The organism is Anditalea andensis, assembly GCF_000714815.1.
GTDB classification, from domain to species: Bacteria; Bacteroidota; Bacteroidia; order Cytophagales; family Cyclobacteriaceae; genus Anditalea; species Anditalea andensis.
In genome coordinates this window covers 807399-851043 of sequence record NZ_JMIH01000014.1, presented here as the reverse complement: position 1 = coordinate 851043, position 43645 = coordinate 807399, and the positions used below count along the sequence as shown (strand labels likewise).

General features: G+C 36.7%; 53 protein-coding genes (1 of these 53 running past the window's edge). 34 read left to right on the top strand and 19 right to left on the bottom strand.

Annotation, left to right across the window (positions count from 1 at the left end; translation table 11 throughout):
• A partial coding sequence (locus tag EL17_RS22590; protein WP_051719854.1) for a nuclear transport factor 2 family protein occupies window positions 1-298 on the bottom strand: 298 nt, incomplete at its 3' end.
• Window positions 299-1335: 1037 nt separating this feature from the next.
• Here EL17_RS22590 and EL17_RS07395 point away from each other — a divergent pair.
• Together EL17_RS07395 and EL17_RS07390 are read left to right on the top strand one after the other, a co-directional pair.
• A complete protein-coding gene (locus EL17_RS07395) occupies window positions 1336-2163 on the top strand; it encodes a HipA family kinase (protein ID WP_035071998.1) in 828 nt (275 codons plus the stop codon).
• Window positions 2160-3014: a hypothetical protein gene (locus tag EL17_RS07390; RefSeq protein WP_035071995.1), complete on the top strand. Its 855-nt coding sequence runs from the start codon at window positions 2160-2162 to the stop codon at window positions 3012-3014. Before EL17_RS07395 ends, EL17_RS07390 begins: the two co-directional genes overlap by 4 nt.
• Window positions 3015-3370: 356 nt before the next feature.
• On the opposite strand, the gene EL17_RS07385 is transcribed toward EL17_RS07390, so the two are convergent.
• Both EL17_RS07385 and EL17_RS22585 read right to left on the bottom strand, forming a co-directional pair.
• Window positions 3371-4735, bottom strand: a complete 1365-nt coding sequence (locus EL17_RS07385) for an amidohydrolase family protein (RefSeq protein ID WP_084166131.1) — start codon at window positions 4733-4735, stop codon at window positions 3371-3373.
• A 109-nt stretch (window positions 4736-4844) separates the two neighbouring features.
• Window positions 4845-5600 carry a TolB-like translocation protein gene (locus EL17_RS22585; RefSeq protein WP_164674988.1) on the bottom strand — a complete coding sequence of 252 codons (756 nt, stop codon included), beginning with the start codon at window positions 5598-5600 and terminating at the stop codon, window positions 4845-4847.
• Between the two features lie 369 nt (window positions 5601-5969).
• On the opposite strand from EL17_RS22585, the gene EL17_RS07375 reads away from it, so the two are divergent.
• Together EL17_RS07375 and EL17_RS07370 are read left to right on the top strand one after the other, a co-directional pair.
• On the top strand, window positions 5970-6233 hold the full coding sequence (locus tag EL17_RS07375; RefSeq protein ID WP_035071990.1) for an Ig-like domain-containing protein: 264 nt from the start codon (window positions 5970-5972) through the stop codon (window positions 6231-6233).
• Between the two features lie 87 nt (window positions 6234-6320).
• Window positions 6321-6527: a hypothetical protein gene (locus EL17_RS07370; RefSeq protein WP_164674987.1), complete on the top strand. Its 207-nt coding sequence runs from the start codon at window positions 6321-6323 to the stop codon at window positions 6525-6527.
• A 20-nt stretch (window positions 6528-6547) separates the two neighbouring features.
• Here the strand turns inward: EL17_RS07370 and EL17_RS07365 are convergent, their stop codons facing one another.
• The 5 genes from EL17_RS07365 to EL17_RS07350 form a co-directional block, all read right to left on the bottom strand.
• On the bottom strand, window positions 6548-7183 hold the full coding sequence (locus EL17_RS07365; protein WP_035071978.1) for a hypothetical protein: 636 nt from the start codon (window positions 7181-7183) through the stop codon (window positions 6548-6550).
• Between the two features lie 112 nt (window positions 7184-7295).
• A complete protein-coding gene (locus EL17_RS07360; protein WP_035071977.1) occupies window positions 7296-7898 on the bottom strand; it encodes a hypothetical protein in 603 nt (200 codons plus the stop codon).
• Window positions 7899-8151: 253 nt separating this feature from the next.
• A complete protein-coding gene (locus EL17_RS24005; protein WP_240485948.1) occupies window positions 8152-8373 on the bottom strand; it encodes a PDDEXK nuclease domain-containing protein in 222 nt (73 codons plus the stop codon).
• Window positions 8374-8425: 52 nt separating this feature from the next.
• Entirely contained in the window at window positions 8426-8632 is a 207-nt protein-coding gene (locus EL17_RS24000) for a DUF1016 N-terminal domain-containing protein (protein ID WP_240485947.1), read from the bottom strand.
• Between the two features lie 34 nt (window positions 8633-8666).
• Window positions 8667-9092, bottom strand: a complete 426-nt coding sequence (locus tag EL17_RS07350) for a helix-turn-helix transcriptional regulator (RefSeq protein WP_035072194.1) — start codon at window positions 9090-9092, stop codon at window positions 8667-8669.
• 233 nt (window positions 9093-9325) lie between these two features.
• On the opposite strand from EL17_RS07350, the gene EL17_RS07345 reads away from it, so the two are divergent.
• From EL17_RS07345 to EL17_RS07320, 7 genes are all read left to right on the top strand, one after another.
• Window positions 9326-9637: a hypothetical protein gene (locus EL17_RS07345; protein WP_035071975.1), complete on the top strand. Its 312-nt coding sequence runs from the start codon at window positions 9326-9328 to the stop codon at window positions 9635-9637.
• A 54-nt stretch (window positions 9638-9691) separates the two neighbouring features.
• On the top strand, window positions 9692-11371 hold the full coding sequence (locus tag EL17_RS07340) for a HEPN domain-containing protein (protein ID WP_035071973.1): 1680 nt from the start codon (window positions 9692-9694) through the stop codon (window positions 11369-11371).
• 388 nt (window positions 11372-11759) lie between these two features.
• Window positions 11760-11933 carry a hypothetical protein gene (locus EL17_RS23450; RefSeq protein WP_164674986.1) on the top strand — a complete coding sequence of 58 codons (174 nt, stop codon included), beginning with the start codon at window positions 11760-11762 and terminating at the stop codon, window positions 11931-11933.
• Between the two features lie 176 nt (window positions 11934-12109).
• A complete protein-coding gene (locus tag EL17_RS07335) occupies window positions 12110-12982 on the top strand; it encodes an AraC family transcriptional regulator (RefSeq protein WP_035072192.1) in 873 nt (290 codons plus the stop codon).
• An 84-nt stretch (window positions 12983-13066) separates the two neighbouring features.
• Window positions 13067-13930: a nuclear transport factor 2 family protein gene (locus EL17_RS07330; RefSeq protein ID WP_164675000.1), complete on the top strand. Its 864-nt coding sequence runs from the start codon at window positions 13067-13069 to the stop codon at window positions 13928-13930.
• Window positions 13931-13978: 48 nt separating this feature from the next.
• Window positions 13979-14686: a DsbA family oxidoreductase gene (locus EL17_RS07325; protein WP_035072188.1), complete on the top strand. Its 708-nt coding sequence runs from the start codon at window positions 13979-13981 to the stop codon at window positions 14684-14686.
• A 166-nt stretch (window positions 14687-14852) separates the two neighbouring features.
• Window positions 14853-15500 carry an NAD(P)-dependent oxidoreductase gene (locus EL17_RS07320; protein ID WP_035071971.1) on the top strand — a complete coding sequence of 216 codons (648 nt, stop codon included), beginning with the start codon at window positions 14853-14855 and terminating at the stop codon, window positions 15498-15500.
• 200 nt (window positions 15501-15700) lie between these two features.
• On the opposite strand, the gene EL17_RS07315 is transcribed toward EL17_RS07320, so the two are convergent.
• The gene (locus EL17_RS07315; RefSeq protein WP_035071969.1) at window positions 15701-16063 is read right to left on the bottom strand and encodes a DUF983 domain-containing protein; all 363 of its coding nucleotides are present in this window, start codon (window positions 16061-16063) and stop codon (window positions 15701-15703) included.
• A 134-nt stretch (window positions 16064-16197) separates the two neighbouring features.
• Here EL17_RS07315 and EL17_RS07310 point away from each other — a divergent pair, with 134 nt between their 5' ends.
• The 18 genes from EL17_RS07310 (at window position 16198) to EL17_RS07220 (ending at window position 29011) form a co-directional block, all read left to right on the top strand.
• A complete protein-coding gene (locus EL17_RS07310) occupies window positions 16198-17067 on the top strand; it encodes a helix-turn-helix domain-containing protein (RefSeq protein WP_035071967.1) in 870 nt (289 codons plus the stop codon).
• Between the two features lie 417 nt (window positions 17068-17484).
• Window positions 17485-17655 (top strand): tyrosine-type recombinase/integrase, encoded by a 171-nt coding sequence (locus EL17_RS23995; protein WP_262482677.1) that lies wholly within the window; start codon window positions 17485-17487, stop codon window positions 17653-17655.
• A 126-nt stretch (window positions 17656-17781) separates the two neighbouring features.
• The gene (locus EL17_RS07300) at window positions 17782-17979 is read left to right on the top strand and encodes a hypothetical protein (protein ID WP_164674948.1); all 198 of its coding nucleotides are present in this window, start codon (window positions 17782-17784) and stop codon (window positions 17977-17979) included.
• Between the two features lie 429 nt (window positions 17980-18408).
• On the top strand, window positions 18409-18927 hold the full coding sequence (locus EL17_RS07295; RefSeq protein ID WP_035071958.1) for a hypothetical protein: 519 nt from the start codon (window positions 18409-18411) through the stop codon (window positions 18925-18927).
• 32 nt (window positions 18928-18959) lie between these two features.
• Window positions 18960-19148 (top strand): hypothetical protein, encoded by a 189-nt coding sequence (locus EL17_RS07290; protein WP_035071954.1) that lies wholly within the window; start codon window positions 18960-18962, stop codon window positions 19146-19148.
• 10 nt (window positions 19149-19158) lie between these two features.
• The gene (locus tag EL17_RS07285; protein ID WP_035071950.1) at window positions 19159-19794 is read left to right on the top strand and encodes a hypothetical protein; all 636 of its coding nucleotides are present in this window, start codon (window positions 19159-19161) and stop codon (window positions 19792-19794) included.
• A gap of 494 nt (window positions 19795-20288) precedes the next feature.
• Entirely contained in the window at window positions 20289-20549 is a 261-nt protein-coding gene (locus EL17_RS07280) for a hypothetical protein (protein ID WP_164674984.1), read from the top strand.
• A gap of 53 nt (window positions 20550-20602) precedes the next feature.
• Window positions 20603-21196 (top strand): hypothetical protein, encoded by a 594-nt coding sequence (locus EL17_RS07275; RefSeq protein ID WP_035071946.1) that lies wholly within the window; start codon window positions 20603-20605, stop codon window positions 21194-21196.
• Between the two features lie 72 nt (window positions 21197-21268).
• Window positions 21269-21448 (top strand): hypothetical protein, encoded by a 180-nt coding sequence (locus EL17_RS07270; RefSeq protein WP_035071944.1) that lies wholly within the window; start codon window positions 21269-21271, stop codon window positions 21446-21448.
• 101 nt (window positions 21449-21549) lie between these two features.
• Window positions 21550-22113 carry a hypothetical protein gene (locus EL17_RS07265; protein ID WP_205623542.1) on the top strand — a complete coding sequence of 188 codons (564 nt, stop codon included), beginning with the start codon at window positions 21550-21552 and terminating at the stop codon, window positions 22111-22113.
• Window positions 22077-22298, top strand: a complete 222-nt coding sequence (locus tag EL17_RS07260; RefSeq protein ID WP_035071941.1) for a hypothetical protein — start codon at window positions 22077-22079, stop codon at window positions 22296-22298. The genes EL17_RS07265 and EL17_RS07260 overlap by 37 nt, the downstream gene beginning before the upstream one ends.
• Before the next feature lie 114 nt (window positions 22299-22412).
• Window positions 22413-22661, top strand: coding sequence for a hypothetical protein (locus EL17_RS07255; RefSeq protein ID WP_164674983.1), 249 nt, complete (start codon window positions 22413-22415; stop codon window positions 22659-22661).
• 42 nt (window positions 22662-22703) lie between these two features.
• Window positions 22704-23009: a hypothetical protein gene (locus tag EL17_RS07250; RefSeq protein ID WP_164674982.1), complete on the top strand. Its 306-nt coding sequence runs from the start codon at window positions 22704-22706 to the stop codon at window positions 23007-23009.
• A 268-nt stretch (window positions 23010-23277) separates the two neighbouring features.
• Entirely contained in the window at window positions 23278-23610 is a 333-nt protein-coding gene (locus EL17_RS07245; protein WP_035071933.1) for a hypothetical protein, read from the top strand.
• A gap of 466 nt (window positions 23611-24076) precedes the next feature.
• Window positions 24077-25294, top strand: a complete 1218-nt coding sequence (locus tag EL17_RS07235; protein WP_164674981.1) for a putative Ig domain-containing protein — start codon at window positions 24077-24079, stop codon at window positions 25292-25294.
• A gap of 98 nt (window positions 25295-25392) precedes the next feature.
• Window positions 25393-26493, top strand: coding sequence for a serine hydrolase domain-containing protein (locus EL17_RS07230; protein WP_035071927.1), 1101 nt, complete (start codon window positions 25393-25395; stop codon window positions 26491-26493).
• Window positions 26494-26674: 181 nt separating this feature from the next.
• Entirely contained in the window at window positions 26675-27742 is a 1068-nt protein-coding gene (locus EL17_RS07225; protein ID WP_035071925.1) for a DUF4932 domain-containing protein, read from the top strand.
• Window positions 27743-27748: 6 nt separating this feature from the next.
• The gene (locus EL17_RS07220) at window positions 27749-29011 is read left to right on the top strand and encodes a gluzincin family metallopeptidase (protein WP_035071922.1); all 1263 of its coding nucleotides are present in this window, start codon (window positions 27749-27751) and stop codon (window positions 29009-29011) included.
• 42 nt (window positions 29012-29053) lie between these two features.
• Here EL17_RS07220 and EL17_RS07215 read toward each other — a convergent pair whose 3' ends face one another.
• A complete protein-coding gene (locus EL17_RS07215; RefSeq protein ID WP_035071919.1) occupies window positions 29054-29659 on the bottom strand; it encodes a hypothetical protein in 606 nt (201 codons plus the stop codon).
• 66 nt (window positions 29660-29725) lie between these two features.
• Between EL17_RS07215 and EL17_RS24330 the strand changes: the two genes are divergently transcribed.
• Window positions 29726-29851 (top strand): DUF1573 domain-containing protein, encoded by a 126-nt coding sequence (locus EL17_RS24330; protein ID WP_084166128.1) that lies wholly within the window; start codon window positions 29726-29728, stop codon window positions 29849-29851.
• A gap of 272 nt (window positions 29852-30123) precedes the next feature.
• Here EL17_RS24330 and lgt read toward each other — a convergent pair whose 3' ends face one another.
• Both lgt and EL17_RS07200 read right to left on the bottom strand, forming a co-directional pair.
• Window positions 30124-30942: a prolipoprotein diacylglyceryl transferase gene (lgt, locus tag EL17_RS07210; RefSeq protein WP_035071916.1), complete on the bottom strand. Its 819-nt coding sequence runs from the start codon at window positions 30940-30942 to the stop codon at window positions 30124-30126.
• Window positions 30943-31415: 473 nt separating this feature from the next.
• Window positions 31416-31913, bottom strand: a complete 498-nt coding sequence (locus tag EL17_RS07200) for an RNA polymerase sigma factor (RefSeq protein ID WP_051719851.1) — start codon at window positions 31911-31913, stop codon at window positions 31416-31418.
• A gap of 473 nt (window positions 31914-32386) precedes the next feature.
• On the opposite strand from EL17_RS07200, the gene EL17_RS07195 reads away from it, so the two are divergent.
• A complete protein-coding gene (locus EL17_RS07195) occupies window positions 32387-33565 on the top strand; it encodes a hypothetical protein (RefSeq protein ID WP_035071911.1) in 1179 nt (392 codons plus the stop codon).
• Window positions 33566-33701: 136 nt separating this feature from the next.
• Here the strand turns inward: EL17_RS07195 and EL17_RS07190 are convergent, their stop codons facing one another.
• Window positions 33702-34724 carry a ligand-binding sensor domain-containing protein gene (locus EL17_RS07190; protein ID WP_035071908.1) on the bottom strand — a complete coding sequence of 341 codons (1023 nt, stop codon included), beginning with the start codon at window positions 34722-34724 and terminating at the stop codon, window positions 33702-33704.
• A 100-nt stretch (window positions 34725-34824) separates the two neighbouring features.
• Window positions 34825-35724 (bottom strand): WD40 repeat domain-containing protein, encoded by a 900-nt coding sequence (locus EL17_RS07185; protein ID WP_164674980.1) that lies wholly within the window; start codon window positions 35722-35724, stop codon window positions 34825-34827.
• Between the two features lie 189 nt (window positions 35725-35913).
• Here EL17_RS07185 and EL17_RS07180 point away from each other — a divergent pair, with 189 nt between their 5' ends.
• A complete protein-coding gene (locus EL17_RS07180) occupies window positions 35914-36801 on the top strand; it encodes a winged helix-turn-helix domain-containing protein (RefSeq protein ID WP_035071903.1) in 888 nt (295 codons plus the stop codon).
• Between the two features lie 16 nt (window positions 36802-36817).
• Here the strand turns inward: EL17_RS07180 and EL17_RS07175 are convergent, their stop codons facing one another.
• From EL17_RS07175 to EL17_RS22575, 3 genes are read right to left on the bottom strand one after another with little or no spacing between them, the layout of a single operon-like run.
• Entirely contained in the window at window positions 36818-37006 is a 189-nt protein-coding gene (locus tag EL17_RS07175; protein ID WP_035071900.1) for a hypothetical protein, read from the bottom strand.
• Between the two features lie 25 nt (window positions 37007-37031).
• A complete protein-coding gene (locus EL17_RS22580; RefSeq protein WP_051719850.1) occupies window positions 37032-38024 on the bottom strand; it encodes a helix-turn-helix domain-containing protein in 993 nt (330 codons plus the stop codon).
• The gene (locus EL17_RS22575; RefSeq protein ID WP_051719849.1) at window positions 38017-38994 is read right to left on the bottom strand and encodes a hypothetical protein; all 978 of its coding nucleotides are present in this window, start codon (window positions 38992-38994) and stop codon (window positions 38017-38019) included. The genes EL17_RS22580 and EL17_RS22575 overlap by 8 nt, the downstream gene beginning before the upstream one ends.
• A 136-nt stretch (window positions 38995-39130) precedes the next feature.
• Here EL17_RS22575 and EL17_RS23445 point away from each other — a divergent pair, with 136 nt between their 5' ends.
• Window positions 39131-39292, top strand: a complete 162-nt coding sequence (locus tag EL17_RS23445; protein ID WP_164674979.1) for a hypothetical protein — start codon at window positions 39131-39133, stop codon at window positions 39290-39292.
• Between the two features lie 41 nt (window positions 39293-39333).
• On the opposite strand, the gene EL17_RS07160 is transcribed toward EL17_RS23445, so the two are convergent.
• A complete protein-coding gene (locus EL17_RS07160) occupies window positions 39334-41316 on the bottom strand; it encodes a carboxypeptidase-like regulatory domain-containing protein (protein WP_035071896.1) in 1983 nt (660 codons plus the stop codon).
• A gap of 90 nt (window positions 41317-41406) precedes the next feature.
• Window positions 41407-42057, bottom strand: a complete 651-nt coding sequence (locus EL17_RS22570) for a DUF6624 domain-containing protein (RefSeq protein WP_051719848.1) — start codon at window positions 42055-42057, stop codon at window positions 41407-41409.
• A 333-nt stretch (window positions 42058-42390) separates the two neighbouring features.
• Between EL17_RS22570 and EL17_RS07150 the strand changes: the two genes are divergently transcribed.
• Window positions 42391-43645, top strand: partial view of an ABC transporter permease gene (locus EL17_RS07150; RefSeq protein WP_035071892.1) — the 5' portion only. It continues 1109 nt past the right edge of the window; the window shows 1255 of its 2364 coding nt (coding positions 1-1255); it begins with the start codon at window positions 42391-42393; the stop codon falls past the right edge of the window.

Below are 43645 nucleotides of genomic sequence, written 5' to 3'. Positions count from 1 at the left end.
AATGGGCTATTTGTTCGCCCCGCATGGTCAGGCGGGCGCTGTATACCTGGTGGTAGGCTTTACCGGTTGCCGTTACTAAGCCACCGCCTTCGAACTCTACAAATATTGTATTGGGGTCAGACGTGGCCGAAAAAGTTATGTCCGTAAAGTTCCAGTTGGAAGCAAGCCGGGTTACGTTTACAAGGTGGGCCATAACCGCGTCGCGCCCCTCTATCCGATTTGCGAACGGAACAGGTGCATATGGGTACTCGTGCACCACGTCCTCTGTAATTAGATTACCATATGCTTCTGCGGTCATATGGTGATTAGTAAATAATTCAAGATGGAGCCGAAATGCGCGCTCCGCGTGAGTCCGACTATCGTTGGTGATTTCTGAGTTCATAATAATATTAATTTAAGAGTGAATTTTTTTTTAATAAGTCCTTTCTCTATCTGCCCGCTTCAAAGTTGGGTGTTCTTACTCATCTCAAGCAAATGTAGAGGGCATCGGCAATTGGTATAGCAAAGGTCTGCATAACTGCCCGTCCCGGTTAAGTTCACTTGTCGGGTATTCTGGTTCCGAATACGCTATTCTAAGGTGGACTGTGACATCGAAGGCATCTTTGATCTCCTCAGTTATGTTGAGCTACAGAGAGAAAAAAATGCTAAAGAGGATTACCTTGTCCTTAATTCCCTGGCCAATTTAAAAAAAGGCAGTGTCAGTATTAGAAAAATATAATCGGGTAGATCTTTATTTGGATAGAGATGGGGAAGGAATGAAGACTGCTAATGAATTAATAAAAAGGTATTCTCATTGCGCTGATTAATCAAGATCATTTATCCGCATAAGGATTTTAATGAGTATCTGGTGGGGAGTGGGTTAAGTTGAAGGGGTGCTTTTATGCTGTTGGGATGACCTTATATTATTGAATGGTGGCCTATTTCTTACCGGATGCTGAATTAATAGATTTCCATATTTCTTTGTGCACTTCCAATTGCGTCAACATTAAATGGCGCTGGTTAGAGGAGTTTATTTTAAAAATTGCTATTAAAAACTCATGGTCAGTGTTAAGATTTTTAATGATCGGAGAATTTTTTTTACCACTCTTTTTGGTATCGGAGATGTCAAAATTGAGACTTTAGTTTTTTTGGATTATTATTGTGGCTGAAGATACATAAAGTTCAAATGAATTTATTTTCATATTTTATCGGAAAGATATTAATGTGGAGTTGGTTGACCAAGATTTACCGATGGTAAATAATGTAATGACAGCCTTTGGCAGCAATAATATAAGATTTTAAGGTTTAATTTATGCTGGTTTTTTCTTTTATAATTTTATTTTTAGTTAAAATCATATGTTAAAAATAATTAATACTCTCACATTTAAAGAAGAACTTGTTCATCAAAACAGTGCCCCCATGTTGTTCCTATGTGACGACTATGAGCATTATTACTGCAAGTCAAAACTGCAAGAACCTGATCATGATTTTTTGATATATGAAATGATTGGAAGTAAGATAGCTGATTATTTTAATATTTCCACCCCCCATATAGCCTTAGTTCAGTACGATGAGGTTTCATTGGGAGAAAATTATCTGCTCAAGAATTATAACCTTAAACATGGAGATTTTCTTTTTGCCTCACAATATATAGGTCCCTATGATCATATTGATAATAGTGGGAGATTTTTCATAAAAAATAGGAGAAAATATGCGAAAATAGATAATCCTAAAGACATTTTGAGAATCACATTAATGGATATTCATTTGAATAATGCTGACCGTAATGAATCAAATTATAATTTATTATATCAAACCCAGAAATTTAGATATTATGCAATTGATCATGCAGCATTATTTGGAGGACCAGCGCTGAGAGGTCGCTTCTCTCCTGGTGGAGATCCCGCTCTAGGAAATAAATTATTGAATTCATTTTTATTGAGGAACATTTTAAAATTCTTATCTTTAGATCAAATCAAATTAGAAGTTGATAATTATTTTTTAAAGTGTAATGCTTCATTAGGAACAGTAATTGAATCGGTATTTAATTCGATACCTAAATCATGGACCATAAGTCAAGGATTAAAGGAAAGAATTCTAGAATATTCTCTAAATGAAACTAGATTAAATCTTGGGAAGTTATTGGTGATGAAGAGATTAACTGAAATCAAAAAGAAATTATGAAAAATGTTCTTGTTCCCATTTCTGTAAGATTGAACAATTTAACTGATGATTTAATCACTGTTGGATTGTTGGCGTTTAATGAAAATTCTTCATTTTATGATTTTTCCTATGAAAAGCTAAAAATCGTGAAGTCTTTTTTGGATAAAAATTCCATTGACTTTTTGGATGATGCTTTAAAATCAATGAGTACAACTTTTCTCAAAGAAGCCAAAATAAATGAAATAGCTTATTTAGATAAGATTTTAAATGAGAAGTATATAGATTATCTATCAAAATATTCAAATGGAATTGTAAAGTTTGGGGAACCAAAAGGCTTTGCCACTGAATTGAATAATGAATCATATTTGAAGGCGTTTAGGTCATTTGTTGGAGCAGAACCGGGAAAAATTATTTCCAAAGGGATAAGCTCTTTAAGGTATGAAATGAATGAAATTTTAAAAAATGATGCCTTTAAAAATGTAGATGTAAAATATAGTATAAAGCCTACCATGGTATCCGGTATCTATGCTCCTCATAAATTAGATTTTATTGGCATAAATGGTAGCCCTTATGCCGGCCTGGCAGTTGATTTTACTAAAGATGTCTCAGAAATTGATAAAAATATAGTAACGTTCCGGGCTATTGCACTTGGATTGGCTTCCAGAACAAAGGATTATGATATGAGTCCAGGTAAATATGAATTGTTTTTTAATGAACCTGTATCAAAGGAAAATGTAATACTATTAGACAGAGTTAGAAAGGACAAACATAAGGGTTTTGAATTATTAGAATTTGATAAAATCGATAGGGCAATTATTAAAATTGAGAACGGAACTTATAGGAAATTTTCTGAATCTGAATTTGCTTTGTAATATTTTGTGACTTAGTCTATCAAATTGGGCTATCCGCTTGCATAATAAGCGCTCCCGCAAAAAAGCGTTACAGGCTTTATGAAATCGAGCATGATCCTGTAACTACGGGATCAAAACTGGAATGATTAACATGCTCGATTCAATCCCGTTTCCTTCGTCACGGGACAAGTTATGGCCTCTGAAAATATAATTATGATCAGATAAAATGCGTCAGCATGGTTATTACCGATAAAAAGAAATTTTAATGATCAATCGAGAGATTCACAGCCTGACTCGATAAAAGTACGTATGGGGACATGGTTCTATTTGAGGTTTAGGGGTGAAATTCCACTTTACCTCGATTGTATGTTGTTTTATTAATTTAGTCTAGTACCATTTTTTATGATAGTTTTCTCACTAAAGTAGTTTTCGCTGTTGTCGAAAGGTGATTTGTCCCAAATGATGATGTTGGCTGTTTTGCCTTTTTCGATTGAGCCGATCTCTTTACCTAATCCTATTGCTTGTGCTCCGTTTAGCGTTGATATTTTAAAAATTTCTTGTGTTGAAAATCCATAGTCAGATAAAATCTTCAATTCGGTTAAAAGGGTTTTTCCTCCGAATTTAGAATCCGTAGCTATGCGAATGGGAATGCCCGATTCGGACATCCTTTTTAGATACCGCATCATTATTTCAAAATTCGCTTTGCTCCGTTCTATTTGTTCTTTAGATAATGAATTTTCGGATAATGGAAAATAATGAGAAGATTTAAATTGCCGGTGTATTAAACCTAAAGTTGTTGAAAATGTGGTATTGTTTTGACCCAATTGTTTAATTAGTTCGTTTATATCATCGGTTTTATTTTCATCAATATATCTAAAAGCTTCTAAAAACATCATTAACACTTTTTCTAGCGTATTAGCTCTGCCAAACAAAGACTCAAAATGAGTGTCAAATTTTTCCCATTCGCTTTCAGTTCTGATAATGCTGTAAGGTAGAGTAGCGATATGTTCGTAGTTTTTCAAACCTTTTTCTAAAGTTTGTTGGATGCTTAAACGTTTTGGGTCAAAATCGCCAATATGTCCAAACACTTTCATATTCAAACTGTCCGCTGTTTTGATAACGGCAGAAAATTCAGGCTCTCTTAATCGATGATAGACTTTAATATGTTCAAGACCTTTGTGGTGGTATTCGATAACCTTTTCTTTGGCAGAATTTTCGCTGTCTACGGTTAAGTGCCCTATATATGGTTCTCTTTCTTCTTTTGAAATCAATGCTCCGCCGCAAGTCAGAAAATCAGTGTATCTAGAATTTCCATCTTTCCATTGGATAATGTCATCTAACCAATTTTCGGGATGCCCCATCATCAAAGCAGTGGTAATGCCATAAGGTAAATATTCCCTGCTTAGTTGCTGCCTGTAATTTTCAACTGAATCTTTGGGAATATATAAAGGAGCTTCGTCATAGTCGCCAAACACGTCAGTAGGATGTATATGTGTATCGATAAATCCAGGAGTGACTAATTTTCCCTGAGCATCTATTTCTTGTTTGGACTTAAAGTTTTTTTGGTCGGTTATTTTAACTATTTTTCCGTCCGTTATCAGAATGTTCTGTTGTTCTTTTTGCTCACCTGTTTCAACAATTAAAACAGTTGCGTTTTTAATTGCCAAATCGTACTGCATATTGTCAGAACAAGAAAACAAAGAAAGAAGTAATAATGGAAAAAATAGGAATTTATATTTCATTTTGGTTTGTCTGATTGCATACAACGTGATTCAGCTTGGAGACAGCGGGCATTCGAAGCCGTATCCTTCAAGCTTACTCCTAACTTCTTGAAGATACTGATTTTCATATTTATTGGAAACCGCCCGCTGTATCCAATGTGATGTTATGCACTCGGTTCTTTTTCATTTTTTTAAGAATCCGAGTTGAAACCCAATAAATATCACCATTTCTTCCAAAAGTTAAATATTTTCCATCAGGCGTTACATCACCCCCCAATTCATCGAATTCTGTATTGATGGTTGGGCCAAGATTTTGAGGATTTAACCATTGACCATATTTGTTCCTAAAACTTATATAAAGGTCTGAGCCACCATATCCACCTTCTCTATTGGACCTAAAAATCAGGTACTCTTCATTTGGCGAAACATAGGGATCTCCCCAACATTCAGTGCCCTCCAAATTTTGATGATTAATAGGGCTTGGCAAAATTTTCATTTCTTTGTATTTCCCATTTTCATATTTACTATATGCAATTTCCCCTGAATAGGTGCTAAAATAAATGGAAGAATCTGATACTATACAGGGATGCAGTGTAAATTTAGGTGAAATAAAATTGGGTGGGGTGCTTAAGCTTACTGGCTCACTCCATCCATCCTTATTTCTTTCAGAATAACATTTATCGAGACTTCCTTTTTGGTTTTTAATTTTATTGGCAAAATAATATATCCGACTTCCACCAAAAGACATAAATGGTTCACTTGTTCTCCTTCCTTTAGAAAAACTTACAGTATCTGGTTCTGTCCATTTTCCCTTCACAAATTTAGTATACAAAATGAACGAAGGCGTGGGATCCGGATAATATTCTATTGAAAAATATATTTCCATTCCATTCGGAGAAAATGTAATTACTTCTTCATTCCTATTATCCAACGAAACTATCCCTGGGGCAAAAATTTTTGGAGTCGATTTAGGAGGTGATTGGCCTAAATATCTATTTGTGTTACAACCAAACACCGTTATTAGATACAAAAAAACAATCATATTTCGGAATGTGCCTTTCATGGTTTATTTATCTTGTGCATAACTTATTTATATGTCCACCAAAGGTTAACATATTAAAAACCTGAAGATCAAATATATAAACCTTAGTTAACTTTTAACTATAGCTCAACCTTTAGCAACTGTTTTATTTTTCTTTTTCACATTATATCCTATTTATGTATTAATATATCTCTGTATATTTATATATATTTTTTGAGTCATGACCCATTTAAAGAATTTTTACCTGATGCTGTTTTTGGCATTTGCTTTTCTGGAGAGGAAGAGCTTGATAACTCATTTATATTATCTGACAGCACTATAGAAATCGATTATAACTCAACTCATCAGCTATCAGCAGTACTTAACAGCAGGTCTGACAACCTTTTATGGGAATCTTCAGATGAGGATATTGCCACTGTAAATCAAGATGGATTGGTTAAAGGTATACGAGTAGGGGAGGCTGGAATAACAGCCTGATCAGGAAATTAAGCGCAAGACTGCGAAGTGAGTGTAGTAGCTACTAATTTTCTTTTTCAGGAGCCATTTTTAAAATTTAATTCATCAATGGATGCTGTTAAAAAAAATGAAAATAGAGTGCTGCTGTTTGATGGTGAGGATGATCTTGGTTATCAAGATGATAGTGATTTAGTACGTAGGGTGATATACAGCATTTTAAATTTTACGTATTTGGTCTATGGTATTTTTTTTAAACAGGAGGTGGATAATGAAGTGGTGTTTGGCTTTCTATTTCACTATAATGATCTTTCATAAAGGATATCACCGATCTGTTTTCACTTATCCGTTTTTTCGTTTTTTTCCTTCATTTTTAAAACATATTTCCTTCCGTACTTTGTTTCAGATACATAAATCAAATAGCCGATATCATATAATTTCGGTAGATAGTAGGTGCAGGATATTTGATGGTTAGAGCCATCCCAATCAGGAGCAAAACCAAAGGAAAGCCCATGTAAGGCACATTCATCTAAGAATTCCAGCCAATATTCCAGCGGTACTATTTCTTTTACTTTTGTGATCAACCCGATCGGATCTTTTAAATCTTTTTTTGTTAGCGAAATGGGATAGAACTGCCAAGGTAGATTGTGCTCTTTATAGGTATTGCTGTGTATTTTTTCTAAAAAGGCCAAGTCAAACTTATTTTTGAGAAAAACATAATCGCTCTTGTTTTCTTCTATTAAGTATAGGGCAATTACCAGCTCTTGCATCAGTTTTACTTGGAAAACAAACAATGCCGGTTCCTTTTTATAGGCGGAATTTGGAAATTTTGACAGGGAGGATTCCATTATTTGCAGCATTCTTTTTCTACCATAGCTGAAATTGTTTAAGCTATATATATCCTCCAGAATATTAAGTGGATCGTGTCCCTCGGATAGAACGGCCCAATCCTGCATTACTCTAATGATCTTCATAAGCTTTATTTATAATATGGGTTCTTTATTTAATAATCACTGACATAATATTTTTTATTGTTTGTATATTTTTTTCGGTAATAATTCCAGAATAAATCCTTAAAAAGCATAATTATAAACCTGGAGCATTTGGATCAGATGTAAAATGTCTGGTATAGATAAGATAACATGCTTCCAGTAATCCGTTATACAGTTTAAAATCCACTATATATTTTATATCATAGCCATAACAAATGGATTCGTTACAGAGGCCGAAGTCGAGGGTAATGTTCCATTGCTTCAGCCACTTTTTTAAAGGCTTTTTGTAAAAGAACTTATTTATAAACAGGCCCGGACTTTGTATTTCATCGGATTGTAGATGTGAAGGGAGGAATGCCAGCCTTTCTAGTAGGCAAGGATTTAGTTCCAGTGCTATTGGATCAATCAGGTCTTCCCATTCAGGTGCCGCTACAGTGCCGGGATCAAAATTTTCAAAAATATAGTGGGCCGCAAATAATAATTGGAAAAATCTGCTTCCAAAAAACACCTGCGATCCTGGGGACTCAACTGAAAAATCTACGGAATCAGCCATCGCATTGGTGGATACGCGTATCAGGCATGTTTTCCATACGTCTAATTTTGCAAAACCTTTAAAGGATTCGTATAGAATACGGTGGCAATCCTGTTTGGATTTACAGGTATATTTTTTAGCGAAGGTTTTAAAGTATGTTTCCATAGCCAACAATATCTCATTGAATGCCTAAGTTCTTGAAACCACTTTTTCTAAGCTATTCCCCGGCGGAATAAAAAATACTTGCTTAGGTATTCAAAAAAATCCACACGTTCTGTATTTTGACTTGGGAATATGATATGTAAAGTAGTAGTTTAAGTCGGAATCCTAAATGGATTAAGGTAGGTTAAGAATTTTACAGGAAATATTAATAATCCAAGAGGTAGGAAATAAGCCTTTTTTTCTCCCTTTACCTATGTTACCTGCTTTCATAGTCATTATTATTTTCAAAAAGATCATGAAGCTTTTGTTGCAATAGCTTTTTATCAGGAAGTTGCATTTTATATTCTGAGACCATTGTTGGTGAAATGCTACGGCTCATCGTATACTCCACTACTTCGCTATCCTTATCCTTACAAAGTAGGATGCCTATACTAGGATTTTCATTTTGTTTTTTAACATCACGGTCTAAAGCCTCCAGATAAAAGTTTATCTGCCCTAAATGTTCCGGTTTAAATTTAGCTGCTTTTAATTCAAATGGTGAGATTATTAGTCCAGCTAATTTCTCTCAGCACTGCTGAGTGATTTGGGAAATCTTTATACACCTCATAAAATTGCTTCATTCGCCAAAGATTTTTATCGGAAAATCCCTTTAATTCCGGTTCATTCCGCTGTAAATATTGCGCCAATTCCTTTACAACGGATTGCCCCCATTCGGCACTTACTACTCTATGATGTATATATTCACCAATGTTCCAGTACAGATTGATCAGCTTACTTCCCCATCAAACGTTCCAACCTGGTCATCATTTCATCTTTCTCTTTCAACATTCGCTCGTATAAAGCTATCTTTTCCTCATTTAATCTTTTGATTTCTTCCATTGCTTCTACCCATTTTTCAAAGGGGTTGATGTTAAAAGTTGGATAATAATTGTATCCATTTGATTGGTCATTAAAAGTATTAGATATAATATTCACTGCCTGCTCCTCATCGAAATTCTGGATCGCTTCCACCGGCACGCGAAGGATGTCGGAAACCTGGCGGAGGATGTCCGACTCGATGGTCTCTCTTTGCTCAAGCAGGGATATTTTTTTTTGCGACCAATCCTCGCCCAGCTCATGGGCCAGGGCCTCCTGCTTGATGCCGAGCATTTCACGGAAGCGTTTGATATTGCGGCCTTGGTGGATTTTGTTTTGCATGAGATCCTGATTGAAACTATAAAATGTATTAGTAGGCACTAATTTAGTGAAATCCGGCTTATTTTCCTTCAATTTTAAATGGGAAAGCCATTTTATTTTATCGGGATCCTGATATACCCTTAGGCAATTTTACCCTGAATAAATTATCCCTTAGGGGAATACCATATACTCCAGGGTTTTGGGAATTTACTTAAAATAAATATATCCTATATAACCACTTAACTGTACCTTATATGACTAAAGATGATCTGATCATAAAATTAATCCAGCAGGATTTTACCCACCTGCAATTGGTTCTTGAAACAAGTAAGCGTGGAATAGAGAATGAAGATTTTCATTATTCAGGTATAATAGATCTGATCTTTCATTTGTTGAGGATAGATGTAAACGACGAAAGGCTGGTAGAAGAAGTGAGCGATGTATACCTTAAATATGAAAAAAATGTTGGCGCTATTCCATTATGTTTTTCTTCGGAAGCGCTTTTCCCTGTAGCCAAAGCATGCTACCAAGAAATGGTTGAAAGGTTCCGATCAGATGCACTGTGACCGTTTTTTTACTTATAAGCAAATTCTAATTCATAAGCTTTACGATAAAGGATTATGCAAACACTTTATAAATTTAACATAGGGGAAGAGGCCCTGGCAAGGATCCGGCAAAGTGCCAGTGCCAAAGCGGTTTTTCTTTTGGACCGGACCTGTTTTGGGGCAGAAAATTTTTTGCCCGGCCTCTTGCTAGCCTTATCCACTGGCAGTACCCTTCCCCGGAAGAGGGCCAGGGAGCAGGTCCTTTCAACGGGCCTCTTACCGGAAGACCAAATCCAGTTGGCCTTTTGCCACATAGACGAACTGAAGGCAGGCTTAAGACGGGGAGCATTGTTTCACCACTTACACCTTTCGCCGGCAAGGCTAATGGCTTCGGACGTAGCTTTCACCTTCCCATATATTTCAAAAGAGCTTTTGAAAGAAAAGTATACGGAAGCCTATAGCCGGTTTGGGGTTGTCATCAAGAGGGCTATGGCTTTTAAACAGGGAGCAGCCCTGTATTCCGAACAAAATGATTATACCACCGCTTGCTTTATGTTGCATCAGTCTATAGAATTAGGATTTAGTGCAGCAGAACAGTTTGCCTTGGGGAAGGCCAAAAAAAGCCATAAACTAATGTGCCATATCCTCTCTGCCCAATTTTATGCACCGCCCCTAGCCTCCATATTCCTGAACCCCGGGCACGGACTTTCCAAACCCTTGGAGCTGTTGGAAAAGGCCTATCTCGGCGCAAGGTATAGGGATAATTTTGTGGCAACCAAAGACCATGTGGGAAGGCTTTCGAATGTGGTGGATAAATTTTATGACCAACTCCTAAAACTGCCCAATACATACAGAGAAACCATAAACGACTTTGACCCTGAAAAGCAAATCAATCTACCTAAAACCCCTGTTAAAATGGAAAAGATCAGCCAAGAAAAAATATCCTTAATGGCACCCGGAGTTCCGGAGCATTTGACCGACTTTATAACCGGTATGGTTCAAAAGTTTGAGGTCAGCCATGTCTTTTGTTTTGGACTACACGACCACAGGCGGGCGGTGTTTAGCCCTTTTGCCCATCAAAAGGGGGATGGGGTAATAAAGCACGATTTACTGGTCCTGACGATGGGAAGTGATGCCACTGCCATCCAGCAGTATTGCCAACAATGGCCGGCAAAGGGGCACCGCCTATTTACCATTGTCCATGAAGTAAGTGAAGTACGGGAAAGACTTCTCAGGCAGGAACGTTTTTTTCATTCGGTTATCTTTGAAGGGCAACTTTTTTATGGTGATGCCCTTACCCTGAAATGTACACCTCTGGAAACCGATAACCGTGAGTGGAGACATAAAAATGCCGTCAAAGTTTTCCAAACCCGGATGAAGAGGGCCAAGACTTTTATGAAGGCAGCTGAGGAGGTTTTGAAACATGATGGAGGGGAAGTGGCAGTGTATCTGATGTACCAGTGTATACACCAACTTTGTCTGGGACTAATCTATGCCCAAATGGAATACGATCCCAAATTCCAGTCTCTGCCCCATCTATTGAGCCTTTGCTCCAATTTTACGGACCTGTTCGAACAGCATTTCCCACAGGAAAATGCCAATGGACATAAACAGGCGAACATGCTGATCGAAAGCTATTCCGGCACGCGGTTTAAACATGGTTACCATATCTCCAATGAGGAAGCGGTTCTCCTGTACGATAAACTGGCCGGGCTTCCTGTTAATGCGGAGAAACTGCTTAAAAAGTACCTATAAGTTACTTACTACCTGGTGGACTTTGAGAAAAACGAATTCCTGGTCCTCGAAGTAGCCGCCCTCACACATCTTTATGGAAAAACCTACACGGTCTACATCATCAAAAAAGTCCCTACACCTAGAGGATCAGATAAAAAGAAAAGATCCTAAAAAGTAGATAAAAGCCCTTCAGGACTTTTTTTATGCTATTTCTTGAATGTAAGGTGTTGGATTTGGGTTAGAGTTGAAATCTAATTTCATATGTAGATATATGTATATCCATAAGTACAGATATATGCTATTGATTATGAGTTGATTAATAGGCTGATCATTTGTGAAAAATCAAGTGCTGATGGCTTTATTATTGTTATTTTAGTAACAAGACATATTTAATATATAATTTATAGCCATGCAAGTTTTAATCGTAGCCGTACTTCTGATCATTGGATGGATGCTTTCTGAAATACAGACCCGCCACATTGCCAAACCATTTTTGAGTACAAAGGGATTTGCCCTTTTGAGTTTTGCTTCCTTTTTTATGTTTACAGCTTTTGACTCAGTGCAGCTATTGGTGGAATTTTAATTTTATGAAATTATCTTTTACAAGATATAAAAGAGGGCTTAATCATTGAATAGTAGGATCAAATTAAAAGCTTTTTAGGGATCAGTCCTAAAAGTAATAATTAGATGAATTTAAGTATCAATTCTGCTGAGTATATCAATTTAAAGATGCAAACCTAAATGACAGTGCAAAAGAAAATGAAGACCGACATTAAGAAGTATACATTTAAACATGGGCTGCCACAAGAATTTGAAGTTGTTGGCATCGGACAACTATACAACGACCATTCGGCCACTTTAACGACTCCTCATCGGACGGGTTTTTATCACATACTTTGGTTTCAAAAAGGTACCCCAACACATCTGGTAGACTTTAATCCCGTAAAAATTACGCCTGATACTATACTGTTTTTGAACAAAGACATTGTTCAACGATTTGATAATAAGGGTGGATTTGACGGCAAAGCAATATTGTTTACTGACAGTTTTTTCTGCAAAACAGAAACAGACACTAAGTATTTGCGGAGCAGTATATTATTCAATGACTTGTTTTCAGTAACTCAAATACAAATCACCAACAATGCGATGCTCTTTGCTGATTTGTTCAAGCTAATGGAAAAGGAATTAGAAAATGAAAAAGACCTCTCCCAGTCTGACATTCTAAAAAATTTATTGCATAACTTTTTACTTCTTTCTGAAAGAGAAAGACGAAAACAAGATTTCACCGAAATTAAAAAAGGTGCTGACCTGGATTATGTTATACTTTTCAAAGACCTTTTAGAAACCAGCTACCGCAAGGTGAAAAAAGTAAGCATTTACGCTAAAAAAATAAGTGTAACCGAAAAAAGGCTGAACCAGGCCACCTCAAAAATCTTGGACAAATCACCCAAGCAAATGATCGACGAGAGAATAATGCTGGAAGCAAAACGACTTTTGGTCCACACCAATGAAAGCGTAAAAGAAATTGGGTTTGAGTTGGGATTTGACGAGCCAACCAACTTCATTAAATTTTTTCGTAAACACATCCAATCAACACCAGTGGAATTTAGAGAGGAATTTGCTTCGGCTTAAAAGTATCATCCAAAGGCCTTTTATTACCTTTTACATTTTTATGAATCACTGCACCTTTGCATCATCAAATTAAACACCAAAATGATGAACAGGATATTAATAAGTGCAGTGGTAATTTCAGGAGTTGTATTATCCGCAAGCACCAATTTTCTCAACTCCAATTCCCATATAAAAGAAGAAAAAATGGAAACATCAAAAAAGCAAAAGGTAGTGGCCTTATTAAAGGCATTGGAAACGGGAGAAACAGAGCCAATTAAAGTAATCAATCCAAACAAATACATTCAGCATAATATTCAGATTGAAGATGGCCTGGAAGGCTTTGCCGCATTTACCAAAATTCTACCCAACGGAGAGACTAAGGTGAATACAATTCGCGCTTTTACAGATGGTGAATATGTATTTACTCACAGTGAGTATAATGTGTTTGGTCCTAAAATCGGGTTTGACATATTCCGTTTTGAAGATGGAAAGATTGTGGAGCACTGGGATAACTTACAGGAAATACAACAGCCTAACCCAAGCGGCCGTACCATGATTGATGGCGTCACTGAGTTAAAAGATCTGGGCAAAACAGAAGAAAACAAAACTTTGGTTAGCAACTTCGTGGATGACATCTTGGTGAACGGGAAAATGGACAAGCTGAATGGCTACTTCTACGGTGATAATTATATCCAGCATAACCCATACATCGGTGATGGCCTGTCAGGCTTAGGTAAAGCTTTGGGCGAGTGGGCTGAGCAAGGCATCACCATGAAATATGACATGGTGCATCAAGTGTTAGGTGAAGGAAACTATGTTCTGGTAGTGAGTGAGGGACAGCTTGGCGGTAAGCATACTGCCTTCTATGACCTGTTCCGTGTGGAGAAGGGCAAGATAGCAGAGCACTGGGATGTCCTGGAAACCATTCCTGCGAAAGACAAGTGGAAAAACAACAACAGTAAGTTCTGAATAGAGGCACATTTTCTGAATAAAGCAAGAGCAAAGATGAATGCAAAAATGAAAATAGAAATCTGGTCAGATATCGTGTGCCCCTTCTGCTACATTGGCAAGCGACAATTTGATGAAGCGCTTGCACAATTTAACTACAGGGATGATGTGGAGATTGTGTGGCACAGCTATCAGTTGTTTCCGGATTATCAGCAAAGAGAGGGTTCTGACTTTTATACTGAAGTAGGACGACTGAAGGGGAATAACCGGGAGTGGAGCATCCGATTCCATAACCAGATAGCAGAACATGCGAAAAGGGTAGGGCTTGAATACAACTTCGAAAAGATCCCTTTCCCCAATACCTTTAATGCCCACCTCTTTTCCCTTTACGCAAAAACAAAAGGATTGCAGCACGAGGCAGAAGAAAAGTTGTTCCTTGCTTATTTCACTGAAGGAAGGAACATTGGTGACCTGGAGGTTCTGGCCCAGCTTGGGGAAGAAATAGGCCTTCAGAAAGCTGATGTGAATGAAGCTTTGTCTAATAACCAGTTTACTCAACAGGTACTTGAAGACATAGCCGAAGCTAAAAGGATTGGGGTAAATGGCGTTCCTTTTTTTCTGATCAATGGAGAACTTGCCGTAGCAGGTGCACAAGACCCAAATGAATTTGTAAAGGCACTCAACCGTTCCTGGGAGAAATGGAGCAAAGAAAAAAACAAACCCCTGATCGAAATCGTGAAAGGAGCCTCTTGTGACATACAGGGAAACTGTAATTAATATTTCAAAAAATAAATTTCCAAAAGATGAAATCGAGCATGACGAAAGTATCCCACTATAGGATGATTATCACTTATGCGAGATTCTACCGAATAAATTTGGTACAGGCTATCCCGACCTCCGGTACGGGACAAGTTTTGACCTTTGAAAAACAAAATATAAACAGATGAAAATAGCAGTTATCGGTGCTACCGGATTTGTAGGTAGCCAAATTACGAATGAATTAGTAACCAGAAATCTTGACGTGGTCGGAATTTCCAGAAGAGAACAGCCATCTGATAAAAGTAATCTTCAATATGCTAAAGTGGATGTTAATGATGTAAACGCATTAACAGAGGTATTGAAAGGAACTGACGTTGTGGTGAATGCCTTTAGTCCTGTAGCGGATAACCCAAACCTTATGGAAGATTTCATGAACGGTTCAAAAGCAATCCAGCAAGCGGTAAAAAATGCCGGTGTCAACAGATTTATCATTGTAGGTGGAGGTGGAAGTTTGCTTAATGAAAATGGTGAGCAAGTTATCGACACCTTACCACAAGACCTTCCATTTATACCAAAAGCAAAAGCTACCAGAGCTTATTTTGAGGTGATCAAAGAAGAAAATGAACTGGATTGGGCTTATTTTAGCCCTGCTTTGGAAATGAATTCTAGTATTACAATTGGAAAAACCGGGCAATATCGTTTAGGAACAGATTATCCGGTAATGAATGAAGAAGGAAGAAATATACTTTCTGTGGAAGATGTAGCCGTAGTGATAGCAGATGAAATAGAAAACCCTAAACACCATCAGGTCCGTTTTACAGCGGGATATTAGTTTAAATATAAAAGTAATTTGGTATTAAAAATAGTAATGAATTAAAGTCCCGGGCAATCTGGGGCTTTTTTTTGGTCTGGTTTGTATATTTTTGAATGCCATTAGCTGGTAAGAAGGCCCCTAAGTAATTGAAGCTATTGCTTATGTTTATTTCTCCATGGCAGGGCTCTCTGCATCCCAGGATCTATTGGGCTCAGGACTTAACCAAAAGCATACAGCATTAAAACTTTTGAATAGCGTAAATTCCAAGGGGTGGTGAGGACAGCGGGTGTTATTATTGTGATGTAGTAAACCGAAAGAGGTGGATCGTTTAAGACATAATAGGTGGCAAAACCAAAAATTATGAATATGGCTACACCTATTGCGTAAGTGACAAAGAGGGAAATTTGATAAAACCCAGGTTCAGGTCTGAAACTAAATCCACAAACTGAACAGGCATCATTTAATTCATTAAATTTTGCCATATTTAAAGCCGAAGACTTGAACATATTTCCTTTAGTACATTTAGGACATTTGCATTGTAATATGGCTTGTAGTGTAGATTTTTTGTTATTTATGGTCATACAAAAGGGGGCATTTTTATATCTTATTAGGTGTATAATTGTATGGGCAAAAATATTAAATGAAAATTTGGAGACAAATAAGGAAACACCCCTTTATTAGGACTTTTAGGACAAAAAAAGTATCTTACGTGAAGATGAAATTTCCAGTATTGCATATCGGCCAATTCCCATCGGATCTTCAGGAGATGTTTTACGCCAATGATTTTCAAACCCATACCAAAGATCATCACAACGTAATAAGCCGTGCCCACAAGCATGATTTTTATTTAACGGTAATGTTTACCAAAGGAATTGGCATCCATGAAGTGGATTTTGTAGAATATGATATAAAGCCAGGAAGTACCTTTATGCTGAATCCCGGACGGGTCCATCATTGGAAATTTAGCCCTGACACTGAAGGTTACATTTTGTTCCATACAAGGAACTTTTATGAAATGAGGTTTGGTGAAAAGTCATTAGACCTATTTCCATTTTTTTTCTCCCTTCAAAATAGCTTCTACCTTCATCTTAAGAATTCAGATTTTTTGTCTTCGGAAAAGTTGTTTCAGCAAATTTTAGAAGAGAATCGAATAGGTGGGATGATGAAATATCAAAAAATAAGCAGTATGCTCGATCTTTTATATGTTGAACTGACAAGAACTTATCTCAAACAAGCGCCAGCTTTTTCTTTTGATGTGAGTAAATACCAGGACAGGTTGAAAAAATTGGAGGAACTAATAGATAAACATTTTCGGGATTCAAAATCAGCGGCATTTTATGCAATAAAGATGAATATGAGTACTAAGCATTTGAACAGAATTACACAGGCAGGATTGGCAAAAACCACTACTGAACTGATAATGGAGAGGGTGTTTTTGGAAGCTCAGAGATTGCTTTCCTACTCCGCCATGTCGATTGCTGAAGTGGCCGACAATTTAGGGTATGATGACATATCCTACTTTTCGAGGCTATTCAAAAAACATCTAAAAATCTCGCCATCAGATTTTTCAAAAAGATATAGGTGAGCAGATCCCACATGCACAATCGCATTTTTCCCCATGTGGCACGTAGTTGCCTATCTGCATACAACATTATCTTAGCGGTTTATAATATTTAATTTTTATTATTCCTCCCAATTTCCCCTGCCGACTTTTTTAAATTTTAGTGTAGGATCCCAGCTAAAACCCTTATCAAGTTGATTCTTGCTTCAGTTAAGGAGGGAGCATATCAAACAGGAAGATATTAAATTAACCATCAAGAAAACCAAAGAAGTATCCATCGTTGCATTAAATGGATATGCAGTAGATATTCTAAATAAATACAAAGACAGACTATCACCTTTGCCAATGATAGCCAATCAAAATTTTAACAAATACGTTAAATAATTATGTAAAAAGGCGGGCATCAAAGACCCTGTAGAAATAATAAGGTATAAAGGAGCGGTGAAAGAGGCGAAAATATTTCCCAAACATGAAGTGATAAGTGTTCATACGGGGAGAAAAACCTTTGCTACCCTTTCTTTAGAAAAAGGGATCCCGGCAGAGACTGTTATGAAGATTACAAGGCACTCTGATTACAAAAGTTTCCAGAGGTATATAAAAGTAACTGAATAAAGAAAAAGAAACGAAATGCAAAAAGCCTGGGGAAAGCCTTCTTAATATTTTAGCCACTCAATATTTGCTGCCATGAAAAATTTAGATCCGGAGAGGCCCTTATAGTTATATCAATTATGCGGGTATTTGTTGCTATTCGATGGTAAATCCGAAGTGGAAAGGCTACTGGCATATAGATATGGCTGGTTGATTTCCGGACAGTTCAAATCAAATAGAGGAGCGGATGAATTCTGTATTATAAGACATGTGGTAGATTCCTTAATAAAGCGTTCACAAAATGTAATGGGAAACCTTATCAATATTGATAACTGGGTGCCTGAATAGTTACATTTTTTTAAAACTTATTTAGTGAATTATTATTTATATATTTATTTTTATACTACTGGTTTTAAGCGTATTATATTTTAAGCTTTATAAATATGATAAAACGCCATACTCCATCTATCATCTTCTCCACATTTCTTTTGAAAAACATTACAATTATGTTTTTTTTTGGAGCATTGATTCAATCTTGTGAATTTAATATTGAAGAGAGCGAGCCCGAATTCCATCACTTGGCTGACAAATAACATCAGCAGGTTAAGGATTATTAGAATCTTTAGCTGTTAAAAATGAAGCGTCTAATGGGAGTCAGTCTAAAGGAACCCCTTGTCCAAATTAATAGAAGACCGATGAAAAAATACACATTTATCCTTTTGATTTTGTCTTTTGGAACCATGCAGGGCATGACCCAAGAGATACCCAGCTATTCCCTTGCACGAGATAGACGAGGCGTATGACATTATTAATCTACATCATCCAGGAGGTGGAAATATTTACCTTTATATAAACACAATAGGTTCTACTACGGAGCTTTATGGAGAGTTCCTTACTTATCAAACATTAAATGAAGGTAATCGTGAAAAGACGCCGAGTGGGACTTTTTCGATTACCCCTTACGTGGATTTTGACACCTTGTTGACAGTAGATCAAAAAAATGAATTGATCAGCAAATTTGAGGGCCTTGCAATGCTTGATTTGGATCCGGGCCGATTGACTGCAATATTGGTATCACAGGAAGAAATCAAAGACAAAAAGTCCAAAAGTGAAGAATTTGGGATAAGCCACATCAGTTTTCCTATTGTTCAAAAAGGGATTGGAGGGATTGAATATGCGATTCTTTCTGACAATGTTGCCAGTTCTTCCGGATTTTCATTGGGAGGAAGTATGCATGTTTACCGAAAGGTGGAAAAAGAATGGGAATACTTCTGCATCGTAAGTTTATGGTTATGAAATAGGGTCTACAAATTCTGCATCAGTGTGATGTGGTTAATAATCCAGGCAATGTGCAGCCCATGCAGTTTTATACTGATTTAGCTTGGGGAGGATTGGATAGTACTGATGCATTTATGGCCAACTTCCCCAATCAGTCCGACCGCTCAAGGATACAAAATTTAATTCAAAGGGAGGCTTCAAGCAGTTCATTGGCCAAAGGAATCCCATGTCCCAATTAATCCAAAGTCTATGAAAAGTGTATATGTTATTTTAATTGTATTAATTGGATCATTAGGTTGTAAAGGACAGAGTAAACTAGGGTATTCTGATGACAGAATTTTGGAGGCTTATAAGTTTATAATTCTACATTATCCCGATGGGTTTATCTATTATTCGACTATGAGTTCATCAGACACGGGTCCGGATTTTGGTGGGCAGGTCCTATCCTATGAGAGCCTTAATAGGGCTAATCGAGAGCACTCAGCATCGGGGATCTTCAAAACTACTCCATATGTTGATTTCGACACCTTGCTGACGGTAGAGCAAAAAGCCAGTTTGATTGATAAATTTGACCGTCTTCCCGTAATCGAACTGGATCAGAACCGGATAAAAGCTAAGCTCTTTTACGAGGATGACGTGGAAAAGCTAAAGACTGCTACTTATGAAGAGAAACTGGAATACAAGCGGATTAGTTTTCCAATATTTCAAAAAGGAAAGGATGGTACTGAATATTTGATTATCGCCGAACACGGCGTAGATCCGAACCATACTACTGACCCTTTGGATTTTTTAAATAGGGGACAAATATTGGTGTTTCGAAATCTCAATGGGGAGTGGGAAAACTTCTGTGTGATTTCAAGTTTTTGGCTAGGGAGAAGGCCATGAGAAAATAGGATATACTACCAATGACATGTTTTTGAATAGGGCTTCTCTTCTTCCAATTAATCCAAAAACCATATAAAGTAAATGATTGATATTGAATCACTTCTTTAATTGGAACAAAAAAGAAATTTTATAAATCAATTTAACAATATGAAGCCCGTTAGTTTAGATTCTTTAAGGATAACTGCAATCTTAAATTAGAAGAAGAAATAATAGAGTTAATTGATAAAGGAAATTCTTTGGGTATTACTCATCTAAGCTTCCCAATTATTCAGGAAGGTCTGGGCGGGAGTAGTTATGCGATAGTTCTTGAGGTGAAATCCCAGAGCAATGGAAGTGGTGGTGGAGGAAACATGCACATATATAGGAAAAAGGACAGAGATTGGAAGCTTTTTTGTTTGCTTAAAGAGTGAGATAACTTAGGCTTAAATGTAAGTCGAAAATTTCTGCATCTGCTTGAAGTAACCATGTTGAAAAATTTTTCCTTCCATGCCTTTATGCCCACATACATCGATGTGATCAGTCAGGGGTTCTACCAATGGGACTTGTCCCATAATCCAGGCAATGTACAGTCTATGCAGTTTTATGATGATTTGGCTTGGGGAGGATTAATCGAGAGGGAAGTAAATAACGTGATGGTTCCTTATGAGGCATTTTTGGATAATTTTCCAGACGTAAGTGATCAAGACCGGGTTAAGGCAATTGTTGCAAATGAAGCCAGCAATGGAAGCCAAGCCAAAGGAACACCGTGTGACTAATTTTAAAAGACAGTGATTATTTTAATAAATGGGTTTTTAAAAACGAGATTGATATGATAATTAGAATATTAGGATTTTTACTGGCTTATTTGACTTGCCTTTCTGTAGCTGCTCAGCATACAGAGAAACAGTATTCTGAAGTTGATATGGGATACAATTTGATGAGAGCTTTAAGTACCGATCCCCGTGGTCTAATCCGTCAAAGGACAGTGGGTAAAACAGATTTTGATGGGCAATTTATTACTTATGAAAATTTAAACGAATATAATCGGCATACTAGCAAAATTTTTGACAACAAGCCCTACGTGGATTTTGATACTTTATTGATTATCGGACAGAAGGAGGAATTGATTAGGAAAATAGAAAATCTGACCGCGGTTAATCTTGATGCGGAACGGTTAATCCCCACGGTGCTTTCCGACGAAGAAATAGAAAAGAGGTTGAAAAATAAGAAAATGGGCGAGAGTTTTGGGTACGGCATTGTAAGTTTTCCGATTATTCAAGAGGGTAAGACTGGAGAGATATATGCAATAATCTATAAGACCTCAGCAATTTATCCAGCTGGGGATCCAGGAGGAAATATATATGTCTACATCAAGGGAAATGATCAATGGGAGTTATTTTGTGTAGCAAATGTATTTGTGTGAATGTCGAATAAAGGGAAGTGAAGTTGTTTCTGAATATGTTTGACGAAATAGAATGGTATTCATCATGCCTTTATGCCCACATACATCGATGTGATCAGCGAGGGGCTCTACCAATGGGACTTGTCCCACAATCCAGGCAATGTACAGCCTATGCAGTTTTACCAAGATTTGGCCTGGGGGGATTGGTTGGTACAGATGCCTTTGAAGCTAACTTTCCGAATCAGGCGGATCGGGACAGGATTGGTGATGTAATTCTGCGAGAGGCATCGAATAGTTCATTGGCCAAAGGCACTCCTTGTGATTGAGTTAAAGTTTAAATTATAAGAGCTATGAAAAATATACTATGGACGCTGGTGTTATGCCTGTTTGGGTTGGTAAGCTATGGACAGGACAAGACATACTACTCTGCCGAAGACTTGGCCGATGCCTATGAGATTATTAATATCAAATATCCTGAAGGGTTGTTGCGTGATACCACAATTGGAACTGCCAATGAATTCAATAGAACTTTTCTGAGCTATGCCTGGCTCAATGAAAACAATAGGGAGCTCATCCCCGGAGGAGTGTTAATGGTTGTTCCATACGTGGATTTTGACACCCTACTCACTAAGAAGCAGAAAGATGAGCTGACATTGAAATTTGAAAGCGTTTCGGAGTTTGCCCTTAAGCAAGATAAGATCAATGCTAAGACCATAAGCAAGTTGGATATAAAGAAAAGAATTGACGCCGAAGATCGAATTTGTTACGGGGTAGTAAGTTTCCCGATAATTCAGGAGGGAAAAGACGGTATTATGTACGGAATTATATACGAGATGTCCCGTATATGCCCTGTTAGTGATCCCGGAAGCAATATGCACGTCTATCGAAAAATAAAGGGGAAATGGGAGTATTTCTCTATCGTAAATGTATCGGTGTAGTTGGAAAAACCTTATTGGGTTTCTATCAATGGGACTTGGTCCACAATCCGGGTAATGTACAGACCTTACAGTTTTATACCGATTTGGCATGGAGAGGACTAATCGAAAATAATGTGATGGTGCCTTATGAGGTATTTATGAATAATTTTCTAAATGTAAGTGAGCAAAAAGGGTTAAGGTCATAGTTGCAAATGAGGCTTCGAAGGGAAGCCAAGGTAAAGTAACTACTTTGTAGCTAACTTTTGAAAGGACAAATTGATCTAAAAAGTTATTGCGTAAAAATGAAAATGTAAAGTTTTATGCTTGCAGTGAGAGTGTTATGTTTTTTTCTTGTTTTTACCATTCGGTTCTCTGCATCAGCTCAGAAAATGGTGAAACAATATTCTGAAGTTGATATGGGATATGAATTGATTGGTACCATATACACCAATCCCAATGGCATGATCCGTCAAAAAACAGTGGGTAATATTGGGGATTACAGTGGGTATATTACGTATGCAAATTTAAACGAATTCAATCGGCATAGCAGCAGGATTTTAGATGACTAGCCTTATGTTGATTTTGACACCTTATTGACTAAGGAGCAGAAAGTGGAGTTGATAAGAAAAATAAAGAATCTACCAGAAATAAGTTTAGATGCGGAAAAGGTAACCCCAAAGGTTCTTTCAGAACAAGAAATAGAAGAAAGATTGCACAAAAGGAAAATGGGTGAAAGTTTTGGATACAGTATAATAAGTTTCCCCATTATCCAAGAAGGAAAAGAGGGAGAAAAGTATGCAATAATTTATGAAACGGCTGCCATTTACCCAGATGGAGATCCCGGAGGGAATATTTATGTCTATATCAAAACAGATGATAAATGGGAGTTATTTTGTGTAGCAAATGTATTTGTATGAATTATCGAATAGAGGGAGTTGATACTACTTCTGAGTGTATTTATTGAATTAGACTGATATTATTGTTATTAATGAGGCTACAAACCCCTCTCAAGCCAAAGGTTATCCATGCCCATAAGAGTACTAAATTTTTCTAATAAATCTTGATGTTTAATGGATGTGCAACGCTAAACAAGAAAAAATGAGAAAGATAGATATCGCAGGAATAACCGTCAGACTGGGGCTATTCTTATTATGTTGAAATTGTTCAATCACATTTGCACAGGAATTGCCAAGCCAGTCTGATGTTATTGACAAAAATGCCTATGAGGTTATTAACATCATATTTAAAGAACCAGAACTGGTTCTTCGCCAAAGAACGGTAGGCAAGTCTGATTATGAAGGACATTTCATAACTTATGATAATATGAGCGGGTTTTTCTCCTATGGAATTATAGGTTTTCCTATACTCCAAGAAGGAAAAAATGGAACTAGTTATGCTTTCATTTTTGAAACCAAAGGAGTAATCCCGTTTGCAGAAGATGTAGGGATGCAACTTTATGTTTACAGGAAGGAAGAGGGAAGTTGGGAATATTTTTGTGTGGCCAATGTTGGAATGTGAATTTAGCAGTGCTGGCCTCGCAGGAAATAACACGGAAAAATATTGTTGTCGTAAAAGTAATGATTTAAATAACTTTATGGCGCCTTGTCTAAAGAGGACTCGGACAAATGTATGCTGGTTTTCATCAATGCTTATCGTGAAAGAAGAGAAATTTCTAGCGAAGAGTTGGAGGCTATACCGTGCTTTGGAATAATGTTTTGGATTTTTTATTTAGCAATTCAATACAATGGATATGATGATTTTTCAAATAATTATTTCAATCAGACGTATCTAAAAAAATGGGTAAGTTGGATAGTACATTGGGAAAGATTGTATTGTAAATTTTGAAAAAAGCTGATGACAAGCAATAAAAAATCACAGTCTCATGAGGTACTTGCAAAGGATGTTTAAACCGGTTACTTTACAGCTTACAGATTTTTAGCTTATCGTTAGTTGCAATTCTTGCATATTATAACGTACCCAAAACATGCACCGATATTTCTTTATATTCTTATTTTTAGTATTGTCTTACTCATGCACATCAAAAAAGCATACAGAAGTACCGAATATTAGCTACTTAGATCAAGAATCTCCTGACAGCATTCCTATAATCTTTGGAAAAGATATTGTGTCGGTAAAAGGAAGGTTCGATATGGGAATCACTATTTCTCCAGATGGTAAAAGCATAGCTTTTGGAGTTGCAAATGAATCTAACCCTAATGAGACCTGTATTTACCTGATGAATTACATTAATGGGAAATGGACATCGCCTAATAAATCATTTCTCCCAAATAACATAAACACATTCTATCCTATGTTCTCTCCTTCCGGAAATGAACTCTATTTTGCTAAATCAATTGATGGATCACCAACGGATTTATGGGTTGCAGCATATATTGACCAAAAGGCTAATAACCCCCAACCTTTGGATTCTATATTCAACTCTAAGTCAAGAGAGGCTGGGCATAGCATATCAAAAACTGGGACTCTTTATTTCACATCGAATCGAGATGATCAGCACCAGTGCTGCGGCGACATTTATTATGCCCAGCTTGACTCTGGAAGGTACTCTCAAATTCAAAAATCAGATATATTAAGCTCTGAAGCCGATGAAGAGAGTTTGTTTTTGTCTCCTGATGAAAACTACATCATCGTTCAAGCATGGAAATACGAATCTGAATCTAAACATGACTTGTATATCAGTTATCGCACTAAGGAAGGTGCATGGACGGTTCCAAAGAGATTGAACTCCTATATTAATGGTAAGGAAATTGAACAGCGGCCATTCGTTTCACCAGATAATAAGTTTCTTATTTTTAGCAGAACGAGTGTCTTGCATGAGAATGAACAGGATGTTTATGATTCTGACATTTATTGGGTAAGTACAAAATCAGTTTTTTCTCCGTACGTCTATAAATCGCAAATAGAAGCTTCAATTAGATACAAAGAAGCTTTTGAACTCCGTTTTCCTCAGGACTTATTCAAAGATGTGGATGATGATAAGTTGTCATTTTATATTACATTGAAAGATAATTCAGCAATACCTGAATGGATGGCATTTGATGATGAGCAATTAATCTTAAGTGGAAATTGGACTACCAAAGAACCGCTTACTTTTAAATTAACAGCTACAGATATTTCAGGAAACTCTGGAGAATTCATCTTTGATCTTGAACCAAAAAACAACCAATATATGCCAATATAGATAAGACAATATAGCCTTCCGAATGCACCATACAACAGGAATTCTCATTGGTTTCTAGCAACTTACGCATATATTGATAGTAACTTTGCGTTACAATTATGAAAACACATATAACCTCAGATATTATTCTATTTTTAATTTTAGTAGCTTTTAGCTCTTGTAGAGGACAAGCAACAGAAAATGAAGGTCATTCCTTTGAATGGGAATTTGAATCCCCGGAGGCCTCTAACGTGAATAAAATACTTTTAAATGAATTGGCACAAAATATTCAAGATTCAATTCTTTATGGGGTGGATGGGGTAATTATGGTCAGAGATAGCAAAATAGTTTTTGAGGAATATTTCAATGGCTTTACTGCAGATAGTCTGCACAATGTGGCATCTGTTGGTAAGAGCATCACTTCGGCCTTGGTAGGGATAGCTATTGAAAAGGGATTTATTCAAAGCAAGCATGAACCTGTTTTGTCCTTTTTCAAAGAAGATTATGATATCCAAAACTTAAATTCCGAAAAAGAGGGAATACAAATTCACCATCTTTTAACCATGACTGCAGGCTGGGACTGTGATGATTGGGATGAAGGTTCGATAGGAAATACAATGCATTTCCCTGATGTTCCTGATGACTTTGCTTTTACTCTAAATCTTCCGATGATAAAACCAAACGGACAAAATTTTTCATATTGTTCAGGGGGTGCCAATCTTCTGGGAGAAATTATCCGAAGAAAGTCGCAAATAAGTTTACAGGATTTTGGAGATGAATATTTGTTTAACAAAATAGGAGTTTTGGAAAATGAATGGTTTGTCACTCCAATATCCACTCCGTACGAGTTCTCAGGTGGAGGTAACATTTTAAAGCCAAGAGATCTTGCCCGATTTGGATTACTTTACCTCAACAATGGTGTTTGGCAAGGAGAACAAATCATTTCAAAGGATTGGATTTCAGAAAGTACTTCCAAACAAATAGCAACAACAGAGGATGGAGATTATGGATATTTTTGGTGGATAAAAGATTATAATTATCAAGACAAAACCGTTAGAGGGTTTGAGGCATCTGGAAATGGGGGGAATAAAATTGTTGTAATTCCCAATCTTAATGTGGTCATTATTCTGACAGGAAGTGCCTACGGAAGTGAATATGTTGAAGGGGAGCAGGCTAAAAAGATAATAGAGGAATTTGTTTTAGCATCAATACGAGAATAAACAATAAATAACAGGGATTAAAATAGTGTGGAGAAGGATCATCGTAATTCAGAAAGTAAGAGGGGTGTCTAGAGAGAATGATACACAAGGTTAGGACAAATTTGCCCTTAATACCAATAACTTAGTCGAACATATTGCAAGGGCAAATGATAAATCGTAATTTGAAAAAAAATTATTTGAAATGAAATTTGCATACATAGCCATTCTATTCTTCCAAAGTACTTTCTTAGCAGCATTGCCATTAAAAAATGAGGTTCAATATGAAGTAAAAGTCCATCCTGGAACAGAATTGCTGCATATCGTGAATTATTTGGCAGGGGTAAACCAACCTTTGGTAAAGAAATCCTCCTATCTGGACGATGTAGACGAGTGGTTTGGAGAATATATAAACCATCCCGCGGTAAAGCATGCAAAGGAACTGCCCTACAATGACTTTGCGGACTTGGGTTGGTGCTTTGAAGGGAAGGATATGAACCTATCCATCCCTGACAGATATGGCTATTTTGGACATCTTATTTCTACTGGTTATTTGGAGAAGTATTTAAAGCTCAGCCAGCAGTTTGCCCAAGATACCCGGTTTTGGGACTTTTATCAAGAGCAGGAATCAAACTTTCGGAATTGGGAAAATGAATTTACTGCCGCATTGGAAAGGGATTTGCCATTACAAGCACTTGACGATTTTTTTAAAGTACCATTTGATAAGGTGATTTACTTTTCGATTTCGCCTATGGGTACCAGCCTGAAGGCGAATTTGTTTCTTGATGAGATCAACCCTAAATTTATAAACTATGCGCCTGTTATCATCCCATATGATCGGAATTTTGTAGCGCAGGAAAGTACGGAGCCAAATTTTGAATATCATCATCTGGCCCTTACCAATAGCGTATGGCATGAAGTGAGCCATTTGTATTGGGAAGAGATAAATGGAGGATTCAGAGAGGAGATCGGTAGGCTTACCTATAGCGATGATTACACCAGTAATTTCAATACTTTTGATGATAGGGAATTGAACACCTATTTTTTTGTCCATGAACTGGTGGCAGATGGGGTCGCTATATTTCTTAAAAAAGAATTTATAGATGAAGATTTGGCGGAGGAGCACCTTTTGATAAATGAGAGCGTTGGTGGTATGCTGTTCAGGGACTTTGTTCAACTTGTGGAGAGCCAGTATTATTATAATCGGGAAGAGAAAAATTTCCGTAAGTTTATTCCCCAATTCATCGAAATGATCGAAAACAAAAATCCTTGATACCTAATGAACAGATTGAGAAATTCATTTCTATTTGCCTTTACCATATTTTTAACCTATTTGAATGCTGCTCCGTGTAAAGCCTGTGGCGATGGTGAAACTTTTGTCCAGGGAGTTTTAAAAATATCAGTTGTTGAACAATCCGTAGCGGTTGTACTTGACTTTAATTATTTGGCCAAAGACAATGCCCGTTCCAGCCTTAGCTTTTGGATAGATTCAGAAATGGATATTCAATCAGTAGATGGCCATCAGGTGAAAAGTTATTCTTTTGATAAAAAAGCAGAGCCCTTTGCTACCCTGACAGTAACGTTTACAGAAGAACTTGGGGAACGAGAGGAAACAACCTTTTCCATTGCCTATTCCGGCAAGCCTTCTAAAGGGTTTTGGGTTGAAGAGTACCAATGGGTAGATATTGATCCGGATTTTATGATTTTTCCTGTGTTCAATACGCTGGAAAATTTTTCATATCAGATTAAAGCAGTTGTAGATGATGTGAATTATAAGTTTATTGATATCCAAAAAGGAATATTCTCAAAGGAAATTGAAGTTACTTCCGTTTCCCCATCATATTATATTAATCCAATCCTGGCAAGCGACAACCAAAAAAATGGAATGGCGCTATTTGACAGTTCAGCCGGTGATGATAATATAAAGGTGTTTACAGAATATGCTGACAGTGCCCGTTTTGTAAGTGATGCCGCGCTGAGGATATTTGATTTGTTCAACAGTACTTTTGCCAAAGAAGAGCAGGTGAATTTTTGTTCTGTTCTTTATAGGCCGATTCCTTATGATGAACACAAGATTACCAGGTCATTTAAACCTTCTGTGGTGTTTGCCCGGTCACATGACAACATCGCTACTCTGGCCCATGAAATCTCCCATTTTTGGTGGGACAGAGGCGATGCCCTTACAACAGAAAAATGGTTAAGCGAATCTTTTGCCCAGTATTCGGAAATGATGTTCTTACGTCATGATCAAGGGGAAGAAATATTTAATGAGATAATTGAGAAGCTGGCGGCACGTACCGGAAATTTACCGCCTCTACTGGGTGGGGACAGGTTTGGCAAATATGGGGATGAGCTGATTTATGCAAAAGGACCTTATGCTTTGTACCAGTTGGAAAGCCGAATTGGCCATGAAGAATTTGTAGATTTTTTGGTAGCGGTTAATAGAAACAGGGTTGCTACCACCGGACATCTTTTAGAAGTATTGGAGAAGCAGACATCTGCCGAAATACGAAAGGAATTTGAAAAATTATTGAAAAGTTAAGTAGTCAGCCCGCGCTGACGATAATTTCAAACTTTCAGTATATCAGAGAAGACTAAGATTTTCAAGCGTTTTATCATACTCTTGGATCTGTGCATTGGCTAAGTTGATCATATCCTGCCAGACCTCCAATTTGTTTATTACCTCTATAGTTTTGGTAGCATTGTCAATTTGCGTAAGGTTATCAAAGATTAATTTTTGGGCATATATCTTATATTCCTCCTGATGGTTATATGACCGGGCGATGAGATGGATGGTAGTAAAATCTAATCCTGATAAAGCGTTGGTCATAATTCCAGACTGCTGGACAGCATTTTCTAGTGTAGGAATCTTCAACCCTTCCCAGCCATTAATTAATTTCCAGTGGCCTACTTTCCAAAATGGTGCTTCCAATAACTGGTCATCTAATTCACTTCCTGCTTTTCTGGCAGATGTTAGGATAGCCTCTTGGTAGGCTTTTATTTCAACCAACTTTTCTTTATTGGTTTCGATTTCAAGGATCAGGTTGGTAATAAATTCCTCCTGCTCCTGTTTGCGTACCCTATTTTCATTCCAATTGCTGGCAACAATGCCTATGTAAACGCCTAAAACTACCGGAATGAATTGGTTTAATTGGCTATATAAATATAATTTTATTTTCTGTTTCATCATTTTGTAAAAAGGGGAAGGCTAAAATAAGGTATATAATTTAAAAGTTTAAACAGATTTACCCATTAACTGCTTATTTGTGAAATCGAACAGGGAGAGGCAATAACAGCAGTGTTTACCTTGGAAAATACAGGGGACCAACTTTTGCAAATCACCGGTGCAAAAGCAAGCTGTGGTTGTACAGTAGCATCTTAAACTTCTGAGACCATTGAGCCTGGAATGAAAGGTGATGTTAAGTTAGTATATAATGTCAAAAGTATCTGTGCCTTACGAAATCAGGCCCTACTTATCTCCTTTCGAAATCGTTTTGGTATAAGAAGTGTCATCATCAATGCAGGAAAGTAGTAGTATAATTGGAATAATAAAATTAATTTTTTTTTATTTTTAAAGCAGTTAAGTTTATGAAATTGAGATGTTTTCGGCTTATAAAGCCATATGACTATAAAGTGGACTATTACTGACATGGCTTATGGACGTGACTTTCTATTCAAATATAGGGTGATCAATCCGGCTAAAATAAAGGGCAAACTTAATAGTTGTCCCATATTTAATATTAGCTCATCTTCAAAACCAACTTGATTTTCCTTAAAAAATTCTATAATAAATCTAGCCAAAAATAGAAGCACAAGAAATATCCCGAAAATGAAACCATCATTTATTGTCTTTTTTGATTTATAAATCCATATTAAAACTGAGAAAATCAATAAATAGGCGGTGGCCTCGTAAAGTTGTGTGGGATGTCTTAAAATCAAATCATCCCTTTGAAAGACAACTCCCCAATTACCATTAGTCGGTTTTCCATATATCTCCGAATTCATAAAATTGCCAAAGCGGATAAAGGCTCCTGTAACAGGAGCGCCAATGGCGATCCTGTCCAATATCCATAATAATTTGGTTTTATATTTTTTAGAATACCAAATGATGGCGATTAAAACACCTAATGCTCCTCCATGACTGGCTAAACCTTGATATCCGATAAATCCATATGATCCGTTTATATACACTATTGGCAGAAATATCTCTAGCGGACGATTTAAATAGTATTCAGGACTATAAAATAAACAATGTCCCAGACGGGCCCCGACTATCGTTCCCATAACAATATAGATGAATAGACTATCTAAATGTTCTATTGGGATCCGTTCTTTTGTATAAATTTTCTTTACAATATGAAAAGCTAATAGAAGCCCGATTGTGAAAAACAGTCCGTAATATTTCAGTGGAAAAGTGTCGGTAATCCAAAATATAACGGGATCGACATTCCAATATATTATATTAGCATCCATATTTTCTGTTATTGATGTGTATTGTTATGATTGCCATATTAGCGCTTCAGTATAGCTTATGATTATTTTAACAAGGGAATTTGACAGAGAATATTAACCGTTTTTGGGACATTTAAGATAGTACACTGGCGCTTATAGCTACTATTAATTTTGATGTGGTCGCTTTGTGAAAGATATACAAGTTTATCAATATGATCAGATATCCACTTTGTATCATTATGATAGCCAGCAGGTTCTAAAGATCATAAAAATGCTAATTAGTGAAATCCTTGGATAGTAATCTTTACAGTATATAGATTTACCCCCCTTGAAAACAACTTAATAGAACGATTAACATGATCGTGTTTAGCATCAAACTAGGAGTACTATTTTTAGTATGTCGATCAGCCTTTTCTATTATAGATAGGATTTCATTTTGATCCAATGGCTGCATGGAATTGAAGAGTAGGAACTGTTTCCAAGCAGGTTTAAGGTTATTTAAATTCATTGATCCGGGTTTTAAATTTTGCTCTAAGTTCATTCTTCACTCTGTTCAGTCTGGTACTTACATTCGAAGGGCTTATTTTTAGCATTTGAGAGATTTCCTTGTTTTGGTAACCTTCTAAGTATAATATTACGATTGCCTTATCCAAGTCTTTTAAATACCGAATCACGATAATGAGAAGCTCTCTGTCATCGTCAGCCAGTGCAACTGGGCTGGTCATGGCCGGTATGGATAAAGGTTCAGTAATTATCCTGGTTCTTTCTTTCCTGACTTTGCTGAGCAGTGTGTTAAGACTGACCCTGTAAATCCATGTACTGAATTCTGACTCTCCCCGGAATGTATCAAAGGACTTCCAAAGCTGTAATATGATGTCCTGGAAGGCATCTTTTTGATCTTCATAACTGACATAATATGCTTTACAAAGACTTTTTACAATCCCTTGATTGGCATTGATGATTCGAATAAAGTTTTGCTTCTGTATTTCCACCCCGAGTTATAGTCTTTATTTTATTAGTAGCATAGGTTTTATAATTGTCACAACTTTATGAAAAATATTTTTCTGAAGCCCCTACATTTTATTTAATGTTTGTAAATGTTTGCTAATTATGGGGATTGGTAAGTAAATTCAGCAATTTTTAAAGCTAAATATTTACTGTATTAATTTTGTTAAAAGTCTGAAATTACCTCATTTAAAGCTATTTATTGATCATTATGTTTACTGGAATCTCTTTACTATTTTACAATCACATAGCTTTTATTATTATGGGAGTTATTAACCCTTTGCTTTTTAGCGGTTGTAACGGTCATTTTTACAACCAATATTCAACATCAAGGTATACATATGGTAATGTATTCATGATGAAAAGGTATGAAATAATTATTAATGTACATTGAACCGTTTCTAAACCCTGTACTATCCTTATACTTGATCCTTATGGCTCATTTTGAAAAACAACCTAGATGAAACTAAACTTAATCATATTACTAATATTGGTTGGATTTTCAAATTGTCAAAGTCAGACTATTAATGAGGAAGACAGAGTTGAAGAGATAATCAAAGAAGGAGTAAATAATAAAATTGAGGTAGAAATTCATTCACGTGTTGATATGACAAAGATTGAAATCAGGGCAATTGCTAACCTTTGGATAAACTACTTGAATTCAGAACCGGATAAGATTTCAGACAATCCTTATTGGAATGAAGAAGAAAAGAATTTATATGAAGGCTTCGATCTATCCCGAAACCTGCTTTACCAATTTCCTTCGGGACAACTTTTAAGACATTTTAAGCCTAAAATACTTTCAATAGAAAAAGAAGGAGATAATTATGGTATAAGAACAATGTATTCAGCAGAAGGACTTGAAGGGGAATATCGAAAATCTAACCCATGGGCTATTCAGAAATTATACGCTGTTCAAGAAAATAGTGAATGGAGACTGAAAAATTCATTGCCAATAATAACAGCTGATTGGAATAGGAAGACAGTTGGTAAAATATCCTTTATCTATCCACATAATCATAAGTTCAACCAAGAATTAGCAGACAAAGCAAATCAATTTTGCAACCAAATATCAAGAGAATTCAATTTCCCTGAATGGGAGCCATTTGATTTTTATATAACGCATAGTGGTGATGAATTGGGTAAATTACTAAACTTCGATTTCTTTTTTGCAGGCTATACCACAGGTATAGGGATGAACGAAAAGCGCATGCTTTTGAGTGGTTTTGGGTCAGAATATTATCCCCACGAATTTGTACATTTAATAGTGCCTAAATTTGAGAGGCACAGTTTAATAGATGAAGGGTTTGCAACGTGGAAAGGAGGGGCAGGGGGAGGAAAAACATTTGAAGAAAGTGCAATACTATTAGCAAATGAATTAACTGACAACAATACAGTATCCTTCTCCGACATTATAGATAAAAAATGGGGTTGGCAATATACGGCTTATTATACTACAGGAGCAATTTTGTGCCATGCAGCCTACGAAAATGGAGGTATTAGGCTAGTAAATGAATTATTACAAATACCAGATGACCGCGATAATTTAATAGACAACCTTTGTTCAATATTTAATATTGAAAAGACAGAATTCGAAGCATTTTGGAGGGTTGAGGTATTGAAATTTAGAAATATTTAAATGCTGAAAAGTAATATATAATCCTAATTTAGCGACTTAAAGCAATCCAATAGTTCAGTGGTGTACCTTAAATATACTTTCTTCTACAAGTTGTTAAATCATAATATACTTATCTTCAATTCATTGTCTATTATATTTATTTCTGACTCTCTTTACCTTTAATGTGTATAATAGTTTTCCCGTCATATTTATAGACCCCATCAGACCCAACCCAAATATTTCCGTGGTCATCTTCTACAATCCCGAAAATCATCCATTTTTCTGACATTATTTCGGTAACATTAGCCTTTTTAGGAGCCAAAAGCATTCTATTTGATAAGGACTTTTCATCATAACGCGAAAGTACCCATCCCTTATCATTTTCACTATCTGAGCTGGTCCAGATATTGCCTTTGCTATCTTCGTAAATATAACCAACAAATTTCTTTGTAAAATAAGTAAATGTACTGCCGTCGTAGCGCCATAATCCATCCCGGCCCCCGAGCCAGATATTACCTTTTTTATCTTCTAAAATGGATCGGGTATTTACAAAAGGCAAGTCTTTATCATTTTTAAAATCAGTAAATGTTTGCCCATCATAGTAGGATACACCATCCCGTGACCCGAACCAGAATTTACCGTTTTTATCTTCGATTATAGCACTTATGTCATTATTTGGAAGCCCTTCATTTGTTGTGAAATTATGAAATTTTTCCCCATCATAGCGGCTTGCCCCGCCTCCCGTGCCGAACCAAATATGTCCTGAATTGTCTTCATAAATGGTACCAACGTGGTCGCTGCCAAGTCCATCTTTGGTGGTGAAATTTTTGAATGATTTCCCGTTATAATAAAATACGCCTGAACCTACAGAAGCGAACCAAAAATTTCTATTTCTGTCCTCTAAAACTGAAAAGAAGCGGGCAGAACTTACATTTTGTGTAATATTTGTAAACGATATTCCACCGTACCGGAATATTCCGTCAAAAGCAGCAATCCAAATGTTTCCATTTTTGTCCTGTATTAGATTTCGGGTGATATTAGAGGGAGCGTTGGATATGATTTCTTCTCTAGTTTCAGTTCTGGTAATGATTTTAGGAAGTTCAGTTTTTACCTCTTCTTTGCAGGAACCACAAAATGCAAAAATTAACAGCAAAGTATAAATCTGTAATTGTGTTTTCATTTTTGGATTAATTCAATGTTTTTAAAACTTTGATAAAACCCATGTTTTAATGAGTTTTTTTGACCTGAAACTCTAAAAATTTCTGCCTGATATGGGAATTTTAATAGGTTAGTTCCTTGATGACCTTTGCTTTATTGTTCCAGATTTTGATGTGGCCATTTGTGCTTGATGTTACAATGAATTGGCCATTTGGGCTCCAATCTACTCCCCATAAATAATCTTCAGATAACCCCTCAGCTAAAAGTTTACCGTTCCTGTTCCATATTCGTAATGCATCGCTAGCTGTAGCTAATTTTTTCCCATCTGCTGACCAGCTGAGATTTCGATATTCTGCTTTGCTAATAGCTATTTCTTTTATTAAATGGCCTTTTGGCTTCCAAAATTGAAGAAGTGGTTTATAATCATTCTCTGTATCACCGTAGTCTCCAATAGCAAAAAAATCTCCCGATGGATGCCATTGGACACATAATAGCAGAACATTTTTTTTTCTATGCTCAAATTGATTTAATAGCTCTCCATCTGAATTATAAATTCTCACAGAATCACTTAATACCACAAATTCGTCTTTTGAAGGATGCCAATCAATGGCTACATTACTAATTGTGTTTCCTTTTTTAATGGTTCTGATTAATTCACCTTCCTTGTTCCAAATAGTGATTTCTCCTTCATAATCAGCATAAGCTAATAAATCTCCTGTGCTATTCCATGCTATTGCTCTACCACCATAGTTGTTATCTCCTTGAAGGTATGTTGTTGAATCTTTTTCAACGTCAATTATTTTTGATCCATTACCCGTGGCAGCTACAGCCAAGATATTGAAGTGAGGATGCCAGCTCATTCTTTGGATGGAAGTGCTGTTTTCAATTGTTGATAAGAGTTCAAATGACTTTCCACTAAACAATCGTATTTTATTATCAACACCTCCAATGGCAAAGTAGCTATTGTCCTTACTCCAATTAGCAGCCCAAAGAATTTTGCTATTGTCTTCTTTTTGGGCCATAGAAGGGTAATAAAGAAAGGATAGTGTAATTATGCCAAATGCCAATTGGCAAAAGTGAGAAGAATGCCTTGGATTATAATCCAATATTTTTTTTAGCATAAGTTCAATATTTAATTCATTAATTTGTTGGTATAAATGTAAGAACGCTATCCATCCAGTGGCTCAAAAATATTGTAAAAAGAGAATAAAATGAATGTAAAAGATGTATTTACAAATTGTAAATTATTAAAAGCTAGATACTTAATTCTTTTGGTAGCCTGCGTATTTTTAGCTATTGCTCTTAGACTAATTGTTGTAGCTGACGAAGGATTTTTAAAAAAGCAGACGAACTTAGCTATGCGAGCAATAGGGGATGATCTGCTTAGGTCTGGCCACGATTTTCAAACGCCTGTTCCACCTATTGAGCAGATAGATCCAGAGACTTTAAGGTTAAAATTTGCACAACCCATTTCCATTGACCCAGACGATTTGTTGACAATTTCCTTAAAACATATTAGCTCCCATATATCCTTAAATTCAATAGTTCAAGTTCTTGATGCTGAAACTGAAGAAATTGTTTATGGCTTTGAAATCAATCATTTAGAAAATAAGGATATCCCTTGTATTGGACGAACACTGCCTTCATCGACCTATTATTTAGACGTGAGTTTTCACGATCAGAAGGCAACTCGATATACTGCTAGTTTTCCAGCCCTGAGCCTCGCAGGGGTTTCTCTTATCTTCTTTACGCTTTTTGGACTTACTTTTTCTAAAAGATCAATACCTAAACTTGAAGAAAGCGATCTGCTAGAATTAAATGGCTTTCACCTCAATCTTGAACTGAATCAAATCATTTCAGAAGGAGAAATAATTCAATTAACTGATAAGGAGATGGAGATATTAAGCATATTATTTGAGCATGAAGGAAGTCTCGTTACAAGGGAATATTTAATGAATGAGGTATGGATAAAAAAGGGCGTTGTAACTGGTAGGAGTTTAGATATGTATATATCTAGATTGAGAAAGAAAATTAAAAATATACCCCATGTCCAGGTCCTTAATCAACATGGAAAAGGATATATTTTCAAGCTAGTTTGATCTTTTGATTAGGGAATTATTTGTCACGAATAGATTCATCCGTTCTTCCGTCACTATAAATACCGATTAACTTACTGGCGGATTCATCTCCATCTCTTACAAAGCGCAGTCTAAAAGTTTCAGAATTTTCAAGAGCAAACATGTCCTCTGATATGGGGATTAGAAGTCCTTCTGCATATCCTTTTCTTTGATAGTAAATGAGCAACTAGTGACAATGCGGACATTTAAGGCTACTTAATTTTGATGTCCAGGGCCTGCTTTCGGGATTTGATTTTTAGTTTGGAGTAAATACTGCCCACGTGGGATTTGGTGGTGCTTAGCTCAATGTTACAGGCATCGGAAATTTCTTGGTTACTCATCCCTTTTTGCAACAGGTCCAGAATTTTTCTCTCCTGTACACTTAGAGTTTTTACTTTAGGCTTACTTTTTTTGGAAATATAAAGCCATGCCGATAACAATATGCCCAAAATGGAAATACTTAAGACAAGCAGCCATGAGAATTTTTTCGAATCAGGGAACTGCCGTCTGAAGGAATTGAAATATGGGTTGTCTTCTTTGCTCGTTTTTGCGAGATAGTTTGAATAGAAATCCGGGTCTTTTTGGAAATCTTTAAGGAAATCGGTTTTGTAAAGGGCGTAAAGGGAAACCAGTGAGTTTTGGCAGGTATCTGCTACCATTTTTAGCTTCTCTGAAACAACATCCTCGATAAATTCCTTTTCGACCAATGAATTGTCATAATCAATAGCATTTGGGTATTCCGACAATCTTGCTATATATCCAAAGGTTTCCATATAAGGTGCACCTTCAATCTCTGCGTTTTCAAAGATGGGCATGCCGTCTGTATTAAAAATCCTTATTTCTGAATCTTGCTTGGCGATAATGAACAGGTAATTTTCTTCCCTGCTGCCAAGCACGAGATATTTTGGAGAGAAACCCTTTTTGACCACATGCAAACGGAACATCGACCAGTGAGATGGAACGTTGTCTAGGGCAATCCTAAAATTGCCTAAGCTATCCATTTCGGAACTTCCTACTATCAGATTGTTGCTAAAGGAAAATTCTTTTTCAAACGATTCTACAAGAGATAGATATACATGCCTTTCCCACGTTTCGTCTAGCAATAGCCTTCCGGAAATATTCCCGATTTCACCTTGATAGGCCTGTAGCGTATAAGTACAGAGTGTGAAAAAAAGTAAAAAAACATTTCTCACTACTTTATTCATCTGAGGATGGTTTAATGTAACGTGCAACAGAAATACTGACAGTACCCTCAGCTTTTTCTGGGAAAATTCTGATTTGCCAATCTCCTGCTTCCGTGTCAGCAATGGTTTTACTGATTGAGCCGTTAGTAAATTTTGTAAATTCGTCGTTCAAAGTTTCAGCTGAGTTCGGCTTATTTTCCATTGATAGCTCTGCCTCTTTTTCTCCTCTTGGATTTATAATTTCAACAAGCATATTTCCTGATTTCAACCTGCTATTAATACTGAAATACAAAGTGGTTTTCTTGTCAACACTGATCCTAATGGGATCAACAACAGTTGCAGCGGCGTATACTTCGATGTTTCTTGTCAGGATGTTTTCGAAGCTGTTTCTCAATTTTTCGGCTTTTTTTCTTTGTTCCTCAGCTTGAATTCGCATCTCTTCAGCTTTTTTCCGCTGTACATCCGCTTCCACTCTTTGTTTCTCAGCACGCTCTCGTTGAACCAAAGCCTGTTTTCTTTGCTCTTCAGCTTTTTCCCTCTCAACAGCACTTTCTTTTCTGGCTTGCTCAGCCTGCTTTCTCATGTCATCGGCCTTTTGCCTTTGTACATCAGCTTCCTTGCGGGATTGCTCTGCTTTGGCTCTTAGGATTTCAGCATCCTTTCTTTGCTCTTCCGCTTTTTTCCTCATAAGTTCAGCCTCTTTTCTTTGGATGGCCGCCTGTTCACTTTGGTTATTGATCCTTTCTAGGAAAAGCTTTTTCTCTTTCTCATACTCAACCATTTTTCTATCAATTTCCTGATCTGTTAAACCATTTTTTTTCAATTGTTTCTTGTAGGCTTCTTTATGAATTTCCCAACTTTCTTCTGCCGAGAAATTTTCATGGAATTGGGGATAGACAAAATTGTTGCCTAGGGAATTTTTTATTTCTTGGGAAAATAACAACCCGCTGTTTGAAAATAAATAAACCAAAATGATCAAGCACTTTTTCATAACGATAAAATTAACTGTTAATAATTCTTTTCCACAAAATTAAATCATCCAATAATGTAACAGGGTATTGGTAAGGGATGAAAAAAGTAGGAATTAGGTATGATTTCCTCAAACGCTATTAAATAGGGGCGTTGGTATGAAAGGTGTCATGCTGGTAGGCATTGAACATAAAATTGGAAATAAACCAGAAGGAGGCTATGGCAATGCCAATAATGCTGATTCCGGTATAAAGCCGATATTTATAGAGGATTCGAAGGCTGTAAAAAATGTTTTTGTTCATGGTTATGTGGATATTTGAACGAAGACCAATTTAGGAGAACAGGGGTATTCTTACTCCATTTATTGTTTTACATTTAAATTAAAGCCGACTCCTAAACTACTATGTTTTTTAAATCTGGACTGACTGGATGGTTTATAAATTGTTGCATTATTTAATAATCCGAGTGAGAAATAGATCGCTTCACCTTTTTCATTAATGCCTTCATTTTTAATCCATTCCAAAGTCACAAATGTGTCTTCTTCAAGAATTATGTCATAGGGCAATAAGTCTACTGATATCAAACCTGTTTGCTTGGGATTTATCTCAATTAGGATATTATCCTTTAATATGTTTTTTCCAGGTTGACCATTCTCTACAGCATAAAAATTAACTCTGAAAATTGCCTTGGCACTAAGCCGGTTATATGAAACATTAAAATTCAATGAATCTACATAGGTTGGAGATTTTCTGATCTTTACCTTTATGCCCATTTCGGCTCCCAATTGGTCATAACTGAATGCTGTACTGATAAATTTAGATTCGGTTTTATTGCCAAGGACTTTTGATTTATATCCTTTCGAAGACACGATGACTTCATTTAAAGCGCCTATCATTTCGTCCAACTCTATAATTTTTTGATTCCAGGTTTTGCTGAAGTTATTAGGGATAATTTTTATTGGAGTATACCCAATCATTGAAATTCTTAGGGTGTCCTCAAGGTCCTTCTCATTAATCTCCAACTCAAATTTGCCATTTTCGTCCGAAACAGTGCCTCGCTCTTTATTTAGAAATCCAATATTTACATAAGACAACGGGGTCTTGGTTTTTGAATCAATGATTTTCCCTTTTAGAATTTTGTCATCGACACTTACAGTTTTGGCTGGATTAGCGTGTCTTACTATCGAAATGTTTTCTTGCTTTATAAGGTTTGTCCAGTATTCATCATTCGCATTTTTCGGTGTTAACTCCTGTAGAAAGAACTCGCCAGCAATATTTATTATATGGGTATGAATTCCGGAATCCGACACATCCAATAAAGAAGGTAAGCTCGTGAAATCGGTATGTTGACTTTTAATAAACCGTAAATATTTTTTGTTTGAATTGAGCAATTCGTAATAATTGAATTCCGATACCGGATCAAACTCTTGAGTTTTACCATCACTTTCTAAATACATGTAGTTTATATGCTGCTTAGATGGTTTCAACAAATCCGTATCTATGATCTTATGTATATGATTATCATTAAGAATCCCTTCGTCATCCACATCCGACTGATCTCCAAAGTAATGCATCTCAGAACCATCAAAGGATAAAAATGCTTTGATCTCAGGGTTTCTGGCAACCAATACCGCAGAACTCATACTTCCCCAACTCATGCCCAAAATACCTATATCTTCTTGTATAGAAAATATTGTAGATTTTTTTAAATGTTCTAAAGCTACCTCAGCATCCATTACCTGCTCCATCATATCTTCGATCTTATTGCTCATGTTGCCAGGATACCTACCAACGGACCAAATTGATACTACCAAAAATCCTTGCTGGGCCAAACTTTCCAACACTTTATAGTTTTCAAAACCCATCCCATTGAGCCCTGCCAAGTAAATCACCAATGGCACTTTCCCGAGTATAGGTTCCAAACCTAAATAGCTGTTGGTTGGAAAATCTAAAAGTTTCTGTGGACTCTGATCGATGTCCATCTCTGCCAAAAATAAAAGCATCATTTCCTCAGTAAATCCCTCAAAATCTTCTTCTCCATATTTCGATGACCTTTGTTCCAATAATTTGAAAAGCTCGCCGAACTTAATGGGATTAGAAGGGTTATCTGAAGACGGATACCAAATATCAAGTTCAATATGCCGATAATGAAGAGGATCATCTTTCTCAGTACCTTCCTTGTATACTCTTGAAGAATCTACAAGATTGATGGATTTGTATCCAGCAGAATAATGGGCAGATTCAAAATCCTGACCGAGTAGGTTTTGGTGCCAAAGAAGAAAAAAGCATAAGAGATTTAAAGGTTTTAAGTTTAAATCGAGGGTGTAATAAAGGAGCTTGTTCATAAGTATGTGGGAATTTTCAACAGGTGTTTCCTATAGTGGGAACCTAGAAAAATTCCCAGAGGTTGCCTCATGAAAATAAATATGTCAATCTCATTCCCAGACATTTTCCTTTGGCAATTCCTCTTTTGGGTCGTAGATAGCGTTCATACTGGCCGCGCTTTCTTCTAAGGTCGACTTAAAACCCACAGACTTTCTCCTTTTATTGACATTTTCCGGATCTTCCACAGGCCAGATGACGGAGACCCGCTCATTTCTGACCAAATTGGAAGCTTGCGTCCCGTAGACCTGTTTTTTGTTCTGGTACATCAGTATCCTATCCAGCATCATGGCTGCATTTAATGGGTTAGCTTCTCCTATATCCGCCTGTGCCTTTAGACTTTCATAATATTGGACCATTATATCCAGTTCGGCATGTTGGACTACATAGAAAAGGGCGCGGGCAGCTTTATGCCCGACGAGGCTTTTTCCCAGCCAGCCATAATTTTCCAATATTTTTTTCACCTGAATCTGGTTGATAGAATCAATCTCATTCATTTTTTTCGCCAGATTCCCTGTTTCAGTAGAACCTATTTGCATAGCTTCCACAAATTGTCTCCTTATTCCCTGATCCGTATCATACATTTCTTCCAAAACAGTTTTGAGTGAATCGTAGGGAATGTGTTTGACTTGGTAAGCATTTGCTTTTTCTTGTCCAAAGGAAGGGAAAGCAATAATGCTAAGTAAAAAACATAGTCTGTACATTTGGATATTTTAGAAGTTCCGATAAAAATTTCCTCTAATAACATGAAAAGATAAAATCATTAAAAATTCATTAACCTTAATTAAGAATTTAATAACAGTGTACAAAATTCTGTTCGCTAACGGGCAAAAATGATCGATTTTACCAATAACGAATCTAAAAAGTGTGTACTAAATACCTTTAAAGCCCTCATTGGGGTGGAACGTGATTGGAACCTTTTTAAAAGAATATTTGCGCAATGAATAGACATAAGAATATGCCTAATTCAATAAATTGAAAATACTAAGAAAGGTAAAGGGTTTAATATAAAGCGATAAGCTTAAAATAATATTAAAATGTGGAGAAACTATTTTAAAATCGCCTGGAGAAATATCGTCAGAAGTAAGGGGTATGCTTTTATCAATATCGGGGGTTTGGGAATCGGGATTGCCGCTTCCATTTTGATAATGGTTTGGGTGCAGTTTGAACTCAGCGTGGACCGGTTTTTTGAGCATTCGGACAGGATTTATGCGGTTTGGAGGAATTCGGAATATCAGGGTACCACGTCCAGTTGGGATTATACTCCGGCACCTTATGGCCCTACTCTGAAGGAAGAATATCCGGAAGTGGAACAAACCACAAGAATCACAGAATGGGATCCACAGTTGCTAACTGTGGGAGCCAATAGTTTTTATGAAAAAAGTTCTTTTGTTGATCCGGGTTTCTTTAAGATTTTTTCTTTCGAAGTGTTGGAAGGTGATCCGGTAGCTGCATTGGAAGATGTTAATTCTATAATCCTTACTGAAACACTTGCCAAAAAACTGTTCCCAGATGAGGATGCTATGGGCAAGACGGTTACTGTTGAAAAGACCATGGATTTTATGGTCAATGCTATTATCAAAGATTTGCCGGAAAACACTAATTTTGAATACACCTTTTTTCTTCCTTTCAAAAAACTGGAAGCAATGGGATGGGCAGATCAATTTTGGGGTAACAATTCGTACCGAACCTTTGCCATGCTCCAAAAAGAAACTGATTTAGGTTCCTTTAATGAAAAATTTTCAGGGTTTACCGATAGACACTTGGAAGATAGCAACATCAGCGATTTTTTGTTTCCCATGTCTGACCTGCACCTGTACTCAAAGTTTGAAAACGGGAAATCTGTTGGTGGAAAGATTGAATTGATCCGTCTGTTTGGTATTGTGGCCATCATCGTTTTGCTGATAGCCTGTATCAATTTTATCAACTTAAGTACGGGCCAAAGTGAAAACCGGGCAAAAGAAGTAGGGGTAAGAAAAGTAACAGGAGCGGGTCGTGGAATGTTGATCAGTCAGTTTTTGGTAGAGTCAATTATGATAACCCTGTTTGCTTTCGGAATAGCCCTATTGGTGGTTTCCCTTTCCTTGCCCTGGTTCAGAGACCTGATCGGCAAAAACCTCCAACCCCCCCTTGAACAACCCTATTTCTGGTTGTTAAGCTCGGGTTATATTCTGGTTGTAGGCTTGCTTGCAGGAAGCTACCCGGCATTTTTACTGAGTTCTTTCAGACCCACCATAGTTTTCAAAACCAAGCTACACACCAAAAAATATTGGATAAACCCACGGCAGGCAC

What these genes read in the sequence shown, in the direction of transcription:
- EL17_RS07395 (WP_035071998.1), top strand. Translation starts at nt 1,336, where the DNA reads ATGTTAAAAATAATTAATACTCTCACATTTAAAGAAGAACTTGTTCAT.
- EL17_RS07390 (WP_035071995.1), top strand. Translation starts at nt 2,160, where the DNA reads ATGAAAAATGTTCTTGTTCCCATTTCTGTAAGATTGAACAATTTAACT.
- EL17_RS07385 (WP_084166131.1), bottom strand. Translation starts at nt 4,735, where the DNA reads ATGAAATATAAATTCCTATTTTTTCCATTATTACTTCTTTCTTTGTTT.
- EL17_RS22585 (WP_164674988.1), bottom strand. Translation starts at nt 5,600, where the DNA reads ATGGAAATATATTTTTCAATAGAATATTATCCGGATCCCACGCCTTCG.
- EL17_RS07370 (WP_164674987.1), top strand. Translation starts at nt 6,321, where the DNA reads ATGGATGCTGTTAAAAAAAATGAAAATAGAGTGCTGCTGTTTGATGGT.
- EL17_RS07365 (WP_035071978.1), bottom strand. Translation starts at nt 7,183, where the DNA reads ATGAAGATCATTAGAGTAATGCAGGATTGGGCCGTTCTATCCGAGGGA.
- EL17_RS07360 (WP_035071977.1), bottom strand. Translation starts at nt 7,898, where the DNA reads ATGGAAACATACTTTAAAACCTTCGCTAAAAAATATACCTGTAAATCC.
- EL17_RS07350 (WP_035072194.1), bottom strand. Translation starts at nt 9,092, where the DNA reads ATGCAAAACAAAATCCACCAAGGCCGCAATATCAAACGCTTCCGTGAA.
- EL17_RS07345 (WP_035071975.1), top strand. Translation starts at nt 9,326, where the DNA reads ATGACTAAAGATGATCTGATCATAAAATTAATCCAGCAGGATTTTACC.
- EL17_RS07340 (WP_035071973.1), top strand. Translation starts at nt 9,692, where the DNA reads ATGCAAACACTTTATAAATTTAACATAGGGGAAGAGGCCCTGGCAAGG.
- EL17_RS23450 (WP_164674986.1), top strand. Translation starts at nt 11,760, where the DNA reads ATGCAAGTTTTAATCGTAGCCGTACTTCTGATCATTGGATGGATGCTT.
- EL17_RS07335 (WP_035072192.1), top strand. Translation starts at nt 12,110, where the DNA reads ATGAAGACCGACATTAAGAAGTATACATTTAAACATGGGCTGCCACAA.
- EL17_RS07330 (WP_164675000.1), top strand. Translation starts at nt 13,067, where the DNA reads ATGAACAGGATATTAATAAGTGCAGTGGTAATTTCAGGAGTTGTATTA.
- EL17_RS07325 (WP_035072188.1), top strand. Translation starts at nt 13,979, where the DNA reads ATGAAAATAGAAATCTGGTCAGATATCGTGTGCCCCTTCTGCTACATT.
- EL17_RS07320 (WP_035071971.1), top strand. Translation starts at nt 14,853, where the DNA reads ATGAAAATAGCAGTTATCGGTGCTACCGGATTTGTAGGTAGCCAAATT.
- EL17_RS07315 (WP_035071969.1), bottom strand. Translation starts at nt 16,063, where the DNA reads ATGACCATAAATAACAAAAAATCTACACTACAAGCCATATTACAATGC.
- EL17_RS07310 (WP_035071967.1), top strand. Translation starts at nt 16,198, where the DNA reads ATGAAATTTCCAGTATTGCATATCGGCCAATTCCCATCGGATCTTCAG.
- EL17_RS07285 (WP_035071950.1), top strand. Translation starts at nt 19,159, where the DNA reads ATGAAAAGTGTATATGTTATTTTAATTGTATTAATTGGATCATTAGGT.
- EL17_RS07280 (WP_164674984.1), top strand. Translation starts at nt 20,289, where the DNA reads ATGCCCACATACATCGATGTGATCAGTCAGGGGTTCTACCAATGGGAC.
- EL17_RS07275 (WP_035071946.1), top strand. Translation starts at nt 20,603, where the DNA reads ATGATAATTAGAATATTAGGATTTTTACTGGCTTATTTGACTTGCCTT.
- EL17_RS07270 (WP_035071944.1), top strand. Translation starts at nt 21,269, where the DNA reads ATGCCCACATACATCGATGTGATCAGCGAGGGGCTCTACCAATGGGAC.
- EL17_RS07260 (WP_035071941.1), top strand. Translation starts at nt 22,077, where the DNA reads ATGGGAGTATTTCTCTATCGTAAATGTATCGGTGTAGTTGGAAAAACC.
- EL17_RS07255 (WP_164674983.1), top strand. Translation starts at nt 22,413, where the DNA reads ATGCTTGCAGTGAGAGTGTTATGTTTTTTTCTTGTTTTTACCATTCGG.
- EL17_RS07235 (WP_164674981.1), top strand. Translation starts at nt 24,077, where the DNA reads ATGCACCGATATTTCTTTATATTCTTATTTTTAGTATTGTCTTACTCA.
- EL17_RS07230 (WP_035071927.1), top strand. Translation starts at nt 25,393, where the DNA reads ATGAAAACACATATAACCTCAGATATTATTCTATTTTTAATTTTAGTA.
- EL17_RS07225 (WP_035071925.1), top strand. Translation starts at nt 26,675, where the DNA reads ATGAAATTTGCATACATAGCCATTCTATTCTTCCAAAGTACTTTCTTA.
- EL17_RS07220 (WP_035071922.1), top strand. Translation starts at nt 27,749, where the DNA reads ATGAACAGATTGAGAAATTCATTTCTATTTGCCTTTACCATATTTTTA.
- EL17_RS07215 (WP_035071919.1), bottom strand. Translation starts at nt 29,659, where the DNA reads ATGATGAAACAGAAAATAAAATTATATTTATATAGCCAATTAAACCAA.
- lgt (WP_035071916.1), bottom strand. Translation starts at nt 30,942, where the DNA reads ATGGATGCTAATATAATATATTGGAATGTCGATCCCGTTATATTTTGG.
- EL17_RS07195 (WP_035071911.1), top strand. Translation starts at nt 32,387, where the DNA reads ATGAAACTAAACTTAATCATATTACTAATATTGGTTGGATTTTCAAAT.
- EL17_RS07190 (WP_035071908.1), bottom strand. Translation starts at nt 34,724, where the DNA reads ATGAAAACACAATTACAGATTTATACTTTGCTGTTAATTTTTGCATTT.
- EL17_RS07185 (WP_164674980.1), bottom strand. Translation starts at nt 35,724, where the DNA reads ATGGCCCAAAAAGAAGACAATAGCAAAATTCTTTGGGCTGCTAATTGG.
- EL17_RS07180 (WP_035071903.1), top strand. Translation starts at nt 35,914, where the DNA reads ATGAATGTAAAAGATGTATTTACAAATTGTAAATTATTAAAAGCTAGA.
- EL17_RS22580 (WP_051719850.1), bottom strand. Translation starts at nt 38,024, where the DNA reads ATGAATAAAGTAGTGAGAAATGTTTTTTTACTTTTTTTCACACTCTGT.
- EL17_RS22575 (WP_051719849.1), bottom strand. Translation starts at nt 38,994, where the DNA reads ATGAAAAAGTGCTTGATCATTTTGGTTTATTTATTTTCAAACAGCGGG.
- EL17_RS23445 (WP_164674979.1), top strand. Translation starts at nt 39,131, where the DNA reads ATGAAAGGTGTCATGCTGGTAGGCATTGAACATAAAATTGGAAATAAA.
- EL17_RS07160 (WP_035071896.1), bottom strand. Translation starts at nt 41,316, where the DNA reads ATGAACAAGCTCCTTTATTACACCCTCGATTTAAACTTAAAACCTTTA.
- EL17_RS22570 (WP_051719848.1), bottom strand. Translation starts at nt 42,057, where the DNA reads ATGTACAGACTATGTTTTTTACTTAGCATTATTGCTTTCCCTTCCTTT.